The organism is Bradyrhizobium sp. 25ACV, assembly GCF_054863005.1.
On sequence record NZ_JAVAYO010000009.1, the window covers coordinates 286,181 to 339,695 of the forward strand.

At 62.3% G+C, this 53,515-nt stretch carries 63 protein-coding genes and 1 pseudogene (2 of these 64 cut by a window edge); 28 read left to right on the plus strand and 36 right to left on the minus strand.

From position 1 onward, the window contains the following. The 4 genes from RAD04_RS22460 to RAD04_RS22475 form a co-directional block, all read right to left on the minus strand. Nucleotides 1-62, minus strand: partial view of an ABC transporter permease gene (locus tag RAD04_RS22460; protein WP_461625504.1) — the start only. 724 nt of this gene lie to the left of the window's left edge; 62 of the gene's 786 nt are visible here — the first part of the coding sequence; the start codon lies at nucleotides 60-62; its stop codon lies beyond the left edge, outside the window. Beyond that, complete coding sequence (locus RAD04_RS22465; RefSeq protein ID WP_461625505.1) at nucleotides 59-904, minus strand: ABC transporter ATP-binding protein; 846 nt, start codon at nucleotides 902-904, stop codon at nucleotides 59-61. Before RAD04_RS22465 ends, RAD04_RS22460 begins: the two co-directional genes overlap by 4 nt. A gap of 123 nt (nucleotides 905-1,027) precedes the next feature. Then, nucleotides 1,028-2,722, minus strand: a complete 1,695-nt coding sequence (ilvD, locus tag RAD04_RS22470; RefSeq protein ID WP_461625506.1) for a dihydroxy-acid dehydratase — start codon at nucleotides 2,720-2,722, stop codon at nucleotides 1,028-1,030. A 74-nt stretch (nucleotides 2,723-2,796) separates the two neighbouring features. Next, nucleotides 2,797-3,780 (minus strand): ABC transporter substrate-binding protein, encoded by a 984-nt coding sequence (locus RAD04_RS22475; RefSeq protein WP_461625507.1) that lies wholly within the window; start codon nucleotides 3,778-3,780, stop codon nucleotides 2,797-2,799. Between the two features lie 168 nt (nucleotides 3,781-3,948). Here RAD04_RS22475 and RAD04_RS22480 point away from each other — a divergent pair, with 168 nt between their 5' ends. Continuing rightward, nucleotides 3,949-4,857: an NAD(P)-dependent oxidoreductase gene (locus RAD04_RS22480; protein WP_461625508.1), complete on the plus strand. Its 909-nt coding sequence runs from the start codon at nucleotides 3,949-3,951 to the stop codon at nucleotides 4,855-4,857. Nucleotides 4,858-4,882: 25 nt separating this feature from the next. Here RAD04_RS22480 and RAD04_RS22485 read toward each other — a convergent pair whose 3' ends face one another. The 6 genes and pseudogenes from RAD04_RS22485 to RAD04_RS22510 form a co-directional block, all read right to left on the minus strand. Continuing rightward, nucleotides 4,883-5,446, minus strand: coding sequence for a flavin reductase family protein (locus RAD04_RS22485; RefSeq protein WP_104461314.1), 564 nt, complete (start codon nucleotides 5,444-5,446; stop codon nucleotides 4,883-4,885). A gap of 9 nt (nucleotides 5,447-5,455) precedes the next feature. Then, entirely contained in the window at nucleotides 5,456-6,661 is a 1,206-nt protein-coding gene (locus tag RAD04_RS22490) for an acyl-CoA dehydrogenase family protein (RefSeq protein ID WP_461625509.1), read from the minus strand. Nucleotides 6,662-6,814: 153 nt separating this feature from the next. Beyond that, nucleotides 6,815-8,083 (minus strand): CaiB/BaiF CoA transferase family protein, encoded by a 1,269-nt coding sequence (locus tag RAD04_RS22495; RefSeq protein ID WP_461625573.1) that lies wholly within the window; start codon nucleotides 8,081-8,083, stop codon nucleotides 6,815-6,817. Nucleotides 8,084-8,325: 242 nt separating this feature from the next. Continuing rightward, nucleotides 8,326-8,754: a GNAT family N-acetyltransferase gene (locus tag RAD04_RS22500; protein WP_461625510.1), complete on the minus strand. Its 429-nt coding sequence runs from the start codon at nucleotides 8,752-8,754 to the stop codon at nucleotides 8,326-8,328. Nucleotides 8,755-9,007: 253 nt separating this feature from the next. Beyond that, a pseudogene (locus tag RAD04_RS22505) lies at nucleotides 9,008-9,274 on the minus strand (phage terminase large subunit); the annotation flags it as partial. A gap of 284 nt (nucleotides 9,275-9,558) precedes the next feature. After that, nucleotides 9,559-9,897, minus strand: a complete 339-nt coding sequence (locus RAD04_RS22510) for a hypothetical protein (protein WP_461625511.1) — start codon at nucleotides 9,895-9,897, stop codon at nucleotides 9,559-9,561. Between the two features lie 560 nt (nucleotides 9,898-10,457). On the opposite strand from RAD04_RS22510, the gene RAD04_RS22515 reads away from it, so the two are divergent. The 3 genes from RAD04_RS22515 (at nucleotide 10,458) to RAD04_RS22525 (ending at nucleotide 12,927) form a co-directional block, all read left to right on the plus strand. Beyond that, nucleotides 10,458-10,658, plus strand: a complete 201-nt coding sequence (locus tag RAD04_RS22515; RefSeq protein WP_461620774.1) for a hypothetical protein — start codon at nucleotides 10,458-10,460, stop codon at nucleotides 10,656-10,658. Nucleotides 10,659-10,808: 150 nt separating this feature from the next. Then, nucleotides 10,809-11,153 carry a response regulator gene (locus RAD04_RS22520; RefSeq protein ID WP_461625512.1) on the plus strand — a complete coding sequence of 115 codons (345 nt, stop codon included), beginning with the start codon at nucleotides 10,809-10,811 and terminating at the stop codon, nucleotides 11,151-11,153. 241 nt (nucleotides 11,154-11,394) lie between these two features. Beyond that, the gene (locus tag RAD04_RS22525) at nucleotides 11,395-12,927 is read left to right on the plus strand and encodes an FAD-dependent monooxygenase (protein WP_461625513.1); all 1,533 of its coding nucleotides are present in this window, start codon (nucleotides 11,395-11,397) and stop codon (nucleotides 12,925-12,927) included. Between the two features lie 149 nt (nucleotides 12,928-13,076). Here RAD04_RS22525 and RAD04_RS22530 read toward each other — a convergent pair whose 3' ends face one another. From RAD04_RS22530 to RAD04_RS22540, 3 genes are all read right to left on the minus strand, one after another. Continuing rightward, nucleotides 13,077-14,711 carry a hypothetical protein gene (locus tag RAD04_RS22530; protein WP_461625514.1) on the minus strand — a complete coding sequence of 545 codons (1,635 nt, stop codon included), beginning with the start codon at nucleotides 14,709-14,711 and terminating at the stop codon, nucleotides 13,077-13,079. A 348-nt stretch (nucleotides 14,712-15,059) separates the two neighbouring features. Further along, nucleotides 15,060-15,695: an imm11 family protein gene (locus RAD04_RS22535; protein ID WP_461625515.1), complete on the minus strand. Its 636-nt coding sequence runs from the start codon at nucleotides 15,693-15,695 to the stop codon at nucleotides 15,060-15,062. A 418-nt stretch (nucleotides 15,696-16,113) separates the two neighbouring features. Next, nucleotides 16,114-16,893: a DUF4261 domain-containing protein gene (locus RAD04_RS22540; protein WP_461625516.1), complete on the minus strand. Its 780-nt coding sequence runs from the start codon at nucleotides 16,891-16,893 to the stop codon at nucleotides 16,114-16,116. 170 nt (nucleotides 16,894-17,063) lie between these two features. On the opposite strand from RAD04_RS22540, the gene RAD04_RS22545 reads away from it, so the two are divergent. The 6 genes from RAD04_RS22545 (at nucleotide 17,064) to RAD04_RS22570 (ending at nucleotide 19,536) form a co-directional block, all read left to right on the plus strand. Continuing rightward, nucleotides 17,064-17,528, plus strand: coding sequence for a GNAT family N-acetyltransferase (locus tag RAD04_RS22545; RefSeq protein WP_461625517.1), 465 nt, complete (start codon nucleotides 17,064-17,066; stop codon nucleotides 17,526-17,528). Nucleotides 17,529-17,613: 85 nt separating this feature from the next. Beyond that, nucleotides 17,614-17,979, plus strand: a complete 366-nt coding sequence (locus RAD04_RS22550; protein WP_461625518.1) for a hypothetical protein — start codon at nucleotides 17,614-17,616, stop codon at nucleotides 17,977-17,979. A 116-nt stretch (nucleotides 17,980-18,095) separates the two neighbouring features. Next, the gene (locus RAD04_RS22555) at nucleotides 18,096-18,287 is read left to right on the plus strand and encodes a hypothetical protein (protein ID WP_461625574.1); all 192 of its coding nucleotides are present in this window, start codon (nucleotides 18,096-18,098) and stop codon (nucleotides 18,285-18,287) included. Further along, a complete protein-coding gene (locus RAD04_RS22560; RefSeq protein WP_461625519.1) occupies nucleotides 18,280-18,438 on the plus strand; it encodes a hypothetical protein in 159 nt (52 codons plus the stop codon). Before RAD04_RS22555 ends, RAD04_RS22560 begins: the two co-directional genes overlap by 8 nt. Before the next feature lie 46 nt (nucleotides 18,439-18,484). Further along, nucleotides 18,485-18,667, plus strand: a complete 183-nt coding sequence (locus RAD04_RS22565) for a hypothetical protein (RefSeq protein ID WP_461625520.1) — start codon at nucleotides 18,485-18,487, stop codon at nucleotides 18,665-18,667. A 656-nt stretch (nucleotides 18,668-19,323) separates the two neighbouring features. Then, nucleotides 19,324-19,536, plus strand: coding sequence for a hypothetical protein (locus tag RAD04_RS22570; RefSeq protein WP_461625521.1), 213 nt, complete (start codon nucleotides 19,324-19,326; stop codon nucleotides 19,534-19,536). Between the two features lie 532 nt (nucleotides 19,537-20,068). On the opposite strand, the gene RAD04_RS22575 is transcribed toward RAD04_RS22570, so the two are convergent. After that, nucleotides 20,069-20,275: a hypothetical protein gene (locus RAD04_RS22575; protein WP_461625522.1), complete on the minus strand. Its 207-nt coding sequence runs from the start codon at nucleotides 20,273-20,275 to the stop codon at nucleotides 20,069-20,071. Between the two features lie 119 nt (nucleotides 20,276-20,394). Continuing rightward, nucleotides 20,395-20,622: a hypothetical protein gene (locus tag RAD04_RS22580; RefSeq protein ID WP_461625523.1), complete on the minus strand. Its 228-nt coding sequence runs from the start codon at nucleotides 20,620-20,622 to the stop codon at nucleotides 20,395-20,397. A 448-nt stretch (nucleotides 20,623-21,070) separates the two neighbouring features. Here RAD04_RS22580 and RAD04_RS22585 point away from each other — a divergent pair, with 448 nt between their 5' ends. Both RAD04_RS22585 and RAD04_RS22590 read left to right on the plus strand, forming a co-directional pair. Beyond that, a complete protein-coding gene (locus RAD04_RS22585) occupies nucleotides 21,071-21,271 on the plus strand; it encodes a hypothetical protein (RefSeq protein ID WP_028142616.1) in 201 nt (66 codons plus the stop codon). Then, nucleotides 21,268-21,474, plus strand: a complete 207-nt coding sequence (locus RAD04_RS22590; RefSeq protein ID WP_461625524.1) for a hypothetical protein — start codon at nucleotides 21,268-21,270, stop codon at nucleotides 21,472-21,474. Before RAD04_RS22585 ends, RAD04_RS22590 begins: the two co-directional genes overlap by 4 nt. On the opposite strand, the gene RAD04_RS22595 is transcribed toward RAD04_RS22590, so the two are convergent. From RAD04_RS22595 to RAD04_RS22610, 4 genes are all read right to left on the minus strand, one after another. Beyond that, nucleotides 21,468-21,737: a DUF6894 family protein gene (locus RAD04_RS22595; RefSeq protein ID WP_461625525.1), complete on the minus strand. Its 270-nt coding sequence runs from the start codon at nucleotides 21,735-21,737 to the stop codon at nucleotides 21,468-21,470. The two genes, RAD04_RS22590 and RAD04_RS22595, sit on opposite strands and share 7 nt — an antisense overlap. 141 nt (nucleotides 21,738-21,878) lie before the next feature. Next, a complete protein-coding gene (locus RAD04_RS22600; protein WP_018319193.1) occupies nucleotides 21,879-22,127 on the minus strand; it encodes a hypothetical protein in 249 nt (82 codons plus the stop codon). A 498-nt stretch (nucleotides 22,128-22,625) separates the two neighbouring features. Continuing rightward, nucleotides 22,626-22,853: a hypothetical protein gene (locus RAD04_RS22605; RefSeq protein WP_091965624.1), complete on the minus strand. Its 228-nt coding sequence runs from the start codon at nucleotides 22,851-22,853 to the stop codon at nucleotides 22,626-22,628. A gap of 343 nt (nucleotides 22,854-23,196) precedes the next feature. After that, nucleotides 23,197-23,418 (minus strand): hypothetical protein, encoded by a 222-nt coding sequence (locus tag RAD04_RS22610; protein WP_461625526.1) that lies wholly within the window; start codon nucleotides 23,416-23,418, stop codon nucleotides 23,197-23,199. Nucleotides 23,419-23,767: 349 nt separating this feature from the next. On the opposite strand from RAD04_RS22610, the gene RAD04_RS22615 reads away from it, so the two are divergent. The 4 genes from RAD04_RS22615 to RAD04_RS22630 all read left to right on the plus strand — a co-directional run bounded on the left by RAD04_RS22615 (nucleotide 23,768) and on the right by RAD04_RS22630 (nucleotide 26,704). Continuing rightward, on the plus strand, nucleotides 23,768-24,088 hold the full coding sequence (locus RAD04_RS22615; RefSeq protein WP_461625527.1) for a hypothetical protein: 321 nt from the start codon (nucleotides 23,768-23,770) through the stop codon (nucleotides 24,086-24,088). Nucleotides 24,089-24,114: 26 nt separating this feature from the next. After that, nucleotides 24,115-24,741 carry a hypothetical protein gene (locus RAD04_RS22620; protein ID WP_461625528.1) on the plus strand — a complete coding sequence of 209 codons (627 nt, stop codon included), beginning with the start codon at nucleotides 24,115-24,117 and terminating at the stop codon, nucleotides 24,739-24,741. Between the two features lie 238 nt (nucleotides 24,742-24,979). Beyond that, nucleotides 24,980-25,165: a hypothetical protein gene (locus RAD04_RS22625; RefSeq protein ID WP_020508701.1), complete on the plus strand. Its 186-nt coding sequence runs from the start codon at nucleotides 24,980-24,982 to the stop codon at nucleotides 25,163-25,165. Nucleotides 25,166-25,417: 252 nt separating this feature from the next. Continuing rightward, nucleotides 25,418-26,704, plus strand: a complete 1,287-nt coding sequence (locus RAD04_RS22630) for an NRAMP family divalent metal transporter (protein WP_461625529.1) — start codon at nucleotides 25,418-25,420, stop codon at nucleotides 26,702-26,704. A 64-nt stretch (nucleotides 26,705-26,768) separates the two neighbouring features. Here the strand turns inward: RAD04_RS22630 and RAD04_RS22635 are convergent, their stop codons facing one another. From RAD04_RS22635 to RAD04_RS22665, 7 genes are all read right to left on the minus strand, one after another. Next, nucleotides 26,769-27,053, minus strand: a complete 285-nt coding sequence (locus RAD04_RS22635) for a hypothetical protein (protein WP_028142626.1) — start codon at nucleotides 27,051-27,053, stop codon at nucleotides 26,769-26,771. Between the two features lie 268 nt (nucleotides 27,054-27,321). Further along, the gene (locus RAD04_RS22640) at nucleotides 27,322-27,834 is read right to left on the minus strand and encodes a PRC-barrel domain-containing protein (RefSeq protein WP_461625530.1); all 513 of its coding nucleotides are present in this window, start codon (nucleotides 27,832-27,834) and stop codon (nucleotides 27,322-27,324) included. Between the two features lie 394 nt (nucleotides 27,835-28,228). Next, the gene (locus RAD04_RS22645) at nucleotides 28,229-28,651 is read right to left on the minus strand and encodes a hypothetical protein (RefSeq protein WP_461625531.1); all 423 of its coding nucleotides are present in this window, start codon (nucleotides 28,649-28,651) and stop codon (nucleotides 28,229-28,231) included. 96 nt (nucleotides 28,652-28,747) lie between these two features. Next, the gene (locus RAD04_RS22650; protein ID WP_461625532.1) at nucleotides 28,748-29,092 is read right to left on the minus strand and encodes a DUF1236 domain-containing protein; all 345 of its coding nucleotides are present in this window, start codon (nucleotides 29,090-29,092) and stop codon (nucleotides 28,748-28,750) included. Between the two features lie 138 nt (nucleotides 29,093-29,230). After that, nucleotides 29,231-29,569, minus strand: coding sequence for a hypothetical protein (locus tag RAD04_RS22655; RefSeq protein WP_461625533.1), 339 nt, complete (start codon nucleotides 29,567-29,569; stop codon nucleotides 29,231-29,233). Between the two features lie 220 nt (nucleotides 29,570-29,789). Then, complete coding sequence (locus RAD04_RS22660; protein ID WP_461620795.1) at nucleotides 29,790-30,194, minus strand: MAPEG family protein; 405 nt, start codon at nucleotides 30,192-30,194, stop codon at nucleotides 29,790-29,792. Between the two features lie 983 nt (nucleotides 30,195-31,177). Continuing rightward, complete coding sequence (locus RAD04_RS22665; RefSeq protein WP_461625534.1) at nucleotides 31,178-32,125, minus strand: ABC transporter substrate-binding protein; 948 nt, start codon at nucleotides 32,123-32,125, stop codon at nucleotides 31,178-31,180. A gap of 227 nt (nucleotides 32,126-32,352) precedes the next feature. Between RAD04_RS22665 and RAD04_RS22670 the strand changes: the two genes are divergently transcribed. Beyond that, entirely contained in the window at nucleotides 32,353-32,694 is a 342-nt protein-coding gene (locus tag RAD04_RS22670; protein WP_461625535.1) for a DUF6984 family protein, read from the plus strand. A 106-nt stretch (nucleotides 32,695-32,800) separates the two neighbouring features. Here RAD04_RS22670 and RAD04_RS22675 read toward each other — a convergent pair whose 3' ends face one another. Beyond that, nucleotides 32,801-33,778: an ABC transporter substrate-binding protein gene (locus RAD04_RS22675; RefSeq protein ID WP_461625536.1), complete on the minus strand. Its 978-nt coding sequence runs from the start codon at nucleotides 33,776-33,778 to the stop codon at nucleotides 32,801-32,803. 87 nt (nucleotides 33,779-33,865) lie between these two features. Beyond that, nucleotides 33,866-36,889: an AfsR/SARP family transcriptional regulator gene (locus RAD04_RS22680; protein ID WP_461625537.1), complete on the minus strand. Its 3,024-nt coding sequence runs from the start codon at nucleotides 36,887-36,889 to the stop codon at nucleotides 33,866-33,868. Between the two features lie 143 nt (nucleotides 36,890-37,032). Here RAD04_RS22680 and RAD04_RS22685 point away from each other — a divergent pair, with 143 nt between their 5' ends. Further along, nucleotides 37,033-37,323, plus strand: coding sequence for a hypothetical protein (locus RAD04_RS22685; RefSeq protein ID WP_461625538.1), 291 nt, complete (start codon nucleotides 37,033-37,035; stop codon nucleotides 37,321-37,323). Nucleotides 37,324-37,634: 311 nt separating this feature from the next. Here RAD04_RS22685 and rocF read toward each other — a convergent pair whose 3' ends face one another. Further along, nucleotides 37,635-38,612 (minus strand): arginase, encoded by a 978-nt coding sequence (gene rocF, locus RAD04_RS22690; protein WP_461625539.1) that lies wholly within the window; start codon nucleotides 38,610-38,612, stop codon nucleotides 37,635-37,637. 261 nt (nucleotides 38,613-38,873) lie between these two features. Between rocF and RAD04_RS22695 the strand changes: the two genes are divergently transcribed. Further along, a complete protein-coding gene (locus tag RAD04_RS22695) occupies nucleotides 38,874-39,134 on the plus strand; it encodes a hypothetical protein (protein WP_461625540.1) in 261 nt (86 codons plus the stop codon). 16 nt (nucleotides 39,135-39,150) lie between these two features. Here the strand turns inward: RAD04_RS22695 and RAD04_RS22700 are convergent, their stop codons facing one another. Then, nucleotides 39,151-41,892 (minus strand): EAL domain-containing protein, encoded by a 2,742-nt coding sequence (locus tag RAD04_RS22700; RefSeq protein ID WP_461625541.1) that lies wholly within the window; start codon nucleotides 41,890-41,892, stop codon nucleotides 39,151-39,153. Between the two features lie 59 nt (nucleotides 41,893-41,951). After that, the gene (locus tag RAD04_RS22705) at nucleotides 41,952-43,196 is read right to left on the minus strand and encodes a FecR family protein (protein ID WP_461625542.1); all 1,245 of its coding nucleotides are present in this window, start codon (nucleotides 43,194-43,196) and stop codon (nucleotides 41,952-41,954) included. A gap of 132 nt (nucleotides 43,197-43,328) precedes the next feature. Between RAD04_RS22705 and RAD04_RS22710 the strand changes: the two genes are divergently transcribed. The 3 genes from RAD04_RS22710 to RAD04_RS22720 all read left to right on the plus strand — a co-directional run bounded on the left by RAD04_RS22710 (nucleotide 43,329) and on the right by RAD04_RS22720 (nucleotide 46,749). Continuing rightward, on the plus strand, nucleotides 43,329-45,125 hold the full coding sequence (locus RAD04_RS22710) for a ShlB/FhaC/HecB family hemolysin secretion/activation protein (protein WP_461625543.1): 1,797 nt from the start codon (nucleotides 43,329-43,331) through the stop codon (nucleotides 45,123-45,125). A gap of 155 nt (nucleotides 45,126-45,280) precedes the next feature. Then, nucleotides 45,281-46,111, plus strand: a complete 831-nt coding sequence (locus RAD04_RS22715; protein WP_461625544.1) for an alpha/beta fold hydrolase — start codon at nucleotides 45,281-45,283, stop codon at nucleotides 46,109-46,111. Between the two features lie 320 nt (nucleotides 46,112-46,431). After that, nucleotides 46,432-46,749: a c-type cytochrome gene (locus tag RAD04_RS22720; RefSeq protein WP_461625545.1), complete on the plus strand. Its 318-nt coding sequence runs from the start codon at nucleotides 46,432-46,434 to the stop codon at nucleotides 46,747-46,749. Between the two features lie 202 nt (nucleotides 46,750-46,951). Here RAD04_RS22720 and RAD04_RS22725 read toward each other — a convergent pair whose 3' ends face one another. Further along, on the minus strand, nucleotides 46,952-47,293 hold the full coding sequence (locus RAD04_RS22725; RefSeq protein WP_018319170.1) for a phasin: 342 nt from the start codon (nucleotides 47,291-47,293) through the stop codon (nucleotides 46,952-46,954). A 141-nt stretch (nucleotides 47,294-47,434) separates the two neighbouring features. Then, nucleotides 47,435-47,620 carry a hypothetical protein gene (locus RAD04_RS22730; protein WP_028142638.1) on the minus strand — a complete coding sequence of 62 codons (186 nt, stop codon included), beginning with the start codon at nucleotides 47,618-47,620 and terminating at the stop codon, nucleotides 47,435-47,437. A 679-nt stretch (nucleotides 47,621-48,299) separates the two neighbouring features. On the opposite strand from RAD04_RS22730, the gene RAD04_RS22735 reads away from it, so the two are divergent. Then, the gene (locus tag RAD04_RS22735; protein WP_461625546.1) at nucleotides 48,300-48,569 is read left to right on the plus strand and encodes a hypothetical protein; all 270 of its coding nucleotides are present in this window, start codon (nucleotides 48,300-48,302) and stop codon (nucleotides 48,567-48,569) included. Between the two features lie 46 nt (nucleotides 48,570-48,615). On the opposite strand, the gene RAD04_RS22740 is transcribed toward RAD04_RS22735, so the two are convergent. Next, the gene (locus tag RAD04_RS22740) at nucleotides 48,616-49,191 is read right to left on the minus strand and encodes a hypothetical protein (protein ID WP_461625547.1); all 576 of its coding nucleotides are present in this window, start codon (nucleotides 49,189-49,191) and stop codon (nucleotides 48,616-48,618) included. Between the two features lie 42 nt (nucleotides 49,192-49,233). Further along, entirely contained in the window at nucleotides 49,234-49,764 is a 531-nt protein-coding gene (locus RAD04_RS22745; protein ID WP_461625548.1) for a GcrA family cell cycle regulator, read from the minus strand. A gap of 164 nt (nucleotides 49,765-49,928) precedes the next feature. Here RAD04_RS22745 and RAD04_RS22750 point away from each other — a divergent pair, with 164 nt between their 5' ends. Next, nucleotides 49,929-50,537 (plus strand): S24 family peptidase, encoded by a 609-nt coding sequence (locus RAD04_RS22750; RefSeq protein ID WP_018644790.1) that lies wholly within the window; start codon nucleotides 49,929-49,931, stop codon nucleotides 50,535-50,537. Nucleotides 50,538-50,650: 113 nt separating this feature from the next. Further along, complete coding sequence (locus RAD04_RS22755; RefSeq protein WP_461625549.1) at nucleotides 50,651-50,926, plus strand: hypothetical protein; 276 nt, start codon at nucleotides 50,651-50,653, stop codon at nucleotides 50,924-50,926. Nucleotides 50,927-50,940: 14 nt separating this feature from the next. Here RAD04_RS22755 and RAD04_RS22760 read toward each other — a convergent pair whose 3' ends face one another. Then, on the minus strand, nucleotides 50,941-51,915 hold the full coding sequence (locus RAD04_RS22760) for a quinone oxidoreductase family protein (RefSeq protein WP_028142643.1): 975 nt from the start codon (nucleotides 51,913-51,915) through the stop codon (nucleotides 50,941-50,943). 224 nt (nucleotides 51,916-52,139) lie between these two features. Here RAD04_RS22760 and RAD04_RS22765 point away from each other — a divergent pair, with 224 nt between their 5' ends. The 3 genes from RAD04_RS22765 to RAD04_RS22775 form a co-directional block, all read left to right on the plus strand. Beyond that, nucleotides 52,140-52,340 (plus strand): hypothetical protein, encoded by a 201-nt coding sequence (locus tag RAD04_RS22765; protein ID WP_018319162.1) that lies wholly within the window; start codon nucleotides 52,140-52,142, stop codon nucleotides 52,338-52,340. A gap of 162 nt (nucleotides 52,341-52,502) precedes the next feature. Next, on the plus strand, nucleotides 52,503-53,450 hold the full coding sequence (locus RAD04_RS22770) for an AAA family ATPase (protein WP_461625550.1): 948 nt from the start codon (nucleotides 52,503-52,505) through the stop codon (nucleotides 53,448-53,450). 5 nt (nucleotides 53,451-53,455) lie between these two features. Beyond that, on the plus strand, nucleotides 53,456-53,515 hold the start of the coding sequence (locus tag RAD04_RS22775) for a vWA domain-containing protein (protein ID WP_461625551.1). Its footprint extends 1,320 nt past the window's final position; only the first 60 of its 1,380 coding nucleotides appear in the window; the start codon lies at nucleotides 53,456-53,458; its stop codon lies off the right edge, out of view.

Genomic DNA, 53,515 nt, shown 5'->3' on the forward strand with positions numbered 1-53,515 from the left:
AGCAATCCGATGCAGGCCAGCACCGGAGCGGCCCGTCTGAGCAAGGTGGCCGACGACATCATGATGCCGGCCCGGCTTCGTCGCTTTCATCGAACATGCGCTCGATATCGACGATGTACTTCTGATAGCGCGGGTCGAGCAACAGCTCGTTGCGGCGGCGCGGTCGCGGCAGATCGATGTCGATGACCTCACGGATGCGGCCGGGCGATTTCGACATCATCACGACTTTATCGGAGAGAAAGACGGCCTCGTCCACCGAATGGGTGACGAACAGCACCGTCTTGCGGTCACGCTCCCAGATGTTGAGAAGGTCGTTCTGCAGGCGCGTCCTTGTGTGCGCGTCGAGCGCACCGAACGGCTCGTCCATCAGCAGAACCTCTGGATGGTAGGCGAGCGTCCGCGCCAGCGCCACGCGCTGCTTCATGCCGCCCGACAATTCCTTGGGGTAGAAACTCTCATAGCCCTTGAGGCCAACCATCTCGATCAAGGCCAGGCTCAGCGCTTCCGCCTCGGCGGCGCGCACACCTTGCTGACGCGGGCCGTACATCACATTGCCCAGCACGGTCTTCCAGGGGAACAGGGCGAACTCCTGGAACACCGGTCCGCGATCCGGACCGGGACCCGTGATCGCATGTCCCTTGATCTTCGCCGAGCCGCTGGTCGGACTGACAAAACCGCCGACGATATAAAGCAGTGTCGACTTGCCGCAGCCGGACGGCCCAAGGATGGAGACGAAGGCGCCCTCCTCGATCGTCAACGAGATCTCGGAAAGCGCCACATGATCCTTGCGCGCCGAAGTCTGAAAGACCTGCGAGACGCGGTCGATCTCGATGATTGCTGAAGCCGGCTCTTGTGATCTCACCGGTCTCACCCATTCGCTCGATCTCGCAGGCACTACCGTCATCCCGTCTCTCGTCTCACTCGCGCGAACATTCCTCGACGAACCTGCTGAACGTTCTTCGTCAGCGGCACGAGCTTAGCAAGAAACCTGCCAGACAGGCGGTCGTTTTCGCACCCGTACGGTGCGTCATTCGAACCACGGCCATTCTGCCGGGCCTTCATGCGTCACGGCCCCGCCCGGCGCCTGCCCCACCAGTCGCGCATACTTTGCGAGCGCGCCTGCACGGTGACGCGGCGGACGTTGCTTCCAATCTCGTCGTCGCGCGGTGAGTTCCCGCTCATCGAGCAGCACATCCATCCGCCGGTTTGCGGCATCGATCCGGATCCTGTCACCGTCGCGAACGAGCGCCAGCGGACCACCAACAAATGCTTCGGGGGCCACGTAGCCGATGCACATGCCGCGGGTCGCGCCAGAGAACCGGCCATCGGTGATCAGCGCGACCTTTTCGCCCATGCCCTGCCCGTAGATCAGCGCGGTGACGCCGAGCATCTCGCGCATGCCGGGTCCGCCGACCGGTCCCTCATTGCGGATCACGAGAACCTCGCCCGCCTTGTAGCTGCGGTCACGAACCGATGCGACGCAGGCTTCCTCGTCCTCGAAAACGCGCGCCACGCCTTCGAAGAATTGACTCTTCAAACCTGCGACCTTGATCACCGCACCGTCGGGACAAAGATTTCCCTTTAGCACCGCCACGCCGCCGTCAGGCATGATCGGCGCGCGAGCCGCATACACAACGTCTCCATCGGGCGCGTTGGCGGTGCCATACTCTTCGCCAAGCGTCCGGCCGGTGATGGACAGGCAGCTGCCATCGATATGCCCGCTCTGGATCAGCTCACGGATCACGACCGCCGCGCCACCGATGTCGTAGACGTCCTTTGCGGTGTATTTGCCGCCCGGCCGCAGGTTTCCGATCAACGGCGTCCTGGCGAAGACCTCGCCCACATCATCGATCGTGAATGCAATGCCGGCCTCGTTCGCGATCGCCGGCAGATGCAGCGCGGCGTTGGTCGAGCCTCCCGTCGCAGCAACGATCGCCGCGCCGTTCTCGAGGGATTTCCGCGTCACGATGTCGCGTGGCAGCGGCCCGCCGCGTTCCAGCATCGCCATGATCAGGCGTCCGGCGCGTCGCGATATCTGCGCACGCTCGGCATAGACACCGGGCACCATCGAGACGTTGGGAATGGTCAGGCCGATCGCCTCCGAGACCATTCCCATGGTGTTGGCGGTGAACTGGCCGGCGCAGGCGCCGATCGTCGGCAAGCAGGCACGCTCGATCCGCTCCAGCGTGGCGCCGTCGATCTCACCCGTCATGAAGCTGCCGACAGCCTCATAGGAATCGAGCACCGTCAGCGTGCGCCCATCCACGCGGCCCGGCAGCGAGCTGCCGCCGTAGATGAAGATGGAGGGCACGTTACAGCGAACCATGCCCATCATCACGCCGGGAAGCGTCTTGTCGCATCCGCCGTATCCGATCAGCGCATCGTAGGCCAAACCATGGATGACGGCCTCAATCGAGTCGGCAATCAGTTCACGCGAAAACAACGAGAACTTCATTCCCTCGTGGTTCATGCTGATGCCGTCAGAGACCGACACCGTCGAGAATTCGCGCGGCGTGCCGCCGGCCTCTTCGATGCCCGTCTTGGCCGCGGCCACCTGAAAATCGTGGGTCATGTTGCAGGGCGTCTGCTCGCCCTTCATGCTGACGACGCCCACCATCGGCTTGGCAATCGCAGCGTCGTCGAGCCCCATCGCGCGCATGAATGCGCGGTGCGGAGCCCGATCGAGGCCGTCTGTGGTGACGCGTGATCGCAACTTCTTCATACGTGCATCTTCTTCGTGCCACGTCCCGGATCATCCGGGACGCCGCAAACTCCACGTTCGGATCGTTCGCTCGCCTATTGCAGCGGAGCAACGATCGTCGGATGCTTGAACTGCGCGACATCCAGTTTCGGCAGCATTCCGGTCTCGGCGTAGATGTCCAGCATCTTCTGGATTGCGGGGAAGTTGGGCGCTGCACCTGGATCACGGCCGAAATCGTTGTCCTTGAGCAGGTACGTCTCGAGCACCGGGATGGGCGCCTTCAGCACTTCATTGACGACCTTGAGAGTCTCCTCGCGGTTCGCCAGCGCCTTCTTCATGCCCGAGGTGATGTCGCGGACATAGGTCTTGACCAGTTCCGGGTTCTTGTCGACGAAATCGGCGCGGCAAGCTTCCAGGATGTGCACGATATTCGGCATGGCCTGGGACAGGGAGAAGAGCTTCCTTGTGCCGCCCTTTGCCTCTGCCCGTGCGGCGAACGGCTGGTTCATATTGACCGCATCGACGCGGCCTTGGCGCAGCGCATCCTCGGAGACGGCAAAGCCGACCTCGACCAGCTTGATATCCTTGGTTGGATCGACGCCATTCTGCTTCAGGAGCAGGTTGAACGGGCCTTGCGTGCCGCCGCCGATCACGGAAATGCCGACCGTCTTGCCCTTGAGATCAGCGATCGTCTTGATGGGCGAGTCATCCATGACGGCCCAGTAGACCGAGAAGCCGCCGGGCTTCTCGAACACGTGCTGCGCCACGATGTAGGCTTTGAGATTGCCGCCGACCACACCATTGGCAAGCGACAGCGGCGCCTGCGTCGCGCAGTCCAGCGCGCCGGCTGCCAAGGCCTGCGTCATCGGCGCGGTGCCCTGGAATTGGGTCCATTCGATATTGTAGGTCTTGCCGATACTGGGAAATTCAGCCGGGCGGCGCATCATCCAGTACTTCGATTCCTCGGCCGGGATCGTCCAGCCGACGCGGATCGTCTGCTGCGCCCATGACGGGCTTGCCCCCGCGCTCACGGCTGCCGCCGCCCCCAAAGCCAGGATCCATCTCGATATGGTTCGCATCGTGCCCACTCCGCTGCTCCGGCGCCGACCGGCGCCACCCAACCCCGACCGGGCTCAAATCTTTCATGGTTCAAACAATCAGGCAAGCCATGCGAGCCCGGCGGTTTTGCCGTCCGGTGCGCCATGTATGGTAAAGCGACATCGCGCTGCGGCAGAAGGAGGCAACCTATGGCTGATGCGAGCAAGGCAAACCCGCAAGGCGCCGAGAGGCTCGGCTATCTCGGCCTTGGCCTGATGGGAACGCCAATGACCCGACGCCTGCTCAAGGCCGGCTATCAGGTCACTGTCTGGAACCGTTCGGAGGGCAAGGTGGCTCCGCTCGCCGAGGCCGGAGCCCGGCGCGCAGCCACGCCTCGTGATCTCCTGGCGAACGCCGATATTGCCTTCATGTGCGTGACGGATGCCGCGGCCGTCGAGGAGGTGATCTTCGGGCCTGAGGGGCTGGCGGCAGCGCTCGGCGCAGGCAAGCTTGTCGTCGACTTCTCGTCGATACATCCCGACGCCGCGCGCGATCTGGCAAAGCGACTGAAAACCGCCAATGGCGCCGCCTGGATCGATGCGCCGGTTTCCGGCGGAACGAAGGGCGCCGAGGAAGGTACCCTTGCGATCATGGCCGGCGGAGAAGCAGACGAGATCGAGAGGGTACGCCCTTACGTGCTGGCCATGGCGCGCAGGTTCACCCACATGGGCCCGACCGGCGCCGGCCAGACCACGAAACTCTGCAATCAGGTGATCGTGGGATGCGCGATGGCCGTGCTGGCAGAAGCCACGCGCCTGGCCGTCAACGCCGGTATTGACGCCAATCGCCTGCCCGAAGCGCTCGCCGGCGGCTTCGCGGACTCGATCCCGCTTCAGCTTTTCGTGCCGAGAATGGTGCAAGGCATTCACTCGCCTCCGCTCGGCCACATTGCCACGATGCTCAAGGATCTCGATACGGTCGCCGACGTCGCGCAGGCGACGTCGACGCCGGTGCCGATGGCCTCTCTTGCGGGACAACTTTTCAGGCTGGCCAAGGCCGCACGCGGCGCGGAAGCGGACGCGCTGGAGATCTACAAGCTTTCAGCGGCAGAGCGCTAAGCCGTCGAGCGAGATCTGAAGCACGTCAAGGCGACGTCTTGCGCTCGTCATCTGCGAGGAATCGGCCGAACGTCCCCCGCGCGAAGAGCAGCGGCTCCTTCGTACTGTAGGTGTAGGCCTCGACCGCGCCGAGAAAGATCACGTGGTCGCCGCCATAGTAGCGATTCACGGAGCGGCATTGAAAATTGGCGACGCTCTCCGCAAGCACCGGCGCTCCGCCGAGGCCCGGCGCCCAGTCCACACCTGTGAACTTGTCGTCCGACGACTTGGCGAATTTTGTCGCAAGCGCCTGCTGCGAAGCACCAAGCACGTTGACGGTGAAATGGCTGGCGTTCTGGAAGATGGTCAGACTAGCGGAATAGACGACCAGGCTCCACAGGACCAGCGGAGGGTTCAGCGAGACGGAGGCGAACGAATTACAAGTCAGTCCGTAGGGCTTGCCGTCAGGCGCCGCGGCCGTGATGATCGCCACGCCCGTTGCATAGGTTCCGAGCGCGTTGCGAAAGTCGCGAGGATCGATCGACGAGCTGTCGCTCGCGAACTCGTTGGCGGGATCGGGAGCGCCGGGCTGCTGCGGCAGATCATTCATCGGCCGGCCTCACAGCGTGAGATTTTCGGACGGCAGGCCCAGCGCCACCCGTCCATAGTTGGTCCCGGCCGCATCGAAATTGAATGCGAGATGCGAGTTGATCGCGTGCGCATCGCGGAATTGCCGCTGCAACACGCCGGTCGTGAACAGACCGCGCGCGCCGCTCGCGGCAAACAGCATCGAGACCGCGTCCGTGCACAGGTTCACCGAAAAAGATCCGTCGCGCCGATAACGGGTCTTGGTCGCCATGTCAGGGATGTGACCAAGCCGCGCATCCTCCATGGCATCGAGGCACGCCGACCGCATGATCAGGCGCGCGGCGTCGATCTTCGCCGAGGCCTCCGCGATCTTGATCTGGGTGCTTTGAAAATCGCTCAATTTGGCCCGGTTGTAGGTTGAAATACGATGACGTGCGACCTCCGTATAATCGTCGAGGCACGCTTGCGCATTCCCCAGCGCGACACCGGAGAGGACGTATGGGAACAGCGAGAACACGGGCAGCGCATAAAGCGGATTTGGATTGACCGTGCTTCCCGGCGTCGGGCCGCCTGAGAGGTCGCCGACGGCGACTGTCATATGGTCAGCCACGAAGACATCCCTGACCTCCACGTCGCAGGACCCCGTCCCGCGCAGTCCCGCGACGTTCCAGGTGTCCAGCACGCTGTAATCGCCTTTCGGCAGCAGAAAGATGCGATACTCGATGCCATCCGCCTCGTCGTCGGAATAGACCACGCTTGCAAGCATGTTCCATTCGCAGGAGGCAACGCCGGAGGAGAATGGCCAGCTGCCGCGCAGCTGATAACCGCCCTCGACTCGCGTGGCGCGTCCGGCGGGAAAAATGAACGAGGATGCGATCAGCGCATCCGGATCACGGCCCCAGACCAAATCCTGCGCCTTTTGCTCGAACATGCCGAGCATCCAGTGATGGCTCGCCAGATTGGCGAGATTCCACGCTACTGACGCATCCGCCTGTCCGAGCAGTTCAGCGCAGTCGACAAGAGCGACATAGTCGAGCTCGGCGCCGCCGATCCGTGCCGGCTGAAGCATCCGGAACAGGCCGGCTTCATGGAGGTCCGTCTCGGTTTCCGACGGGAGATGCCGCAGTTCCTCCGTCCGCGCCGCCCGCTCTCGTAGTCGCGGCACGAGGGCCCGGGCCTTCGCGATTATCGCCGCATAGGCGCGTTCGTCGGCTTCCGGCCCGGTGGGCTGACCCATGCTCGGCTTTCGACCAGGCGCCATTCGCTTCCCTCACTTTGGCGTATTTATGCGGCCGGCCCCTTACCAAATCAAGCCAATGCAGCAGGCATCATGAAGCATCGATTCCGAATGCCGCGCGATGTCTGTTGCCAGGGGACTGACGGCTCCGGCTCAAACCGGAGTAGAGGGCTTGCCCGAGCCAAAGACGCCCTTCCGGGTAAACTCCGCGATCCGACGCTGGTCATAACCGAGCACGCTGCACAAGACGTCCTCGGTATGCTCACCTAACAGCGGGGCCGCAACGGGATCAATCGCGGCGGTCAGGCTCATGGTAATCGGCGGCTCCATGTTGGGCACCCATTCCGCTGTACGGTGCGGAATGCGGCTCAAGCGATGGCGCTCGCGAGCCTCTGGCGCATTGAACCCCTCCTCGACCGTCCGGAGATAGCCGACCGGAATATTGGCCAGCTTCATTTTCGCCATCCAGTTCTCGAGCGTATCGCTGGCAAAGACCTCCGCAATGGCTGCTCGCAAAAGCTCCTTGTTCTCGGAACGAGCCTTGCGCGTGGCAAACTGCGGATCGTTGATGAGATCAGGCCGGTTCAGCACCTCGACCACGAGCCGGCGATACAGCCGATCGTTGGCGCAGGCCATGTAGAGCGGCCCATCGGAGGCCTCATAGACGCCGACGGTGGGGGACCCGCTGGGTGAATTGCCGAACCGGCCGGGATTTTCGCCGTTGATGAGATAGGCCATACCGTAAAAGCCGGTCATCCCCATCGCAACGTCGAACAAGGCGACTTCGACATGCTGCCCGCGGCCAAGCCGGTCCCGCGCCAACAGCGCCAGCAGGATGGCGTTACAGGCAGACATCCCCGTCGCCATGTCCACGATGGGAGGGCCGGTACGAACCGCCGGACCGTCGGCAAATCCGTTGAGCGACATGAAGCCGCTCTCCGCCTGCGTGATGGGATCAAAGCCGGGGCGCGAGGCGAACGGTCCGGAGCGGCCGTAGGCGGAGATCGAGCAATAGACCAGCCGTGGATTGAGCGTGGCGACCGCCTCATAGTCGAGCCCGAACTTCTTCATGACCCCGCTCGAGAAATTCTCCACAACCACATCCGCCTTGCGGATCAGATCCAGCGCGATCTCACGGGCCTCCGGCACGGCAAGGTCGAGCGCAATGCCGCGCTTGTTGCGGTTCAGGCTGAGATAGGCGGCGCTTTCGCCGCCAATTTCCGCGTGCTCGTAGGCGCGCGTGTCGTCGCCGCCGTCGGGATTTTCGATCTTGATGACGTGCGCGCCAAAATCGGCGAGCGTCTGCGTGCAGGCCGGGCCGGCGACGACACGCGTGAAATCGATGACCAGCAGACCGTCGAGCGCACTCGGCCCTTCCGTCGCTCGCGACGAACGTTCCGGCAATTGAGGCTTGGTCGGCATCGATAGCGCTCCCTTACATCGGCTTATGGCCGCCGAATTTCCTGCAAGAGCAAACTTAAAGCCCGGCGCCGCCAACTTCGCAAGGGGGCTCGCTCGCTTCACCTGAAACGCAAAAACGGCCCGGCAGCTGTCAAGCTGCCGGGCCGTTAGATATTTGAGCGTAGGGAGGCTGTGCGCATCTTGCGCAGCCACTCTAGTCTGAGAAGGTCGCGTTCCGCATCACGGGAAACCACTCCAATTGCTCAGCGCAGCCACTTTCGCCAATAAAGCGTATGCGACCAGGCCCAGGGCGATTCGGGCTCGTACAGCCGATAACCCGCATGGATGAAATTATTGGCAGATACCGGATTGTCCGTCGTATCGGAGACGATGCTGTCCCATCCGAGACGCCGCCCTCGCGCCTCGATCGCTCGCATCAGCCTGAGTTGAAGTCCCCGCCCCCAATGCCGCTGCAAGACGCCGACCCGACAAAAATATCCACTTTTTCGCGCATGCGTCGACGGCACAACGCCAGCGAAGGCAACCGCGTCATCATCGTGATAGGCGAGCCACCACGTACCCGATTCGAACTGCGGCAGGGCCGCCCCACCGAAGAATGTCAGCTGGTGCAAATCGCCGAGAATTTCGGCAGTCTCATCATCGTCCGCATCAACGATACGAATTCTGTACATGGGATACCTATTGGCGAGGCAATCGCGAGTGCTGGCCCTGCGATTCCGTAGCGGTCGAGGCTCACTTGCCCAGCACAACCTTGACACCGAGCCAGACCGCACCCATCAGACCGGTCGCAAGCACTGTGATTACGGCCTTGAAGGTGTAGCTCTGCGCCTGTTCCACGCTCTTTCGCCAGCGCCGCAGGTGCTGGAAGTCAGCTCTGACCTGAAGTCCGCGGAAGATGATGAGCCCGTCGCCGGGCGTCTCGATCTTGTCGCTGAACAACTTGAAACCGTGGCCGAGCCGAAGGCTCGAGATCTTGCCTTCGATCAGACGCTTGGAAGATTGCGCCAGCGAACGCTGCGCCTCGCGAATGCAGACCGCGAGCGTGCCGCGCTCGGCCTGGCAGGTCTCGACCAGGAGCTCGCCGAAGAAGTGCGATTTGCCCGAGCCGCGCCCGCCGTAAACGCCCTTGTAGCGCGCAGGCTTCAGCAGCGGCTCGAAGATCTTCGCCGTCGGAATTTTCAGGATGGACAATGGCTACGCTCGCTCGCCCTAGGGCAGGCCAGTGCGCCTGCGCCACATCGCGGACCAGTCTTCGGTGTTTGGGGTATCATGCGATGCTGATGCTGATCGCATTCGCCTGCGCTGCGACCGCACAAGAGCGCCCCGCACCGGCATTCGACAAATGGCGTCCGAAGGCCGGCGCCTATGCCGAACCCGGCAAGAATTTCGCGTCGTCCTGCGATGAAGGCAACGACATGACGATCGGCGAAGAATCGGTCAGCGGTGACGAACACCAGATCGAGATATCCGGCAGCTCAGGCCTTCGGACCAGCATCGCCCTCGACGGCGTCTTCCGGACGCACGATGACGCGCTCGACCCGGTGGACCAATTCCGGCGCGCCGTCCTCGCCGTTCTCGATCGGCTGTGCGGCCTTGCCCCAGCCGCGATCGAGGATGGCGTTGGCCGCCGAAAGGCGCACGGCCGGTGTCGCGTCATTGCTGCGCATGATGCCGACGAGAACCCTGAGGGCCGTCCTGGTGTGGCTGCGCGCCAGCGAGCGGATCTCGGTCAAGCTCCGCGCCCTCGACGTCTTCCTGGCCGCGGGCTTGGGCGACGGCTCGCTTGCGAGCTCGCGTTCGACGTCCTCGCTCACGACAACATCTCCCACAGCACGATTGCGACCAGGCCCGCGAGCGCCAGCGATATCAGATAGGCAGTCATCGTCCCTCCATAAGAAGAAAATGCGCGGCAGATCGCGCCAGGCGAGGCGCGATCGTTTCGGGCGCGAACCCTATCTCCGTGTCTTCCGGAGACCGCAGCGGCGCGGGCAACTGGCCCCAGCGCCGCGGGCCGGCACGTTCGCGCGTGCACGGCCGGCAATGGTACGGACGACGGCGCGCCGATCGGCGCTCCAGGTTTGACGAGTGCGTGGCCGTAATGCGCCGCCGCCGTCCGATCTCGAAACCGAGACGAAAAAACCCGCGGCGGATGTGCTCCGCGCGGGTGAACCAAACTCGTCTCGATGATGTCATTATGCCGGTGTTTTGCCCGACGTGTCAAAGCCCCGTTGAAATGAAACAGCCCGCTGCAGATATTCTCCGCGCGGGCTGAACCAAACTTCTTTCGATGATGCCATTCTGCCAGTGTTTTGCCCGACGCGTCAAACGAACTTACCGGCCCGGCGAAAGTTAGCCGATCAGGAGGATCGGTGAGATGACATTCGAGATGACGTCACCAGAGACATCGCGAGAATTGCCCGGGGCCAAGCCGCGCATCGACAAGGAGCGCGAGCCGCAGGAGGCGATCATCGAAGACGCCGGCGAGACAAAGGAGAGCGATCGCGATCTCGTGCACGGCGATGGCGGCACCATCGACATTCCCGCCAAACCGGGCGATTTGTCGAAGGACGATTAGGCGGACCGGCGCCCGGCGGCCGTTTCGAAGATGCCGTACCGCCGATGTTTTGCCCGAGGCCGCAAACATCTGTCCACGCGGCCGGGCCTTTGCGGGAACTTATCCGGCGAGAGGCGCGTTGAATGCCTCGTCAGAAGGAACGTTCCTGCGATGCGCCGCACTGTCCTGGTTGTTGACGACGATCCCGCCGTCCTCGACGTGATCGTGGGCATGCTGGAAGATCTCGGCTGCGAGGTGATCAGCGCCCAAAGCGGCCTTGATGCACTCGAACGGCTCGAGCAGAACCAGGACATCTCCATCCTCATCACTGATATCAACATGCCCGGCATGGATGGTCATGAACTGGCCGAGCTGGCCAAGCGCGTCCGCCCGGAGCTTAAGATGCTGCAATTGTCGGGTCGCGAGCCCCGGCGCGGCGGCCTTCCAATGATCAGGAAGCCGTTTTCGTTCGAGGAGCTCGCCGACATCATGCAGCGGACCACCGGCCTCAGCTGACCATCCAATGCCGCAAAAGAAAACCCGCCGCAGATTGCTCTGCGCGGGCTGAACCGAGCTCTTTCGATGATGCCTTTATGCCGGTGTTTTGCCCGACGTGTCAACGCGGCGAACGCGGAGGAGGAAGTCCCTCCTCCCAACTCAATATGTGGTGCGCAACGGGCTTGCTTCAAGTCCCCGCCTCTGCCGTAGAACCCCCGACCCAGGAAACAGCCAAAGCAACCAGCCGAGGGGTCACGACATGCCTGTACTGCTTCCGACGTCCCGTTCACGCCGTCAGCCACAGGGAGCCGACGCGCGGAACCAGATGCCGCCCGACCATGCCGTGGTGATCGCCGGCGGCGGCCCGACCGGGCTGATGCTGGCCGCAGAGCTCGCGCTCGCCGATGTCGACGTTGCCATCGTCGAGCGCCGTGCCGACCAGGCACTGGTCGAGACGCGCGCCGGCGGACTGCACGCACGCACGATCGAGCTGCTCGATCAGCGCGGCGTCGCCGACCGTTTCCTGCGCGAAGGGCAGCGCGTCCAGCTCGCGGGCTTTGCCTGGACGCGGCTCGACATCAGCGACCTCCCCACAAGGCACGCTTACGGGCTCGCGCTGCGGCAGACCCACATCGAGCGCATCCTGGCCGACTGGGTCGCGGAGCTCGCGGTCCCCTTCTATCGCAATCGCGAGGTCACGGGCTTCGCACAGGACGAAACCGGCGTCGACGTGACGCTGTCCGGCGGCGAGCGGCTGCGCGCAGACTATCTTGTCGGCTGCGACGGCGGTCGCAGCCTGGTGCGCAAGGCCGCCGGCATCGATTTCGCCGGCACCTCACCGACGCTGAGCAACCTCATGGCCGAGATCGAGATGCGCGAGGCGCCGGAATTCGGCCTGCGTCATGATGCGCTCGGCTTTCACGGCCTCAGCAAGACCGAGAGCGGACGCGTGCTGGTCGTCGTGACGGAAGCAACGCTCGCGCGCACCGGCGAGCCCTCCTTGCGCGATCTCAGCGAGGCCCTCGTCGCGGTCTACGGCACCGATTTCGGACTGCAAAATCCCGCCTGGATCTCCCGCTTCACCGATGCGGCACGGCAGGCCGCCTCTTATCGCAGCGGACGCGTCCTGCTCGCCGGCGATGCCGCGCATATCCATCACTCCGTCGGCGGACAAGGCCTCAACCTGGGTGTGCAGGACGCCGTCAATCTCGGCTGGAAGCTGGCGCAGGTGGTCCATCGCATCTCGCCGGACAGCCTGCTCGACAGCTACCACGCCGAGCGCCATCCCGTCGGCGCGCGCGTGCTGCGCAACACCATGGCGCAGATCGCCCTGCTCCGCCGCGGCGACGACGGCCTCAAGGCCGCGCGCGACACCGTCTCCGAGCTGCTCGGCATGGACGAGCCGCGCAAACGCTTTGGCGCCATGATGAGCGGGCTCGACATTCGCTATGATCTCGGCGAAGGCCACGCGCTGCTGGGGCGGCGCATGCCGGATCTCGAACTGACGGTCGAAGGACAGAAGCTGAGGCTGTTCACGCTGCTGCACGGCGCGCATGCGCTGTTGATTGATTTCCGCGACGCGCGGGATTCCGACATCGCGCCCTGGGCTGATCGCGTCAGACACATCAACGCTGGGCATGATGGCGCGTGGGAATTACCTTCCATCGGGCAAGTCACCGCGCCAACAGCCGTGCTGGTACGGCCAGATGGCCATGTTGCATGGGTGGGACACGAAAACCAACATGGACTCGAGGACGCGCTGACGAAGTGGTTCGGACCGGCTGCTGCGTAACGCAGGGGAGCGTTACCCGCCGAAAGAAAGCCCGCGGCATCCCGCGGGCTCGATCCAAACTCTTCCGATGATGCCATTCTGCCGGTGTTTTGCCCGACGTGTCAAACGATCGAGCTCGAGTAACACCTGCCAGACTCCATCGCTCGCCCTCACTCCGGTCGAAGAAGCGGTCGTATCCAGCGCGAGAACCACTCTTCGGCATCACTTCGCGGATTGCTCGGATCATCCGTCCCGAAAATCGGCGGGGGAACGAGATAGCTCGGCTCATCCGCGAACGCGCCGATCGGCCGGCTCGCCTTCAGTGGCCGGCCATCAGCAGTCGGCCTCGTCCAGTCGCCAAACCGCTCGTTGAATTCGGGGGAATGGAGATATGGGACCGGCGCACTTCCCGATGTGAAGACGCTGTCCGCATTTAACGCGTTCACGCGCATGAGACGGCGAACCTCGGCTGGTGCAACGGCTCCTGCGGCGGGAGCTGTCGGTGCTTGTACGTCCCGGGTAGGCACAGTCCCGCTTGGCCTGTCGGTCCAACTTCCGAAGCGATCTGCGAAGGTGCCAACGTCTATCGGGCCTTGATCGAACGGGTTGCCCGCGGCTTCGGATGCAGCGGAGCGAGATCCCACCGGGCGGCCATCGTTACCGCCCCTGGACCTGTCGTCATTCGGATCGAATGGAGGATAAGGAGACGCCTCTGTGGCGCGTGGACCACCTTTTCCGTCGCCCGCTGGCTGCGCACGAGCAGCCGTTGCGCCCACTAATCCTAGAGCCGCCATTGGGGCCAAAGCCGGCAACAGCGGCAGCAATGCTGGTGTCGCCATGGCCGCCGCGAACAATGCCATGCCGCGCAGAACCGCCGGACCGCCTGCAGGATCATGCGGCATGTTGTACGGGTCCGGTCCCATCAGAGGCGATCCATCCGAAAGCTTAAGCAGATCGCCCGTCTCGGGATGGAATTGCAAAACTTGTGGTGGCGGCGGCATGGCAGCGCTGGGAGGCAATTGACCAAGTCGCTGCTCATCTGGAGACAGCGTTGGGAAGGCCGGCAATCCGCCCGAGAGGCGCGGATCACTCCGTGTTAGCCCTTCTTTCTCGCTTAGATCGGAGTGAGCTGGTTGGGAGTAGCCCGGCAAACGAGTGTCGATTAGGGAGGGAATAAGTCCCGGAAGACCGGGAACAGGGCCGACAGCGGTGGACTGCAGCGAGATTGGAGAACCCTCCGGAAGCCCCTCAAAAATCTTGATTCTCTCTGCCATGGTGAGACCGCTGGTCGGGGACAGAAGCGGAAAACGCAAGGCCGCTTCCCGCTGACCGGCGCGGTCAAACTGGTCGACCGTTTCCTGCATGTGCCGGATCTCTTCTGCATTGTCCGCGGCATATTTCCTCCAGTTTGTGAACCAATTGGAGTTCTCAGCATTTGCCTCCTCAGGCGTCATTCCCTTGGGAGTATTCGGAAACAGATGGCCGTTCGCTAGCGCGTACTTGGCAGCGGCTACAAGCGCGTTCACGTCGGAGGCAATTTCATCCAGCGCACGTGCATCGCCTGCACTGGCCGCGACAAACCTTGGAGACTCTTTGAGCTTTTTCAGAGACTCGCAAAATCCCTCGTAGTACGTTCCGAGATGTCCCCCCGTATGCGGACTCGCACTAAGCTCCGTTGCCAGCCGCTGCTTGGACGGCATCGATATTAGATTTCGAATCGCATCATGGTTGAACCGTCCCCCCAAGAGACCGATGACCGGATGGCCTCGAAATTTCTGCGGCAAAACATGATGATCTTGGAACATGCGACTGCTACTTCCTGGCGCAGAACCGCATCCGAGCTGCTGGTAATCGCAGCCGGCGGATCTGGTCTGAAATGTTTGGTGGATGGCGGGCCGCGAGAGCCGGCCTCTTTGCGTGGACGCTAGATATCCGTGCCGCCGCTGCGCCCGGCATCGCCGCTCGGGAAACAGCGCCTAAAAGGTCGCCGCCTTAAGGTCGGCGTAACGACGGCTGCGCTCCACAATGCTGAAATAAAATCGGGTCATCCGCCGCTCGACTGGAGTCGCAAATGCCTCCGGTAAGAGAGCGATTCAGCGACCAGCCCACGACCGGACAAAGCCAGATCTTCCGCGAATCTCGACGTGAAAAAGCTAAGGACGAAGCCTCTTGAGGTTGCCGTAGGGATCTCCGAATCTCAGACCTCTAACACCAGCAGCTTTACAGGCGTCCTTCATTGTCTGGTCACAAATAATGCGCGACTCTAGAAACCGTGGCCGGAAAATACGGGCCGAGCCAATGGCCTCCTCTCTAAAGACAAAGCTGGAGATCGCCATGTTATCGTACCGCCTGAAATCCGTTCCATCATCCAGGACTTCGACGATCGACTTTTCCTCGTCGATGACATCGAGCCGGCGCACGATATCGCAAAGCCAATAAACAGGCGCCCCCCCCTTCAACGACCGCGTTTCGCACCTCAGGAACGACACACCGTCTCTGTCGACCGCCTCCAGAAGGTTCTTCATCCGATCAGACACGAGCCAAAAATCATGAAATAGCTCCCAATCGACGGGCGGCCGGCCGAGAGATTTGTCGATCAGAAAGCGTGGTGTTTCAGCGAGCGGAGGAAAGCTTCGCTTGCCCCGCGGTGAAAGCAGCACGCGGCCGGCGCCAAGGGCGGCCAAATTCTCAATTTCCAAACCGGGAGGCGTGTGAATTCTGAAATCCAGCCCGACACTATAGAGTTTCGGCGCCTTTGGCTTTCGCCCTTTATTATCGGACGCGGCCATGAATTATTGCTCCTTTCCAATTGCGCTGGGCTCACCGCCAATCGCACGACGCCAGCGACTCTGAAAATGTCCAGCCAATGCAGTGACGCCTTCACGTAGGTTGGATCTCGTTACGCTCAGAAAGTCTTAGAGACGCCGTAAAATCGCACGTAGTCGCGGCGCTGTGTGCTCTGGGTGGCCTCGCAACGGAATTTGCTTTCTCGTCACTCATGATCGAGCCTCGTTGACCATCGCGCCTGCAACGACACCGGGCGGAGACCACGATGAGCTGCGCAACAATAAAGCCCGCGGCATCCCGCGGGCTCGATCCAAACTCTGTCGATGATGCCATTCTGCCAGTGTTTTGCCCGACGTGTCAAACGATCGAGCTCGAGCAGTACAGCAACGTCATATACGGAAGGGAAGCAGCTCATTGAGATCAGCGTTTCAAGTCATCGGTACAGTAGAACACCGGCAAACCTCCAAGCACATCGGAGTTCTCATAACGAACAGCGATGCGCTCGTTCTCGGTTGCCCCGATCGTGTCGCCGTCCTTGACCACGTTTCCGTGCTCGATCAGATACACGGACAGTCCAGCCACTTTTTCGATCATCGCGGCAAGCGTAAGCTTACCCGTCACAAACTCGATCTCACGGCCGACGAACGCGGACAATCCCATCGTGATTGCGCCGATCTTCGCGTCTGATCGGAACGGAAGCGTGTCGATCCACAACGTGAAGGGATAGTCCGGAAATTGCGCAAACGACCAGTTGGACATCTCCAGCCATAGTTGGGCAGGCCGCGCGACCCGGCCCGCCCACACCACGCCGCAACACTCAGGCATCGTCGCAATCAACGCGCCGATGACCGCGGTCGTGACCCGCGCGGCGACCAGCGGCTGTTCGCTTTTACCGAGCATCGATACGATCATATGACCTCGATGCCGGGCGGCCACCGCCTTGCTCTCCGGCCACGTCGTGGCAGCGCGTGCCCACAGTCCCTGATCGTCCGGGATGGGTGCCGGCATCGACATCACGGCGACAAGCTCGTTGCCGCAACGAATGAGCGGCGAGTTTGCTCGAGCCTGCGGTGCACGCCCGTCATCCATCGTCTCCGTTGCCAACTCCGGATGTCGGGCGTGAAGGACCTCAGCAACCGCAGACATGTCCGGCGTCACCGGATGATCCAATAAGACAAAAGCGAGAAGGGAGCTACTCATCGACTGCCCGCGGAATTTTGGGACGAGACACGATCCTTTTGCCCTGCTCGCCCAACAGTTGAAGTGTTTCCCAGTCTAGAACAAAACGGGAACGTTGTCAACCAGCGTTTCTTTGCGTCATATTATGCGGCCGCAGTCCGAGTGCCGACACAGCTCCCAAACGGTCCCCCATGTTCTCAATCCACCCCGACGATCTCACCTCTGAACCAACCCGCCGCCTGCTCGCGCTGCATCTCGCCGGCATGCATGCGAACTCGCCGCCGGGCCACGTGTTCGCGCTCGACCTGTCGGGGCTGCAGGTGCCCGGGGTCACCGTGTGGTCGGTGCGCGAGGGCGACGACGTCGTCGGCATCGGCGCGCTGAAGGAGCTGGAGGACGGCGGCGCCGAGGTGAAGTCGATGCGGACCCACCCCGATCATTTGCGCCGCGGCGTCGCGGCGCTGCTGCTGGACCACATCGTGCGCGAGGCCAGGGCGCGCGGGCTGACCCGGCTGAGCCTGGAGACCGGAAGCGGCCCGGCGTTCGAGCCGGCGCTGGCGCTGTACCGCAAGCGCGGCTTCGTCAACGGCGAGGCGTTCGCCGACTACGAGGCCAGCGCCTTCAACCAATTCCTGCACCTTGCGCTTCGCGCCTGAGCCGGCGCGCGGACGCCGCGCCAGGGAGTGGCCGGCGAAGTTTCCTTCTCGAAGACGTTCAGGGTTGCAGCCGCGAGAGGAGACGTTGTCGATCCTGATCGCGACGTCGCTGATCTTGGCGCATCCGTTCAAGTTCGGCTTCGGCTTTGGCTGTGTCCTGGCCTTGGCGCTTCAAATCAACAATCAGAGCCTCTTGCTCGGCAAGCCGCCGTTCACCTTCGACCACATCGCTCTCGATCCGCCTCAGCTCGTCAAATACTGCAGTCTGGTCCATCACGACTTCGGCGCGAGTGTGTTGCGATTGCATGTCTGCAGAGCAGAAGCACGCGGCATGATTTCTAACTCAGCCAACTTCTCGGATGTTCCGACCGATGCCACAATTTCCCGAACGTCTGACAACCCGCATCGTCAGCTCCCTTCGCGGCAACAGCGACATGCCCCTGATTTCTAGACCTGAAGGGAATGACGGCAGCCCCTGCGGGGGTAAACGACCTGCCTGGCCGACGACTGGCAAGATCGGGGAAAACATGCAATCCTCGGGCAGAAAAACAAAAAACAGAGCCCATCATGAAGGACTTTAAAGCGCAGGCGGAAAAGCTACGGACCGACGCCGCCGAATGCGCGCTCATTCGGGATCTTGCCACCGAGCCGCACAAGCGAGAGCTGTTCAATCGATTGGCAGAGCACCTCGACACTCTCGCAGCGGAGGTCGAAAAGGCCATGGAGGACGAAGCCAAGAGGCTCGCCCGCGGTGCTTGAGATGATCCTATTGTTGCTTGCCTCCGGCGGCGCGCTGCTGGTGGCGATTGTCGCCCTCTTCGAGCTCAAAGCCGCGCGCGAACGAAGGCGGATGGCACTGAAGGGCCGTTACCGCGGGAACGTCCAGGCTGACCGCGGGATTCCGGAATAGGAACGAGGCGACGCTCGACAGGTTAGTCCAGCCCGTGGAGGGCGCGATGAAGCTTCTGGTCGAATATCTGGAGCGAGCTGTTCAGCTTGAACGTTTGGCAGCGACCGAACGCGATGCGGGCTTCAAAGATCAACTGCTTGCACAGGCGCTGGCGTATCGGAAGCTGGCCGCCAAACGGGCAAAGGATTATGGGCTGCCGGCCCCGAGTCCGTCCGAACTGGCGAGCTAACTGACATCGCGCCTGGACGAGGCGCGGCGCGCCATCGAAGAGTACGCCGCAGACCTCCGCGAGATCATCATGAAGCTGCGGCAGAAGTTGTGACGCTCCTGAGGGAGCGGACAGAGAGGTTCTTTCTGTGTCCGCTGCGAGGCACGCCAGGCCAGCGACAGGAACAGTCGACCGTCCAGCGGTGTTGGCCTAAAGGGCGCCTGCCCTTTGGAGCCGCTACAGTGCGAACTTCCCTCAAATCGCTCGTGTCCATCTACGTGCGCTTGAAGAATCGGCGAGCGCTCGAGCAGATGAGAGAACTCCGGCGCAAGCTGCTTGATGACCTCCATAACTCGCCGAACCACGACGCCCGCCGTGCTCTTCACGATGATCTGCGAACGATTGAAGATGGACTTAAGCAACTCCTCGCCTGACGGGATTGAAGGTGAGCGCCCTGAATAGAGCAGCGAAGTTCTTGACGCTGCCGATTGCCGCAGGCTCGCTGAAGCGTACCGCTCTCGCGCGGAGGCGTGGTGACCGAATGCGTGGAAGATGCCGCCTCGGAAAAAACCGGGAGGAAATGGAACTCGGCGCGCTGCTCCCACTTGATATTTTTAATTTGATTTAATTCTATTTAAAGCGTTAATTCCTTTTGCTGCATCCGGGAGGACTTTGCCATGCCAGATCAAGACGACGACCGCCGCGAATTTCTCAAGACGTGTGGAAAGTTCGCCGCCGTGACACCGCCGACCATCACACTGTTGCTCTCGACCTCCCTCACCTCCAATGCAATTGCGCAATCTGGTGGAAGGCCGGTCAGCGGCAACAATGGCTGGGGCAACGGCGGCAACGATGGCACCCCCAACGGGAAGGACGATAACGGCCGCTGAGCGGACGCGCGACCTCCGGAACAAGACGCGATGCCGCCCAGGCGCCGCGATATGGATCAGCAATTCGCACCTTTATCGTTTCGCTGGTATGGCTAGTGATACTGGTTGCGGCACTTCTGCTATTCCGAGGGCAATCCTGAACGCACACATAGGCTGGTTTGGCCATCGTCGGGGTGCTCGCCGTCCTGTGGCTAAATCAGGCGCCCGCGCCGGCGCGTTTCGAACCCTAGCGCTGGTTCGAATTTCCCAGTGGTCTGGTTGGGTCGAGGCGCGAAAAAAGGCCCCAGCTCCTTTGGCAACGGGGCGGTGGAACTGGGGCCAGCGGGGTAAGCCCTTGGGGAAGGGCATCGGGAAAACCTGGCAATTGGCAAAGCGTTCCGCGCTGCTTGGCACTGCACCGCAAGCGCGGCCTCGTCAACGGCGAGGCGTTCGCCGATGACCAGGCGAGCGCCCTCAACCAAAATCCTGCAGCTTGCGCTTCGCGCCTGAGCCGGCGCGCGGACGCCACGCTTCGGCGACCATTGAGGAAAAATCAAAACTGCTTCGGCGGCTGCAAGCCGGGCGACCGTAGCCATTCGCTCATGTGCGAGCCGGTCTCGGCCTGTCGGGCCTTTCGTAGCAGTTCCTCGCGAGCCGCCCCAGGTGGAAGCAATGCGGCTTTAGCACGTAGGCGAGTCGCTTGTTCGGCAAGACGGACCTCCAGGGTGGTTGTCTGTTTGAACCGACGCCGCTCACTCATCGCTCAACCTCCGAATACGGGTTCCTAATCCGTCAACGGGACTGCCGATCTAATATCCTAATATGCAGATACACTGCTGTCGGTTCCAAAGTTGGATTCAAATTAGCTCCGGCGGCCAACTATGGCGGACTTACGCCAAGCTCTTGAATGGCCAGTGCCGACAACTGCTTCGCCTCGCGAACGCCGCGCTGCTCCAGTTCTATGATCTTTTTTGCGATCAGGTCCGCGATTGGGTCGTTGCGGTCAACCAGACAAAGCGCGTGCAAAGTGCGCTCATAGGCGTCCGTCAATATCGTTATTTCCTCCGGGCCCAACGGAGAGTTCTGTAACAGGCGGTCGATGGTCATTTGGGGCTCAGCTCCGGACCCATTATGGCGCCCGAAAATCCAAATAGGACACAGCTAAATTCAGCTTGGGATACTCGGGGGGAGATCCCGCAGTGCAAACAGAAGCGGGCATCAGTGACCGGATTCGGCCAGCACCCACGCATCAGCCGGCATCCGCGTCCGGCTTCCGCTCTTTCGGAGGCGCGGTGATGTTTGGCCGGTGATGTCCTGCAAACGACCAGAGGTGGCTTTGGTCCAAAAGTGAACTTAACTCTCGTGTCGCACTCAAATTGAGTAAGTGGCTCAAAGGGCTGATTTTGCACTCGAAAATTTAATTTACGGACATACCAAATGATACAGACTCGGCACCGCTGGCGGCGTACGGTTAAGCATCACCGCAAGGCTCGTGGCATTTATCGGTGATGAGAACGCCGTTTGCGCTCCCGCCTCCTCGAACAGGAGAAGCGCCATGCTGACGCGGCGTCGTTTCAAACAGACCAAAACTCTCACCGAAAGACTCGCCGACGAAGCCACGCGCTGTCGCGAGGAAGCACGCGCGCTCTCGCCGGGACGACGTCGCGAGATGCTGTTGCGCCGGGCGCGGCAGGACGAGACGGCCATGCAGATCGAGGCCTGGCTGCGCTCCCCCGGCCTGAGGGCACCGACATGATGCAGCAATATCGCGCTTACCTCATCGGCGAGAACGGCGTCTTCCGCTCCGCCGAAGCGTTCGAGGCCCCGTCGGATTCCTCCGCTCTCAGCTTCGCACGACAGTACACCCGCCATGGCAAGGTCGAGGTGTGGCAGCTTGGCCGGAAGATCGCCGTGCTGGATCCCGAGCAGTCGCCGCCGGGCGCGTTGACGCGTCAATGATCGCCTGATTGCGATCGCGAGCTCGGCGTCTCGATCTCGAACCAGAATGTCAGCTGCATGACGGGACCGCTGGCGTCGCGAACGTCGATCGCCATCGTCTGCCTGCCGCCCGTGGGCGGCGCGGAGAGGACGGCATCGCGCGCCATGTCGGCAAGCGACTTGGCGGCCTCGGCCCGAACGGCGCGCGGGCTGGCCAATTCCAGCCCTTCCTCGTCGAGCGCAATTCCCTGGTGGTCACGAAGGTCGAAGTAGTAACGCGGCATCGTTGCATCCCTTTGTCCTAATAGGTCCGGGACGGGCAAAGGTTTCAATGCGACGAGAAATTCGCTTGGGATCAATGGGTTCCGGGAACGCCGCCGAAGTCGATCCGGCAGGACCGGGACTGTGCCTGCTTGCGCAGTCCCCTACTCCTCCGCCAGTTTGTGCTCGATATAGGCATCCACCGTCTCGGCGAACGAGCGCTGCACGCCGACCGCCACATCGTGCTGGTCGAGTGCGTCGCGCTGGAGCACGCGCAGGCCGCGCCCGCGGGCGCTGAGCGGCGCCGTGTTCAGATACTGATCGATGGCGCCTTTGGCGAGCGGGATGGCCTTGGGATCGCCCCTGGCGATCAGGAGCCTGAGCAGGCTCTGGCATTCGGCCAAACCTGGCATGGGTTCAGCCTCTTTACCTTTGCTGCGATTTCGGCTTCGGCCGCTGCACCGGCTGGGTGTGGGTGCCGAACAGCGCCAGCAGGAACGCGACTTCTTCCTTCGAACCGATGGATCATGATTGTCTCTCCTCTTCGCTCCGTTGGTCGGGACGAGCGGGCGCGGAGTTCAGGACGATCTGGTTTCAGCAATGTTTCAGCCGTGTTTCGTCGGACGGGCGGCTCGGGGTGCCGCCTGCTTGTGTCCACAATTGAACATGGTCACCGCGAGCTCATCTGCGCGGCAAGCGGACGAGGCATCACCTACAAAAAGCCCGCGCGGATCGCTCCACGCGGGCTTCTGCTTGACGCTTGCGCAACCCCAGCAAGGTGGGCCGTGGGTGCGCCAGGCACCCGCGGCGTCCATTCTCAGTGCATATGGCCAATCAGATAAACGCCGCCACCGATCACGATCACGGCCGGGACGGCCCAAAGCAAAAGTACAGGCATCTGTCCTTACTCCTCAGTTCGACGTGCAGACCTTGACGGTCTTCATGCCGGCCTCGGCTTCAGTCCTGGTCTTGTACACGGTGTCACCGCTGACGACGGTCGTTTCCGTGGTCGTCGGCTTCGCCTCGGTGATGGTGCACTTCTTGGTCTTGACGTCCTGCACCACGTAGAACGACTGCGCGAATGCGGGAGCCGCAAATGACGTCAACACGGCTGCGGCAATGATGGTCTTGATGTTCATCGTGTCCTCCTCCAGCAGTCCGGTCATCCGGACCTGTCTTCTTCAAACATACAAAATTACCACTTGTTCCCGATCTCGCCCGAACCAAGTCCCGCTGCCTGCGTTGACGCGGAAACTGGAGGCTTCGATGCTGGATGTGAGACTTGTGACGACCTCGCTGGCGATGCTGATTGCACTCTTGTCCGTGGCTCTGGCCGAACCTGCCAGGGAGCAAGCCCGGCCTGCTGGTCAAGGCTCCGCTGAGGCTCGTCCGATCCGCGTCATCCTTCCCGCACCCTGGGAGCCCGCCAGGACGCAAGCCGACGCACAATCGTCGAAGTGACGCGGCCGCTTTCCGCCTCGCTCACATGCGGGCCTTCGAATTAGCCGTTTTCAGCGGCTTGCGCCTCTGAATGACAAGCCGCAAGGCGATGCCGTGCTGCCAGGCACGCACTCTCACCGCCGCTTCGCTTCGATTGAGCTCACCTGCAATTTCGTCCGGCCGCCGGCCTGCTTCCGCCAATGCCTTCAATCGCTCGTGGTCTTGCGCAGTCCATTTCATCAACAGCGGGTAGCCAGATTGCATGATGGGAGCCGCCTCGATTTCCGGCGCGACAATGGACCGGCGCAGTTGAGGTTTCGGGGAGCGAAAATGCCGGGGCCGTCAGCGCGCCAACTCAACGCGCGCGCCGGCTATCATCCGCCCCTCACGCCTTCGTGCCGTATCAATTGATGCGGCGGCTGAAATAAATCTGCCAACGGCATCCGCAGGGTGCGCATAAACGGGACAAACCGGCAGACGTTCCTAAACTGGTTCGATGCAAACGCGCGTTTCGCGCGAGGCAGACTGCGGCACTCGGCATCTGCAAACGTAAGCAACCAATTCGAATCTCACTTGTTGTCGCCGGCACATTCACCTGCCGGAGGACAAAAAAATGCGACGACTTACTCTACTTGCCACGACCATTCTGCTGCTCGGAGCGGTGCCCGCTAGCGCGCAATCGCAGCCTGCCCAGAGCGGACCGGGCAACAACGCCGTGAACAGCTCGGACCAGAACAACTCGAACAAGCCGGTCGCCGGCCGCAACAGCTTCACCGAGGGGCAGGCCAAATCGCGGATCGAGGATGCCGGTTATTCCAACGTCTCCGGCCTGCACAAGGACAACGAGGGCGTCTGGCGCGGCAAGGCCGACAAGGCCGGCAGCAAGAGCGACGTCAGCGTCGACTTCCAGGGCAACGTGAACCCCACCAAGTAACAAGCAAATCGCGAGGAGATCTCACAATGACCGTCACCATCTCACGTCTTTACGACAATTACTCCGATGCCGAACGTGCCGTGACCCGGCTCGAAGGCGCCGGCGTGCCGCATTCCGATATCAGCATCGTCGCCAACAATTCGGACAATTGGTACGGCTCGCGGTCCGGCAAGGTCGACCGCGATCGCGACGGCGTCGACGATCGCGCTGAAGGCGCCGGGACCGGAGCCGGCATCGGCGCCGGCCTCGGCGGCGCAGCCGGCCTGCTCGCCGGGCTCGGCCTGCTGGCGATCCCCGGCCTCGGGCCGGTCGTCGCGGCAGGCTGGCTCGCCTCGACCGCCGTCGGCGCGGCTGCCGGCGCGGCCACGGGCGGCATCGTCGGCGCCCTGACGCAGGCCGGCGTCTCCAGGGAAGATGCCTCGCGTTATGCCGAGGGCATTCGCCGCGGCGGCACGCTGGTGTCGGCCAGGGTGCCCGACCAGGACCGCTCACGCCTCGATGCGCTTCTCCACGAGAAGTCCGTGAACCTGCAGGATCGCAGCGCGGCCTGGCAGAAAGCCGGCTGGACCGACTTCGATGCCGCAAGCCCGCCCTTGTCTCCCGAGGACATCGGCCGCGAGCGCGAGCTCTACGGCGTGGGCACGCGGCGATAGGCCATCCCACACCCACCACGACAAAGGCCCCGCGACGCGGGGCCTTTTTTGATGAGGAAAGTGGCTATCAGCGCAGGGCCACCACGTCCCGATTCTCTCATCCTGCGGATGCTTTGCCCGACAGATCAAACTTTAACTCAAATGCAGCAAAGCGGATTTGGCGAAATGCAATCTCTTCGCGCCATGCTGGGACATGTGCTTGCGCGAATGCAATCGGGAAAGCGTCGGAGAGATTGCCATGTACTACGTCGCCGCTGCATTGCTGGTGCTGTCGGGACTGTTCTACTCCGCGAGCCATCACGAGATCGGCTCGTTCGGCGTCACCATGTGCAGCTATGGCGGCGCATTCTGCGATAACCCGCTGATCGTCTTTTCCGGCGCGGCGCTGGCCGCGGCCTGGGGCATGTTCGTCAGCGTGAAGTAGCGCGGCCGACGTCCTTCATCCCCAACGTTCAAAGGCCCGCCGCCGGGGCAAGCAGCCTCGCGGACTGACTTGAGCTTGCGAGAATTTGGACTGCGGGAATTTTTGCGATGATGGCAATCTATACCTGTTTTGCCCGACAGTCAAGTCGATTTAGCATTATCAGAAATCGATAGGGCGCCCGCGCGGCGAGGAACTTTCGTTCTCCGATTAGCATTTGCTGTGAAAGCATCTGCCCCGATGAGGTCTCCTTTCATGAGCGACAGCGCTGTCACGCCGACGAAATCCGCGCCGACGCTGCTGCAAAGGCTGGGGCCGGGCCTCATCACCGGAGCTGCCGACGACGATCCCTCGGGCATCGCCACCTACTCGCAAGCCGGCGCGCAATTCGGCTACGGGCTGCTCTGGACGGTGTTTCTGACCACGCCGTTCATGATCGCCATCCAGCTCGTCAGCGCGCAGATCGGCCGGGTCACCGGCAAGGGGCTTGCCGCCAACGTCATGAAGCTCGCGCCACGTTGGGCGGTGCTGAGCCTGGTCGCCATGCTCGTTGCCGCCAACACGTTCAACATCGCCGCCGACATCGCCGCGATGGCCGAGGCGCTTTCGCTGGTCATCGGCGGCCTCAACCACGAGCACGCGCTGATCTTCGCGGCGGGCTCGACCCTGCTCCAGGTATTCCTGCCCTATCGCCGCTATTCGCCGGTGCTGAAATTCCTCACCCTGGCGCTGTTCGCCTATGTCGCGACCGCCTTCACCGTCAAGATCCCGTGGAGCACGGCGCTGCTCGCCGCGGTCTGGCCCGAGGCGAACGTCACCGGCGATTATTTTCTGATGGTCGTCGCCGTGCTCGGCACCACCATCAGCCCCTATCTGTTCTTCTGGCAGGCCTCGCAGGAGGTCGAGGAGATGAATCAGGGCGAGCGCGACAAGCCGCTTCGCGAGCTCAAGCGCGGCGGCACCCACGAGCTCGATCGCATCAAGACGGACACCATCTCCGGCATGCTGCTGTCCAATGGCATCGCCTTCTTCATCATTCTCACCACCGCATCGGTCCTGCACGCCAACGGCGTCACCAAGATCAATTCGGCGACGGAGGCGGCCGAAGCGCTGCGGCCGCTGGCCGGCGATTTCACCTTCGCGCTGTTTGCGATCGGCATCATCGGCACGGGCCTGCTCGCGATCCCGGTGCTGGCAGGCTCGGCCGCCTACGGCGTCGCGGAGATCTTCGGCTGGCGTGCCACGCTGGAGGCCAAGCCCGACGAAGCCGCCGGCTTCTACACCATCATCGCCGCGGCAACCATCATCGGCTTCGGCCTCGGCTTCACGGGCATCGACTCCATCCACATGCTGGTGTGGAGCGCGGTGCTGAACGGCATCGTCGCCGTGCCCATCATGGCGATGATGATGCTGATCGTCTCGAGCCGCGCGATCATGGGCCGCTTCAGGGCCCGGTCATGGCTGATCGCGCTGGGCTGGCTCGGCACCGCGCTGATGGCGCTGGCCGTCCTCGCTTTGCTCGGCTCGTCGGTGATCGGCTGAGGTCAGAGCGGCGACAACGCCGCCGAGATCTGCGAGGCGGCTCCACTCATCCTGAGCAGCGAAGCTACGGCGTCACGGGGTTGACGGTCGGCGACGTCTTGGGTCCCGGCCGTGACGGCTCGATCGGTGATTTCGGGTTGGTCGGGAGCACCGCGGCACCGGCGGCCCGTGCCGCTTCTCCCGTAGTCGCATACATCGCAATATGGGCCGGCTGGGTCTTGGCGCGGCTCCAGGGGCCGTGATCGACAATCAGCATTGCCGCAATCGTCACGCCAGCCACGATCAGCGCGATCACACCGGGATGGCGGAGGGCGGCAGAGATGGAGCTCGCGAAACGAGTGTTTGTCATCGAAAGATCCGCTGTTGTCCTCATGCAGGGTTAATTCAATGGCGTCCCTCCCGGTTCCCTACATCCTTCGGGCGGGCGGTTCCAGCGTGCAGAGGCCACGATCTGCGGTCGGGAAATCGACCCGGCCCGGCACCGCATTGCCGAACCGAGTGTATAACTTCAATACACGTGGCTGAGTGTGAAGCGCCGCTGCAAGCGGCTCCGGTGTGGGTCGGCATGAAAAGGGCCTCCAGATGGAGGCCCTCGATCTCGAGAACGTTGCGTCCTGTCAGTTGTAGTCCGAATATTTGAACTGCGGGAGAGCCTTCAGCTGCTCCTTGTTTCCGCTCATGACGGCGTGATCGGGGACCCAATCATTGGTGTTGCGGGTCGTGGCGTTGGTCGAAGCCGCGCCGGTGGTCGTCTCGCGCGACGTCGTCGAAGTGCTGGTCGAGCTGGTCCGCACGGGCTCTTCCACGAACTTCAGCTTGTCCATCGAGACGGCGATGTCGTGCTCGCCCATTCCCAGGAAGCCACCGATGCCGATCACCACCGCGTTGATCTTGCCGCTCTTGTCGACGAGCAGTTCGTTGATGTCGCCGAGCTTCTCATTGGCTTCGTTATAGACGTCTAGGCCCATGAGCTTCGAGGCGCGCCAATTGTCCTTGAGCATCATCTTATCGGCCGGCTGTGCGGTAGCAGCCGGAGCCGCTCGATCAGCCGGCGGAGTGGATTGCGCGAACGCAGCGCCGCCGATCAGAGCGCTGCTGATCAGAGCTGCGGCGAAAGTGGTTTTCATCATCGTCTCCTCCAGTGAGTCAGCATCCACATGGATGCCTGGCCGCCAACGCCTGGATATTCCACTTGTTCCCGGTTTGGCACTCAGCGAGCGGAGCCCCAAGCCCGGCGGTCCGATCTAGCTCCCGAACATGATGCGCAAGGCGATCACGATGACCGCCGAGACGAGAAAGGAAATCGCCAGCAGCGTCCAACTCGGCCTTGTGCTTCCGCGGGCCACGCGGGCAACGAGCATCTTCATGTCCGTCAACATTCGCCCTGGGGAAGCCGGTGCAGGTAGGCTATCCCGAAGCTGGCGAGTTCTTCGGCATCGCTTTCGCGCTCTTCCCATCTGCAAAAAAGGCCGCGCTCCGAACGGGCGCGGCCTTTTCCTTTACAACACTTGCGAACTTTTCCGCTCACCACCATCCGCCGGACGACGGGTCGTGCCGCTCGAAGGCAAGCCGTCGCTCGGATGCGCTTTTCGATGATTTGGCCGAGCGCTTCGGATGCGTACGGGCCTCTGCGGAGACGCGGAGGGCCGGTTCTTTCTTGATCTGGTCGGACGTTGCTGCAGGCATGGCGGCCATGGCTTCACGCATTTGCTGCCGCGGTTCTTCAGGAATCGGATCGGCCTGCGCGATCTCAGGCATATCGGCGCGCGGTCGCGTATCGAAGACAATCTTCTCCGGTAGCTTCCTTGCCGATGCGATCCGGATGATGGTTCTGTCAGGATCTGCCGTCGCTGCAAGCTCGCCCGGAGCCGGCAAATACCGGTCGGCAGCGAACAGCAAGGCCAGCAGGACCCCGCCGACGAAGGCGAAGTATCGAATGATCGGCATGACAGCCGCTCGCAAGCAAGAATAAGGGGGAAGGTATTGGGCGGGGCCGTGGTTGCGGGAGGCGGGCCGCCTGCTCAGCGACCCGCCTGCCGGGACTTAGTCGATCTCTTGGACGACCGTGCGCGTCGACGGATCGACCAGCATCACGCGTTCGCCCGAGTAGACGTAACGATACCTGGTGAGCGAGGGGCCCCAATCGGCGGGCACGGCCTCGAGCTCGACCTCGCGCGGCACCGGCTGGCCGATCACGATTTTCTCTCGGATCTGCACCGAGCGCACCTTGTGTTCGGTCACGTAGGTACGGATCTTCGTGCGGTATTCCGGCTCGATCTGCACGGCGGCGGCATGGCCGGTGCCGGTGGTGGTGACGACGGTCGACTGCGCCAGCGCGCCGCTCGAGATCAGCGCAGCAGCCGCGCACGTCAGCATCAGCTTCTTCATGGGTATCTCCTCACCGCAGGACGCGGCGCTGCGAGAACCCGCGAATTGGTGACAAGGTTCCAAGATGTTGCCACTTTTTCCCGATCCGCTGCGACCTCGCAGGCCGGAATTTGGCTGAAGGCAATCGGTCGGCGTTCGCTAAGGTCGCGGTGTCGGCTGCGGCGGCGCAGCGGGTTGCTGCGAAGGTGCGGCGGGCGGCTTGGGCTGCTCCGCCGGCGCAACAGAATCTCCCCCGCCGTGTGGCACACAGGTGCCTACGTTGCTCAGCAGTCTTTTCGCCTCGAGATCGCGGGCCTTCCTGTAGTCGCTACGCCGGTCGATTCTTGCTGCGGCCACACGGTCCCAGGCATCGAACGCATCGGCGTAGTGCTGTCGCATTTGCGCTTCGGCGGACAGGCAGTCACTGAACTTGTCGAATACGAGATCGGTATTGACGGGGGCGACGCCACCGACGAGGACCACAAGCATCCATTTCATGGTGTCCGCCTACGTTCGCGCCCGCGCATCGGGAACGGTGTTATGTCGGCAAAGTTCCGGGCGGCGTCGTCACCCGGTCGCGATGGAAAAAGGCCCCAGCTCGGGGGGCGATTGGGAGCTGGGGCCATGCGTAGTCACCCTTTGGGAAGGGCACCGGGAAAACTTGGCAAGCGTGGGAATGTTCCTGCCCGATCTACGATATCAGCTTGTGCTCTAGTCTTTAGGCCAACATCTTCCACGACCAATAGACGCCTATCGCCATCTGCACTGCGAAAGCCGTGAAGCGCAGACTGACCGCGATAGGACTGCTCGAAAGGAGATGGATAATCGACTGCACGATTCGTGCGGCGAGAAACCAAGGCGCCAAGGGATCCGTAATCGCTGTCCTTGATGTCATGATCGCAATCGCCAATAGACCGCCAAAGATCGGCAGACCTTCGACGCAGTTGGCATGAGCACGGGCGAGGCGCTGCATAAACGGCGACAGTCCGGAATTATCCGGCGTGAAGCCATTGGCTGCCACATCACCCGTCACCACGAGATAAGCTCGGATGCTTTCCATGAGCACCAGCAGCAAGAGCGCCCACGAGATGAAACCTGTCAGCGCGTAGCCGGTATTGGACACTTTTCCCCTCCCAGGTCATTCCTCCCCTCTCTTTACATTAGCTGAAAGCAGTGATCTCCGCTCTGGGTCAAAGGCCGCTATTGGCAACTTGTCCGACGTTCGGGTCACCTTTGGGAAGCAGACTCCGCGGCGGATTCGACCATGGCCCGCTACGGGCCACTAGCTGACGCATTCCTACAGGGCTTCTCACTGTCTTCTCAAACTCCGGAAGCAGGAGAACTCCACCGGACGCCCGGCGGGTCACACGGTGAGACGGCGAGCCGAACGTGACGTCACATAGATGCCGAGTAGGAACGGAACCGCCGTGAGCGCTATGCTCGGCAGGAGGTCAGTGACGATCATTTTGAAGGAAGCTAGACGATGTGTGCGCTGCCAATCATTAGTCGGCAGAGCCCATACAATGATCGCAAAACTGAGCCAAAGCATAATAGCCGTCACTGCAACGCTGACGTATGTAAGCCTTCCTGAGCAGCAGGGCCGAGATGGGCACGCCAACCACCGTGGCAAGCGGCAACAGGTAAATTAGCGTGAGCACTGAGGCGTAGACGGTCCAGCCCGGTACGATTGACCAACGTTGGGTCTCTTCAAGGAGACCAGTCGAAACGCGCTTGCTGAATTCATTATATGACCAGACAAAATTACTGGCTAAATGGCCGAATGCACCGCATGCGTATCCACTGAGCAACGGCCTAACGCCGATCCGAGTAGATGTACTGCCGAGGATCACGGACCAGACGAAGAGCGAGAGCCCAAGTGCCATCCCAACGAGCAAGAAACCGGCTGATCCCATCATCCAATAGACAACCCAATCGGTCGGCACTTCGCAAACCTCTAATGAAGGAGCTCTCGGCGGCACTCGGGCAGGATTAAGTGTAGCAGGTCGCCCCACCATTGCGAGCCGGGCTTCCCGTTTGGGTCACAAGCGGCCCTCAGCGAGCATCCCCGTGAAGGTCCGCTACGGGCCAGAAGCGGAAACCGAAAACTCACTCGACCGTCCTGTCAGCGCGAGTGAGTAGCATTGGCGGCATTTCGACACCTAGCATCTTGGCTGTCTTGAGATTGATGACCAGCTCGAATTTTGTCGGCTGCTCAACAGGCACCTCGGCTATCTTTGCGCCTCGCAATAGTCTTGCGACCTGACGCGCGCATTGGTCGAAAACCGTGGTAAGGCGGGGACCATATCCCATCAGTCCGCCTTCTTCCGCCTGCTCGGGCCACTGCAGAATTGCGGGCAGGCGGCGGAGGGCCAGCCGATCGCGGATCAGGTACTGGAATTTCGATGCCAGGATCGGCGAGGCCAGCAGGTTGACGGCCCCGACCTCTTCGACCTTCAAGGCGTCAATCACACGGATGATATCTTCCTCGGATCGTGCGGCAAACGGAACGATCTCGACGCCGAGCCTCTTAGCAGCGCTTTCGAGAGTACTCATATTTGGTATCGGCAGGCGGTCGGCGAGAACAGCTATTCGACGGATTGCTGGCAGCGCTTCATGCAGCAACTCCAATCGCTTGGCGTCGAGCTGGAACGCAAAGATGGCAACACCAGTGGTGTTGCCTTCGGGATGCGGCATCGAGGCGACAAGCTTGCTGCCAAGCAAGTCGTCCGCGATCACCACGATCGGAATACGCTGCGTTGCTTTCTGTGCTGCACGACCTGCTTCGGCCCCGACCGCCATCAGCACATCTGGACTTGCCTCGACCAGCTCAACGGCCACACTGGCATAAGACACGGTAGCCACGCCTTCGCCACGGCTGTCGATCTCAACGTTTCTGCCTCTGACAAAGCCGGCTCTGTCCAGCTCATCGAAGAAGCTGAGCGGTACCGGCCCCAATGCCGCAACGCGATACCGCCGACCAGCCCGCTGTGCGCGGGCTTTGAGCGGCAACGCCGCAGCACCAGCAATCAGCGTGACGAACTCGCGCCGCTTCATGTGGACCCCGGGAGCATCTGACCGGTCTCAGTCTAGCACATAGGAGGCGAAGAGTGGCGTCGGCTCCGGATCACAAGCGAACTTTTGACCAAGCATCGATGGACGTCAGCTAGGGGTCAAAAGCGGGCCTCAGGCGGCGCCACCGTGAACGTCCGCTACCGGCCACAGCGGACATCGCAAGCGTGGCGTGGTATAGCCAATTCGCACCAATAGCTGTGACAAAGAAGATGCCACGCCCACTTACTTCCAACGAGCGAGACCTAGTCGTCTATATTCTAGGGCAGTCTTCACCTTTGCAGGGTCATTTTGGCCTCGTAGAACAAATGAACGACGGTGGGATGGGTAGCCTTCGCTTTGTCGGTAGCGCAGACCGGCGTTTGGGCAAGTGTGTTGGCGAAGTCGAATTCGATGATGCAGATGGAGTGACCGTCTCAGTCGCGCTCAATGTCGATCAGAGAGGAGAATTGTTTGAGCTCGATCTTTGGAAGGTGGACTTTTCACCACTACAGCGCATCGCGGCTGTAGCTGAACTCCGCCCCGTAACGGGTCGCCACGGAACTTCGGTCTGAGCGAAGCTCAAAGGTGTCAAAAACTCAACGTGGCGGCGCTTCGATGCTTAAGAGATAGTTCAGTTAAGGCCACAAGCTGACCAGTGCGTCCGGACACCCAATACGTTTATTCAATCACCTGATCCGCGCGGGCGAGCAATGTCGGTGGTATCACGATGCTCAAAGCATTAGCCGCTTTGACATTGATCACTAACTCGAACTTTGCCGGCTGTTGAATCGGAAGGTCGGCCGGTTTGACGCCTTTGATGATCTTATCGACGTATGCTGCGCCTCTCTTGAAGAGATCGACGAGGTCGGGGCCGTAGCTCATCAGCGCCCCCATTTCGGCAGCATCGCGATAACCGAAAATCGCCGCCAGTTTTGCCTCTCGCGCAGCATCAACGATATTACGCCGATACGTCCATAGGAGCCCTTCTGGAAACACAAGGAGCGCCTCAACGTTTCCACGAAGCGAACGGAACGCACTGTCGATCTCCTGCGCTCCGCGCACATCGTAAGCGTTGAGAATAAGCTTTTGCGATTGTGCTGCCTGCTTTACGGCTTCAAGGTAGAAACGGCTGCCAGGGTTGCCAGAATTCCAAAGCGCGCCAACTCGAGTGAGTTTAGGGGCCGCTTCGTGCAGAAGCTCGAGCATTTTTGCGTTTGTTTCCGCTGTGACCTCCAAAGAAAAGCCAGTCAAGTTGCCACCGGGATGAGAGATGCTGGCAGCTAGGCCACCTCCAACGGGATTAACGACGGCAAGGGCGACGATTGGTATCTGTGCTGTAGCTTTCTTGATGGCAACAGCTGGCGGATGACCCGCCGTGACAATCACGTCCGGCTCACTCTGAGCCAACTCGCGCGCTATGTCGTCATATTGGCTCTCTTGCCCGGCCATCCAGCGGTACTGGATAGAAATGTCGCGCCCCTCACTATAACCTAGCTCCTTCAATCCTTGCCTGAAGGACTCAGCAAGAGGGTTCGGACCAGCCGCAACTGAAAAGAAGACAACACGCCATACCTTTCCTGGTCTCTGCGCCCTAACCGATCGCGGCGCAAGCACCGTGATAATCCCACTTGTAACGAGGCCTCGTCTATCGATCATGCGACGCTCCCCCTGAAGTGCGTTACGCCTTTGCGACGGCAGGATACGCGCGTGTGCCGTTCGTGACCCGCGAATGCTCCGCTGGACTTATCGACATTCGGCGTTTGACGCCTCCATTGCGGCCAGGACTTGTTGGACTTTAGTGGTCGCATATTCGACCACCTCGCGATGGGTCATCGCCGCACCACGGCTCTTAGCCGCCGCGAAGGAGGCGTTCCCCAGCACATGACGAACGCGCGCGAGAGTATCAGGCAGTTCCTGGAAAAAACCGATCGATGGGATCATTTGAGAGAGGGCGCCACTAAGCGTGGCCGCGACCTCTGGGTTGCCCAGCCGCTCAAACAGAAGAATCAGGGTGGCGGTCGTGAGCGTTGCGAGACCGATCTCTGTTGACTGGCCCCAAATCTCGAGCATTCGCGGCAGGGTTCGCAGCGTCTTGACCGGATCGCCGCTCCGCACCTGCAACTCGGCGACGGCTGGGATGATGACGATCTCCCAGTAACGGTTACCGGAGGTCCGGGCATGCGCCAAGGCCTTCTCGAACGCGTCCAAGGCGCGGGGCGGATCGGCTTTGCTAAAGGCCCTTCCCTTGGAAAACAGCGCAGCAATCAACGAGCTTGGAGTGCGAGCGGCCGCGGTCTTGTCCACGATGTCGTCGGCGAGCGCCATCGCCTCCTCATGCGCGCCGGCCATGGCAAGATAGAAGGGAAGCGTTGCCAGGCATTGCCGCTCGCGCCGGTCCGCCGGGTGCTCGGCGCCGGCACGCGAAAATTTGACAGCCCTTTCTGCATCGCCCTCTCGAGACGCAATCATGGCCAGAATCGCGAACGCCCAGACCGGCGGATCAAAGTCGGCATTGCCGATCAGCGCTATCGCTTCCTCGGCGTAGAGCGTCGCCTCTTGAATTCGGCCCAGGTTCCACGCTCTTTTTGCTGCATAAGTCAGCAGGCCGCCGAGCCGGCGGTGGCCGACGCGCCGTGCTTCATCGACGATCTCCGTCGGCCAATTGAGAGGTTCGCTGCGCACCCGGAGGACTGCCATGCTCGGGATCCTGGATGCGATCCGGGCCGCAACATCGATATCCTCTCGGCTGCTCGCCCACCGAAACGCCGCGCGCAGATTGTCCACCTCCTGATCGAGCCAGTGATAAGCCATGAGTTGCTGTGGGCTTCGCCAAATCCTGTGGTGAGCCTCCGTGTCCTCCGCGAAAAATTGTGCATGGCGCCCCCGAAAGATCTCGGTTTCGCCCAGCATCTTGAGCCGCTCCTCGGCAAACTGTCTGATCGTTTCGAGCTGGTGATAGCGGACCGCCTTCCCGGCTCGTGTGACGCTGAGCAGAGACTTTCGCACCAACGAATCCAGGAGGTGGAGAATGTCGGCGGCATCGATGTCGCCACCGCTGCAGACGCGCTCGGCAGCCTCCAGCCTAAAACCTCCGGCAAATACCGACGCGCGCGAAAGCACGGCCTGCTCAGCTGACGACAGCAAGTCATACGACCATTCGACCGCGTGGCGCAGTGTCTGATGCCGCTTCAAGACGCGTCGCGACCCGCACGTGAGCAGCCGGAAGCGTTCATCCAGGCGATCGCGGATCTGAGTGGGAGTCAGTGCCCGGGTTCGAGCAGCTGCAAGCTCGATTGCCAGAGGGATGCCATCGAGGCGACGGCATATTTCGCAGACCGTTTCACCGTCACCATTGAGCTCGAAGTATGGTTGAACGAACCGCGCGCGCTCCACGAATAACTCCACTGCCGGCGCATCAACTCCCTCGCCGCATTCAAGTGGAAGCACCGGGTAAGTCCGCTCGCCGTCGATCATCAACGTCTCCCGGCTGGTCGCCAGCAGGCTGACATGTGGGCATGCTGACAGGATCTCGCGTGCAAGGCCGGCGATCGCATCGATCAAGTGCTCGCAGTTGTCGAGGATGAGAAGAAGGCTTCGCGTGGCAAGCGAGTTGGCGACGCTTTGCTCGATTGTTTTGCCGGCTTGCTGCGTGATGCCGAAAACGTCGGCGACAGCGTGACCGGTCGCATTGGGATCATCGAAGGCGGCAAGCTCCACCAGCCATGTGCCGTCTGGATAGTTGTCGCGCAGCTTCGCCGCAAGCTGCCGCGCGAGCCGCGTCTTGCCAATCCCGCCGGGGCCGGTCAGCGTGACCAGCCGCGCGCCGGAAAGGATTTCGCCGGCCGTGGCGAGATCAGTGTCGCGCCCCAGAAAACTCGTTGCCTCGACAGGCAGATTACTCGGTGCGCCATTGGCGTGCATCGATGGTGGAAGGCTTCTGGCCAGGCCTTCCGCGTCTGATGATTGAGCGCGGGTCCCACTGACAGGACCAAGCGGCATCAAACTGCGTACCGTTGAGGCCGTGGGCAGCGTGCGGTTCCACTCGCGCAGGATATGGCGGTGCAATGCCTTGGTCTGCGCGTCCGGCTCAATTCCCAGTTCTCTGGAGAGCAATTCGGCACAGCTGCGATATTGGCGGAGCGCCGCGCCTTGTCTGCCCTGCCGGGCGTACAGCTCCATCAGGGTGCGATGAATACGCTCTTGCAAGGGATCTGCGGCAAGCAGGCGTGTCGCAATGTGAATGCCACGCTCGATCTCACCTGCGGACAGGTGATGGTCGAGCAGCTTCGCCATGGCGTGCAAGGCGAGTTCACGGAACCGCTGACGTTCCGCCGCTCCCCAATTATCAAACTCCGGCGCCGATATCTGAAAGCCCTCGAGGAATTCGCCGCGATAGAGTCCGACGGCACGCTCCAGGTTCTCCACCCCCGATTTCGCGATAAGATATTCGAACAATTTTGCGTCGATCTCCAGCGCGGCCGACGCAAGGCTGATCGTGTCCTCGTGAGCAATCAAGGCATCGGGACAGGCGCGTGACAAGGCCTTGCGCAAAATGCTCAGCGCCTGTCGCAAGCTGTCGCGGGCCTGCGCCTCGCTGTGGTCACCCCATAACAGAGCGGCAAGCTTTGGTCGCGCCTGTGCTTCACCTGCGTGCAATGCCAGATAGGCCAGCAGGGCTGTCGTCTTTTTGGTGGCCAATGGAATGGGCTCTCCGGTGTCCATCTGGAGCCGGAAACTGCCGAGAAGTGCGAGGTTTGCCTTCGCCATATCCGCCGGCCCTTTGCTCAGGGTGCAAAAAAGCACCCGGTCCGACGATTTTGCGAATTTATCACGCTGGCCCCGACAGGTCCATTGCGGCGGGCCAGTAGTCTGATTGTGAGGTCAGGGCCACCTACCAGATGGAGATGACTATGTGGAATCGCTTTGGGATCGCAGCCGCCGCAGCTCTCGTGATGGGAACAGTCGGGGCCAACGCGGCGGAACTGCCAACGTATGAAGTGATGGGCTTTCCGATCACGCCGCACCAGTTCGTGACGTTGGGGCCGGCCAACGCTCAGCAGGAGACATCTGCAGCTGGCGTGTCGGCTCCGGTCTTGGCGCCGCGCCAAGGGGCTCGCGATGAGCAGATTGCCAGCAACGGGGAACGCGCGATCACAGCGCTGGCCCTCTCCCCAGTTGTTGCGATCGAGCCTGCGCGGTAGCTGACGCTGTCGCGCGGCGTCTTGCCTCCAGCTGCCGCCGCGCGGCAGTCCGCGCTATCGCCGCACTCCTGGCCCGCGGGCGACCGTCGCCCGCGGGCCAGACGTGACCGTGGCCGTCGAACGGGATGGTCAAGACGTGTTCGCTGCCGTCACAAAGCGGCCCTCAGCGGACGTCACGAATGCGCGCGGGCAACATGTTGGATGTCAGCCGTGTCGGTGACGTACACCACGGTCCGAAAATTTCGCCGCGACGCATCCCCGGACCGCGAAGCGGCCAACTCGCAAGCTCATGATCCACTCGGTCGATTGCATCACTCGCCCGGAGCGATCGCGTTGCTCGGCGTCGGCCGGTCGGTGATCTGCTGGCCGAACAGGCTGCCGATCAGTTCGACCGCCGTGCGCGCGGTCCGGCCACGCTCGTCCAGGAAGGGATTGAGCTCGACGATATCGACCGATCCCACCACGCCGGAATCGTGCAACAGCTCCATGATCAGGTGTGCCTCGCGATAGGTCGCTCCGCCCGGCACCGTGGTGCCGACGCCCGGCGCCACGCAGGGATCGAGGAAGTCGACGTCGAAGCTGACATGCAGCACGCCGTTGCTCGCCTTGACCCGCTCGATGACGCGCCGGATCAGGACTGCGACGCCGAACTCGTCGATCTCACGCATGTCGACCACCCTGATCCGGCGCGCGCGCATCAGCTCCTTTTCGAGCTTGTCGACCGAACGCGCGCCGAACAAATCGAGCCTATCAGGGGTGATCGAAGCGCGCGGATCGTCGCCGAGCAGGCCGTCGAGGCCGGGCTCGCCGCACAGGAACGCGGCCGACATGCCGTGCATGTTCGCGGTGATCGTCGTCTGCGGCGTGTTATAGTCGGCATGGGCATCGAGCCAGAGCACGAACAGCTCGCGTCCACGCTCCTGCCAATGACGCGCCATGGCGTTGACCGATCCCATGGACAGCGTGTGATCGCCGCCAAGGAAGATCGGCAGCGCACCGGCCTTCGCAATCTCATAGCCTTTGCGGCTCAGAACGCGCGTCCAGCGCTGGATCTCGCGGTAGTGATTGGCCCGCGCCGGCGGCCTGTCGGTAAGGTCCCCGACTTCGGCCACGGAAAGATCGCCGTAGTCGGCAACCTCAAAATCCAGGCTTTCGAGCACTGTCGCAAGGCCTGCGGTGCGCAGCGCCGCGGGGCCCATCAAGGTGCCGCGCTGCGAAGCCCCCATGTCGATGGGAGCGCCGAGCAAGGCGATGCGCCGGCCTCGATCCGCCACGGTCCGATCGGTCACGGCTGTCTCCTGACATCAACGAGCTACCGCCAGCCTAACAGAGATTCGCACCCGTCGTTTCCCGGGGAAGGTCCGCCACGATCGTCCTATCGTCCGGAACAAAATCCCGCGCGCTGAATTGCCCATCCAAGGCCGGCACCCGCCGTAAACCACGGCGCCTGTCGCGGATAGCCAAAGGTCATCAAGACCCGCTGTTCAGAACGAGCGCTCGCGCGGATAGCCAAAGGTGCCGGCCCATCGTCAGGTCTGGAGGTCGCGCACTTGAGCACGGAGATATCGCAATCCACCTCGCAACCAGGCATGGCCGAACGTGCTATCGATACCGCGGCGGACGTCTCCCGCACGGTGGGTGAAGTCGCCGGCGGCCTGCACGCAGCGGTCGATCGTCTCACCTCTGCAATCGAGCAAGCACGAAAGCCCGGCGGAGCGCTCGCGACCGTCGCAGCGATCACGCGCGAGGCGCCGCTTTCGAGCCTGTTCGTCGCTTTCCTTTTCGGCGTCGCGGTCGCTCGGCGGCGATAGAACGAAGCCGCCCTGCTCATGCAGCGCTGGCCGCGTCGAGCTCGGCCGCCAGGAATTGCTTTTCGAACGCCTCGGCCGGCATCGGACGGCCGAAGAAATAACCCTGTCCTTCCGCGCATCCCATGCTGACCAGGAAGTCGGCAGTCGCGCGGTTCTCGATGCCTTCCGCTACGACCGTGAGGCCGAGCTGCTTGCTGAGGCCGATGGTCGAGCCGACGATCGCAGCATCGTCGGAATCGGCCAGCAGATCGAGCACGAACGAGCGGTCGATCTTGAGCCCGTCGAGCGGAAACTTCTTCAGATAGCTGAGGCTCGCATAACCGGTGCCGAAATCGTCGAACAGGACGCGCACCCCGAGCTCCTGAATTCGCTTGAACATGTCGAGCACGCGGAGTTCGTCATGGATCAGGATGTCTTCGGTCACCTCGATCTCGAGCAGTGACGGGGTAAGCCCGGTCGCTTCGAGCAACGCCGCAACCGAATGCGCGAGATCGCCGGAGTGAAGCTGCGAGGGCGACAGGTTGATGGCGACGCGCACGCCGTTGCCGGACATTTCCCAGTGACGCGCCTGACGGCAGGCGGTCTCCATCACCCAGTTCGCGATCCGCTCTGACAGTGCCGAGGTGTTGACCACCGGCATGAACTCTCCGGGCGAGACGTAGCCGCGCACCGGATGCCGCCACCGGATGAGCGCTTCGGCCCCGACAAGGCTCCCGTCGATCAGACGAACCTGGGGCTGGTAGAACAGCTCGAACTCGCCGCGATCCGCCGCAAGCGCCAACTCGCTCTCCAGCGTCAGCCGGTTCTCCAGCTCCTGCCTGATCGCAGCCTCGAAGAGCACATGGCTGCCGCGCCGCGTCGTCTTGGCCTTGCTCAACGCCAGATGAGCATTGCTGAGAAGTTCGTCGGCGCCCTGTCCGCCTTCGCCGTAGACCGCGACGCCGAGGCTGATCCTGACGCGATGCTGGCGCGTGCCCGTCGCGAGCGGTGTTTCGAATGCACGCGCGATCCGCTCGGCGAACTTCGCGATCGGCTCACCGCCATCTGCGGCTTCCCGCGCAATGGCGAATTCATCTCCGCCGAGCCGGGCGACGATCGCCCGATCTCCGGCCTGCGCCTCCAGGCGAATGGCGACCGCCTGCAGCACCAGATCTCCCGCCGAATGCCCCAGCATGTCGTTGATGCCCTGGAAGCCGTCGAGCCCGATGACGAGCAACGCGACTTCGCGGGGCCGTCGCTCTGCATTCGCAATCATGCCGGCCAGTCCGGCATGCAGCATGTTGCGATTGGCAAGACCGGTCAGCGCGTCATGTTCGGCGAGATATTTGACGCGTTCGGCTTCGCGCTTGCGGACCGAAATGTCGCGCAGGATCGCACCGTACTGAAAGCCGTCCGTTCCCTGCCAGCCCGAGAAGCTCGCCTCGACGGCGAAGGTTTCGCCGTTCTTGCGCCGGCCCTCGAACTCGACGACGACCGCCCCGCCCGGAACCAGCAGCGCCTGGCGCGCGGCGTCATGCATGGATGATCTTGCATCACCGTCCGCCGCCACCGCGCATAGCGTTTCGAACGGACGGCCGATCATCTCGGCCGGCGCGTAGCCGAAGATCGCGCTCGCGCCGGGATTCCAGACCGTGATCCGGTGATCCTCGTCGGTGCAGACGAGACCATCACCAAGCGACATCGCGATGCGGTGAAAGCGGCTCTCGGCGATGCGTCCCAGGAGGCTACGGAAATCGATTTCGTCCAGCGCGATCGCGGCCAGATAGGCGACGATCGCGATGTGGAATAGCGATGTGTCGATGACGAGGGGCCATCTTGCCTGCACGAGGGCCGCGACCAGCTCGATAGCCAACCCGGAGGCGATCAGGACCGCGACGCGAATTCCTGGCGCGAGGCGGCGCCACGAATACATCATCAGCAGGCAGATCACGCCCAGGCCCAGGATCATGCCGATATCGGATGTCCAGTGCAGCATCCGGCCCTGGAGGATCGATTCTGCCGCAAGCGCCTGGAGCACCGGCCCCGAGACGAGCCTGCTGTTGGGAACGCTGAACCGGTCACCGAGCTCGAGCGCGGTGGCACCGACAATGATCTTCTTGCCTCTCACCTTGTCGAGAGCAGCAGTATCACCGCGCAGCGCGTCGACATAAGAGACGCTCGGAATGGAGGTTGCACGAATGCTGAAGTCGATCAGGAAGGGCGGCCGCCGGTTGGCGTCCTGCCCGGCCAGCACGACGGCCATCGACGGCATCAAGGCATCGCCGAGCTTCTCGCCGAACGGATAGCGGCGAACGAGTCCGTCGGATTCGACCGCGACGTTGACGACGGCCGGCCACGACTGGTTGCTGAAACCCTTCAGGGGGCGATTGATGTGCGCCGTGCCGCCATTCGGCGTCGGCTGCTTGAAGGACGGCAGGATTGTCGAGCCGCCGACATCGCGTAGCGCCTTGACGAAGGCCTCGTCGGACGCCGGATCGGACGGCGTGCTGAAATCGACGTCGAAGGCAATGTCCCCCGCGCCCGCCGCCTCGAGCCTGCGCAACAGCTCCGCGTGGAGCCGGCGCGGCCACGGCCACACCCCGATCTGATCGATGGACGGTGCGTCGATGGCCACCACGACGACATTGCCGCTGGCCGCACGCGATTGCCAGCTAAATCGCAGATCGGTAAGCGCGTTGCGAAGCGCACTATGCCATCCCGTGGACAGCACGATCGCAAGCGCGATCACAACGAGAATATGCGGCCGATAACGTTTCACCCGATCCTCCCGCGCACCCGCTTCAACGGATGCGCCCCCTCATCCCCTAGGAAACCGCCTCAGCGCCTGTTGTGGCCGTAGGCATTGCCATGGCCGTTGCTGCCGCTATTCCCGTTGCCGTTGCCGTTGTTGCCCCTGCCGTTGCCGGTGGCACCATTGTTGCCGTTGTTCCCGCTATTTCCGTTATTGCCGTTATTACCGTTGCCGTTGTTGCCGGAATTGCCGTTGCCGCCGGAGTTTCCGTTATTGACGCCGGGGCTGTCGCTGGATGCGCCGGCTGCCGCGATCGCCGCATTCGCAGCCGACGCGCTGCTGCCGGCAGCTGCACCGCTGGTCGTTGCCGCAGTCTGGACTGAGCTGTTGGATGCCGGCGTATTGGTTTTGCCATCGCTCCAGACCGTCGCGGTGTCGGCGTGGGCGTTCGCGTTGCGCACCTGTCCGGGAGCAACCGCGCCGTGGGCGAGCCCATTCGTGACCTTGTGGACATTCAGCTTGACCTCGCCGAGCGAGCTCGAGATGCGCACGACGCCGGCCTTGGAAACATGACCTCCAGCCGCCTGATGCGACGGCTTCGGCGCGCCAGCCGCCTTGGCCCCCTTGTCGATCGGACCGAGCGCATGGATCGCATGGCCGCTCGCGGCATTGCGCGGCGCCGACAGGCCCGATTTCGGGACGGGGACACGCTCGATCGTCGAGGCGCGCGGCTTGCCATGCTCGATCGGATTGAACGTCCCCGCGCCGCTCAAGCTGAGACCAGGCTTGCCGTGCTCAAACACGGTGGCCGCTTGTCCCGGCATGACCTGGGCAATCTGTCCCGTCTTGAAGTCGGAGACTTCGACCTGGCCGCGGAGCACGCCGACCTTGGTGCTGCCAGCCCCCACCGTGACGCTGAACTGCGTTCCCTTGACCACGGCGGCGAGATAGGGCGTCTCGACCTCGAAATGCTTGACGTTGCGCTTCTCGACCTCGAGCAGGATCGATCCCGCCCGCTGGATGATCGTGGTCGAGAGCCCCTCCTTCTTCTCCGAGGGCAAGCCGACCACGGAGTTGGGAGAGATCAGAATGGTTTCCTCGCCGCGGACGAGCAGCACCCGGCCATTGCGTCCGGTGCGGATGGTATTGCCAGGCTTGAGCGTCTCTTCCCGGTTCAGCGACACCGGTTGCGCGCCCTCGGTCGCGATCCACACCTCACCGGTGGCCTTGCTGACCGACCAGACGCCATCCTCCGCGGCGAACGCAGCGGAAGCCGTTCCAAGGGTCAGCGCCGCCACGAAGGCACACCGCATTCCAATTCTGCCAAGCATGATGATCCTCAGTCCGCGTTACAGCCGGGGCTGAGGGGGTATCCGAAAATCACTCAAGAGAGGATTAGCGGCAAGCGGCCAGTGGAGTGGCAGCATTAACCAATCATTGACCATAAAAAACTATGAAAAATCATGCGGATAACGAACCCTTACCGCCCCATCGCAAAGTCTCCGTCAAACTACGGAGGCAGATTCGCGACGTGCGTCGAGCGGCGGCATCTCATTACCGCGTTCGCAGTGCTGGTATCGATCTTTGCGGGAGTTTCCCAGGCGTTCGCACAACAGGCGAACCAGCCGGGTTTCGATCCGCGCCAGCCCGAGAAATATTTCGATAACCAAGCCGAGCGGGAATCGCTGAGCCGGCCTCCGGTCCGGCTTCCGAACGTCGGACAGCCCAACACCGGCGGCGATACCAAACTGCAATTCGTGCTGCGGGGCATCGACGTCAGCGGCGCACACACCGTGTCCCAAGATCGGATCGCCACGACCTATCAGCCCTATCTCGGCAAGCAGGTCTCACAGGCGGATCTCGCCGCGATCGCCGGCGCGATCAGCGATCTCTACCGCGCCGACGGCTTCCATCTGAGCCGGGCCATCGTGCCGCCGCAGGACATTGCCGACGGCCGGGTGCGGATCCAGGTGATCGAAGGCGCCATCGTGCAGGTCGAGCTAAAAGGCGACGGCGCCGAGCAGTTCGGCGTAAGGCCGATGCTCGGGCCGGTTCTGGCCGAGCATCCGTCGCGTCTCCCGACCCTCGAACGCCAGCTCTTCCTCATCAACGGCAGGTCGGGGGTTCGGATCACCGACACCGCACTGGAGGAGATCGGTGGCGCCACCGGCCGCTTCCGTCTCACAGTCGTTTTGAAGACCTGGCACGTCTTCTCCTCGTTCGGCCTGGACGATCTCGGATCTTCCTCGGTCGGCCCGTGGCAGAGCTACGCGACCGGCGCGTTCAACTCCTACCTCACGCCCGGCGACACGCTGGCGGTCAACCTGTCGACCATTGCCAACGATCCTCGCCAGCTCGGCTTTGCGCGGCTGTCCTACGACACGCCCGTCGGCGTCGACGGCGTACGCCTCGGCGCTTCCGTCCTGTACAGCGCGGTCCGGCCGGGCGATGCCCGCCGCCTCGACAGCGACGTCACCACGACAGAGGCGTTCGAGCTGCGCGCCAGCATCGTCCCGCTGCAATCGCAATCCTCCACGTTCACGCTGACTGCGGCGACGACCTTCAGCAACGTGTCCGAGCACGACCTCTACGGCCCTTGGTACAATGACCATATCAGGACCGCGAGCCTCACCGCCGACTACCGGCTGCAGGATCGCTTCGGCGGCACCAATCTTGCGACGCTGACCTACCGCCAAGGCCTCGACATCTTTGGCGCCTCGCATTTCGACGACGACCTCTTGTCGCGCGACGGCGCATCCTCGAACTTCTCGGTGCTGAACCTCTGGTTCACGCGCTACCAGACGCTCAACGATACCTGGTCGCTCAAGCTCTCCGCGGCGAGCCAGACGGCATCGCGGCCGCTGTTCACCTCGCAGCAATTCTATCTCGGCGGCGCGGCCTTCGGCCGGGGCTATGGCGCAGCCGAGATCAGCGGCGACAACGGCCTTGCCGGCTCGCTCGAACTGCGCTTCGACCAGAAGCTCAATTTCCGCTACTGGACCGGCTATCAGCTCTACGCCTTTGGCGACGCCGGCGCCGTCTGGAACGACGGTTACCGCCTGAGTGACGGCCTGTCGCTCACATCGGCCGGAGCCGGTGTGCGCTTCTTCCTGCCAGACGATCTCCAGGCCGATCTCGGCGTGGCGGTGCCCTTGAGCTACCGGGCACCGGACAACGAGCGCCGCAGCCCCCGCTTCCTGTTCACCCTGTCGAGCGCGTTCCGGCTCTGCCCCGAACGCGGCAAGTCCGGCTGTCTGTAGTCACCCCGTCGTTCGCGCGATGAGCCTGGCATGCGGTCCTTTTTGCGGGCTTGCTCACAGACTTGCCTAAATTTAATCCCGTAAGCTGCTCACGATCGCTCGATCCGGGAGTTCCCAATGACCATGTTCAGTCAAATGTGATTTGAGATGAAACCATGAAGAGGGTGTCTGCAATCCTGGCGTTTCTCTGCGTCCTCGGCGTCGGGGAATATTTCGTCGTTAGTCGGTTCGCGATCCGCCATGAGACTTTGGCGCTGTTCGACGCCTCGCGGCAGCGGCCGATCTCGGTCGACGTGGCGGTGCGGCGCGACTACGAGACCAAGGCGAATCTCGGCCTCTGGAAGCTCCCGCTCGCCATCATCAGCAACGGCAACACCGTCAAGGCCACCGAATACTCCTTCCTTGCCAACGTGCTCGCCGCGCGCGGCTATCTGGTTGCCAGCATTCAGCAGGACCTGCCGAGCGATCCGCCATTGATGACCCATGTCGGTCAGCAATATGTCGGCCGGCGCGAGGTCTATATCCGCTGCGAAGCCAACATTCTTTTCGTGCTGGACAAGCTGAAAAAGCAACAGGAGAACGTCGACTACGACCACGTCACCCTCGTCGGCCACTCCAATGGCGGCGATGTCTCCATGTATGTTGCCCATCAGCACCCGGAGCTGGTGTCGAAGGTGATCACGCTGGACAATCTGCGGGTGCCCTTCGTGGTCAGCGACGGCATGAAGATCCTGTCGTTCCGGTCGAAGGACCCGCATTTCGTGACCGATCCCGGGGTGCTGCCGACGCCGGAAGAAGCCAAGGCGCGCGGTATCGACATCGTTCACACCGGCGCGCAGCACACGGAAATGAGCGATCGCGGTCCCAACGCGGTCAAGGAGAAGATCCAGGAAACGCTCGACCGCTTCCTGCGCGACAGCGCCAGCAGCGCGCTCGCGCCGGCTGATACGAAAACCCCGATGATCATGAATCCGGGCGACTATTAGCCGGGAACGCTTTGCGGCAGATCAAGGCGGCTCCGAGGCGCCGGGATAAAAGGGCGATATAGCCTCGGAGAGACACGTGTCGCACTACATTGAAAGTCTGGATACGAGAAATCTCGATATGAGAAGTCTCGACACGAGAAGTCTTGACACGAGAAGTCTTGGCCTGCCCGCGGCGAGGATGCCGGCTTTCCTACGGCATCTCTATCGTTCGACCCGCAAGCTGCTGCGGTCGATCATCGCCCGGATTGATCTCTCGCAATTTCCGGGATCGTGCTGCGGATAGGCATGGCGGCCGCTAATCGATGCATGAAGGTTACCCTATGCACCAGCATTTGAGACGATTTTTCCTGCTGCTTGCCGTAACCTCGAGCTTCGGCACATCGTCCGCTCTCGCGGCCAATGCCGATCACGGTGCGGACCTCGCCAAACGCTGGTGCGCAAGCTGCCATGTCGTCGCGAACGGCCAGACCCAGGCGAGTGCCGACGTCCCCTCCTTTGCCTCCATTGCGCGCAGGCCCGACTTCAGTCCGGAGAGGCTCGCCTTCTTCCTGCTTGATCCCCATCCGAAGATGCCGAATTTTCCCCTGAGCCGAACCGAAGCCGGCGACATCGCGGCCTACATCGCATCCCTGCGCTAGAGCATGATCCGGAAAAGTGCGCAGCGGCTTTCCGAAAGGATCATGGCTTAAACAACACGCGCTTTAGTCGCGCGCCGAGCACGACGCTGCCACAAATGCAAATCCCTACCGGTGGGCCGACAGGGATCAGCAGAAGGGATGACGGACGACGAATGTGGTCGTTCGGCGGCCTGTCATCGACCTACGGTGCGCGCGCAGAGAATCAGGACTTCCCTTTGCCCGATTGCATGAGACTGCCGGTCATCTGGCGCATGTGATCTCCGGCGCTGGTGAACTGGCTGCGCAGAAAATCAGACTGGATCCGCATCGCTTCCTGAAGGTCGGTGGCATGAACCAGCTTGCGCGCATGCTCGAAGGCCGACTTCATGTTCTGCTCAGTGAAAACCAGTGCCTGCTTCGACACCTCCGTCCCCGGTCCTGGAACGGACGACATCGATTTGGTGGCGGCGTCGAAAAACATGCCGAATGCTTTCTCCGCCTGATCAATTGTCTTCTCGGCCAGGTCGCGCAGTTCGGCCGGAACTTCGAGCTTCGGTTCGATCATGGTCGACTCCTCCCATTTTCCCAATTGAATACCACACTTGCCGGATCGCCTTCCAGCGGCCAGCCGCGTGGAAACGTCGCCGGCGGTCCGGCTCCGGCGGGAAAATGAAAGAGACGGCGTAAGGCCGGCGCGTGGCCGGGTTCAGGACAAGGGGTGCTCGGGCAGAATTTCTTCGGTGGCGAGGTCTTCGACCAGCTTGATGACCTCGAAACGCTGTCGTGGCGCGAGCTTCAGGAACGCGCGGAGCAGGCGCAGGCTTTCGACCGTGCCGCTTGCGGGCGCGCCGAGCTTGAGGTGCAGTTCAGCCGCGAAATTGAGGTTTTTCATCTCGCACCTATGACAAGCATCGGCTTCGTGACCCGCTCAAGAACCGAACGCCAAGACGCCATAACAGGACCTATGGCCACGAACTCTCGGCCGGGTGGCCCCGGCAGGTTACACGCCGAACGACATGTCCAAACGACCGGCCAACCATCTGGTTGCAATTATGTCAAGGAACAACCCGTCCGGCAAGCCCAACAGTGGTCATAGCGATGCTTCGTCTGCATCGCACCACGGCAATTCCGGATAACAGGTATATCGACCGCCGTCACCCACCTGCGTCAAGAAGCGTCATCAATCACACACACAGCCCTGATCGCCGTCAATCGGCACAACGTTTCCGCTTGTTTCCGACATGAACGGACATTCGGCTACGAATGAGCGCTTTTGAGCGCCTACACGTAATTGTTGAGTGCGGCCTCGGCGGTTGTATTAACGGCGAAATCACGATCGCTCTCGCAAGCCGGATATGTTTCCGCCCGTGAACCGTTGTCCATGAACGAACGACCAAGCCGTTGCGACACGGCCACGCAGACAACGGGCGCCATGGCTGAAAACCCTTCGATTCGGGCGCGCCTCAGCACCAAAGGACGACGGCATGCTTTCTCGCTGCGATCTCATCAAGGGCGCCGCGGTCGCGCTTTTCACCCTCTCGATACAAGGCGCATGAGCGCAGGAGACCAAGATGAACCTGTTCAAGATCGTCACCATCAAGGACGAGATCGTCGTCGGGTTGTCGGCGGAGGAGCTTCAGGCGCTCGGCGGCAATGATGCGAGCGCGGTTGCGCACGCGCTGGCGCAGAAGGGCGATCTCACGGTCTGGCAATATAACGTGCATCGCGGCCCGAACGGCGAATTGCAGCAGGCACCGACCGCCAGGATCGGGCTTTTGGCCAACGCCTCGCTCCGCGTCGAACCCTATTCGACGCCCTACCAGATCGAGCCGCATCCGTGAGCGGCTGACCGGCACGCCCGCGGCCCAAACCGCAGGCGTGCCGTTGTCATCTGCGCCGCCCTGCCTGCCGTGTCCCCGTTTCCGTCGCAAAGCCGTAGATCAGCGCCAGCCGATCGAGGCACTCGCGAAAGCGTCGCGCAAAATAGTCGTTCCAGCGCTGCGTACGGACGGCACGACGCTGCCCGATCTGATCCATGGTCAGGCCCAGCACCAGCACGTCGTGCACCAGCGCAGCGCCGTCGGTCCCGAGTTCGCGCTCGACCTGATTCAGCCGCAGCACCGCCTGGCGCTGGCTCTCGGTGACCGGCTCGCGCATGCGCGCGCCATCGACATATTCGCGGGTCGGGTCCATCGCCTGAGGGCCCCGCTCCGCTCTCTCCCAATCGTTCTGGAAGGCGCGCCCGCCGAGATATTGCGCCTCGTCGATCTGGTGGTGTGCATGCAGCCGTCCCAGCGGATCGCCACGGATCGACCGGATCGCCACGATCTTCTCACCAGCATCGAGCGCCAGCGGATTGTCGACCTCGACCTCCGCCACTTCGGCATTGAATGGCACGTCGCGGGACCGCCGGTCGTAGATCTGCGCCAATTTGTAGGACTTGCTGCGTCGGACACGAGCCACTTGGATACTCCTTGCAAAATCGACGATGAAACGGGTGAGAGTTCAGGCTGCGAAGACCAGCTTCAGCACGACGGGACCGGGGACACGGGCGGACGCAGCCCCACAGCGACGCGTCAGGCCCGCATGCGGCGCGCAATAGCTGGAGCCCGGCTGGCGCGGATGGCCGCAGAAGGCGATCTCCTCCCCGTCCTTGTCGCCGCCATAGGGATAGCGGCAGTCGGCCCGCTCGAGGTCGACCAGCTGGATCAGGCGCGGCTGAACGCCGACGCAGCGCAGCTTCAACCGCACCGCAGGCTTCATTGCGGACTTCGGCGGCACGTTCAGGTTCGGTAGCACCGCGCGGCGCTGCGAAACCGGAGCTTCACCGGGCAAATATGGCGCGACCGACGGGCTCACGATCCATTCGGGTATGACGAGCCCGAGCCGCTTGGCGCGGCCGATCACCGCATTGCGCGTGTAAGCCGTTCCAAACCTTGCGTTAATCTGTCTTCCGATCTCCGCATAAGACATGCCTTTGAGAAAATAGTCGCGAAGCGCGTCGGAGTGCTCCGACGGCCAATGGCCCGGTTCCATGCTGCTGTCCTGTGATGCGCCTCCTCCGATCGCACGACCGGGGGCGAAACAGACATTCCGGTATTCCGAAGCTCAAGTCAAGCAATAATTCTGATATTCATAATTGCAATAATTCCGAATTTCGGATTACAAGAGCGAGACGATGGGTAATCGAGGGAATCACCATGTTGGACGTTGCAATGATCGAGCGGGGCCTGGAAAAGACGGGCAAGAGCAAGGGCGGCCTGGCGGCGGCCATGGGCGTGCGGCCCGGCGCGGTCTCGGAGATCCTCGGCGGCGAACGCCTGGTGAAGGCCTCGGAAATCATTCCGATCATGGAGTATCTCGAGCTCAATCTCGCGCCGATCATGGGCCGCGTCGGCGCCGGCGCCGTGATCGAGCCGGATTACGAGCAGGTCCCCCCGGAGGGTCTCGGCGACATCGCGCTGCCCTTCCCGATCATGGAAGAGACTGTCGCCTTCGAGATCGTGGGTGATTCGATGCTGCCCAAATACGAGAGCGGCGATGTGATCGTGGTCTACAAGGACCAGCGCCATCCGCTGTCGAGCTTCTACGGCGAGGAGGCCGTGGTCCGGCTCAAGACCGGCGAACGCTATTTGAAGACGATCGAGCGGGGGAAAAGCCCGTCCGTCGTCAATCTCACCAGCTTCAACGCCAAGCCGATCGTTGGCGTGAAGCTCGATTGGGTAGGTGAGATCTGCCTGTCCATGCCCAAGGGCCAGCTCGAGCGGCTGCGCGCCAAGTCGGCGCGTCCCCGCAAGAAGGGCAAGTAAGGCCTCGGCACGACCGAAGATTTCGCTTTTTTAGAAATCGCTCTTGACTTGATTCTGTTTTTCGAAAATAATCTGCCGCGCGCCCGCAATGGGGGCGCGGCAGAGTCGTTTTGATGCAATATTTCGTCGTGATGATCGACTATGGACGGCGGGGCCGCGAGGCGGTCGTCGACCCCGAAATCACAAGGCGTGAGGTCATCTCCCGCATCGCCTCGGGCGAATACCGGAATGTCTCGTTCATCCACGAGATCACCCGGAGTTCGGTCGAGGACGTCACCGAGGCGATCCTGACCGAGGCCGCCCTGCCCCAGATCCCGCCCGAAGACGTCGACCTCCAGGCAACTCGCCTCGATCACGCCCGCGATGTGCGCAAGCACGAACGGACGTGACGCAGGCCCGGACATCACACCAGAAGGACGGTCGATCCCGTGGTCTTGCGTGCGGCGAGATCGGCATGCGCCTTGGCGGCGTCCTTCAACGGATAGGTCTGGTGTACCTCGATTTTGACCGCGCCGGACTTGACGACGTCGAACAGCTCGTTCGCCATCGCGACCAGATTTTCGCGCTTGGCGGCGTAGGTGAACAATGTCGGCCGGGTGACGTAGAGCGAGCCTTTCTGGGCCAGCAGGCCGAGATTGAGCGGCTCGACCGCGCCGGAGGACTGACCGAACAGCGCGGCGACGCCGAGCGGCGCGAGGCAGTCCAGCGATTTCAGGAACGTGTCCTTGCCGACGGAGTCATAAACCACGGGGACCTTCTTGCCGCCCGTGATTTCGTCGACCCGCTTCACGAAATCCTCGCGCGTGTAGATGATGACGTGATCGCAGCCATGCGCCTTGGCGAGCTTGGCCTTCTCGTCGTTGCTGACGGTGCCGATCACAGTCGCGCCGAGGTGCTTGGCCCACTGGCTCAGGATCAGACCGACGCCGCCCGCGGCGGCATGCAGCAGGATGGTATCGCCCGCCTTCACCCGATAGGTCTGCCGGATCAGATATTGCGTGGTGAGACCCTTCAGCATCATCGCCGCCGCGGTCCTGTCGTCGACCCCCTCGGGCAGCTTCAGCAAGCGGTCCGCGGGGATCAGCCGCGCCTCGGAATAGGCGCCGAGCGGCGAGGCGCCATAAGCGACACGATCGCCCGGCTTCAGATCGGTGACACCGGGCCCGACCTCCTCGACGACACCGGCGGCCTCGCTGCCGAGCCCGCTCGGCAGTTGCGCCGGATACAGGCCGGAGCGGTTGTAAATGTCGACGAAATTGAGGCCGACGGCGGTGTGGCGGATGCGCGCCTCGCCCGGCCCGGGCTTGCCGACGCTGACCTCCTCCCAGACCAGGACTTCCGGACCGCCGGTCTTGTGAAAACGAATGGCATGCGTCATGGGCGTTGCTCCCTTATCGTTGGTTGAGGGTCCGAAAAACCGGATCGGCCGCAGAAATAGGCATTCAGTCCGCCCGTTACAGTACAGACACGTAACAAGAATGTCACAGCGCGCGACAAACGTCCGCCGTTCCATCTCCGTTCGATAGAGTTGATGATGCGCCCGGAGCAACCGGCAGTAGCTTCTGCGCGGGGTTTGGTTGTCGCCTGCGAAGGAGAGCCGAGATGCCAGCTTATGTACAGCATCATCAGGACATCGAGATCGCGCCTGTGAATTGCCCGACGTGCATGGGGTTCCTGCCGATGTATGTGCGCGAGGTCGAACCGCATTGGAGCCTCGCCAAGATCGACTTTGTCTATGAATGCGCCGATTGCGGCGCCGAGGTCAGACAGACGATCCGCAAGCCGGAGCTGCTGCGGCACTGATCGTGCGACGGCGAGCCGCGCAAATATCCGCGCCGACACATATTTGCGTCGAGCGGAAAAAGCGCCGTCCGTGCGGGTCTGATGCCTCCCAAACGAGGCTTGTTCTTTGCCGGGAACGCAGGCAGAACAAGCCTCAAGCAAGACCTTTGGGAGCGCCCTTTCGTGGCTGATCAGAAGGCCTCGACCTCGATCGAGGCAGTGGAGAGCGGCCTCGCCGCGCAGGGCTACATCGCGAGCCGGCAGATCGCGACCGCCGTCTATTTGTCGCAGCAGATCGAGAAGCCGATCCTGGTCGAGGGCCCCGCGGGCGTCGGCAAGACCGAGCTTGCCAAGGCGATCGCGGCTTGGCGCGGCATGAAGATGATCCGCCTGCAATGCTACGAGGGTCTCGACGAGGCCAAGGCGCTCTACGAGTGGAAATACGCAAAACAGCTTCTCTACACGCAGATCCTCAAGGACAAGCTCGGCGAAGTCCTCGGCGGCGCGCAGACGCTGCACGCCGCGCTCGACCAGCTGCACGATTTCGGCGACGTGTTCTTCTCCAAGGAATTCGTCGAGCCGCGCCCCCTGCTCCAGGCGCTGGAACAGCCCGGCGGCTGCGTGCTTCTGATCGACGAGATCGACAAGTCGGACGCCGAATTCGAATCGCTGCTGCTGGAGATCCTGTCCGATTTCCAGGTCACGATCCCCGAGCTCGGCACCGTCTCGGCCATCACGCCACCAACGGTGATCCTCACCTCCAACAGCGAGCGTGACCTCGGCGACGCCCTGAAGCGGCGCTGCCTGCATCTGCATATCGGCTTCCCCGAGCAGCGGCTCGAGGAGCGCATCGTCGAAAGCCGGGTGCCCGGCATCTCGCAGGCACTGCGCCGGCAGATGGTCGGCTTCATTCACGAGATCCGCTCGCTGGATCTGAAGAAGCTGCCCTCGGTCAGCGAGACCATCGACTGGGCGCGCGTCCTGGTGCTGCTCCAGGCCTCGGAGCTCGATACCGAAATCGTCAAGGACACGCTCAACGTGCTCTTGAAATACGAAGCCGACATCGAGGCAGCAGCGCCGCAAGTGACGACCTTCATTGCCAAGGCGGCACGGTCCAACGTCTTCGGTTGACGCCGATGCGCGAGAACCTCCATCGTTTCTTTCGGGCAGCACGCGGCGTCGGCGTTCACGTCTCG

What these genes read in the sequence shown, in the direction of transcription:
- RAD04_RS22605 (WP_091965624.1), bottom strand. Translation starts at nt 22,853, where the DNA reads ATGAACATCAAGACCATCATTGCCGCAGCCGTGTTGACGTCATTTGCG.
- RAD04_RS22610 (WP_461625526.1), bottom strand. Translation starts at nt 23,418, where the DNA reads ATGCAATCTGGCTACCCGCTGTTGATGAAATGGACTGCGCAAGACCAC.
- RAD04_RS22755 (WP_461625549.1), top strand. Translation starts at nt 50,651, where the DNA reads ATGCAATATTTCGTCGTGATGATCGACTATGGACGGCGGGGCCGCGAG.
- RAD04_RS22745 (WP_461625548.1), bottom strand. Translation starts at nt 49,764, where the DNA reads ATGGAACCGGGCCATTGGCCGTCGGAGCACTCCGACGCGCTTCGCGAC.
- RAD04_RS22765 (WP_018319162.1), top strand. Translation starts at nt 52,140, where the DNA reads ATGCCAGCTTATGTACAGCATCATCAGGACATCGAGATCGCGCCTGTG.
- RAD04_RS22590 (WP_461625524.1), top strand. Translation starts at nt 21,268, where the DNA reads ATGATGCAGCAATATCGCGCTTACCTCATCGGCGAGAACGGCGTCTTC.
- RAD04_RS22525 (WP_461625513.1), top strand. Translation starts at nt 11,395, where the DNA reads ATGCCTGTACTGCTTCCGACGTCCCGTTCACGCCGTCAGCCACAGGGA.
- RAD04_RS22575 (WP_461625522.1), bottom strand. Translation starts at nt 20,275, where the DNA reads ATGAGTGAGCGGCGTCGGTTCAAACAGACAACCACCCTGGAGGTCCGT.
- RAD04_RS22485 (WP_104461314.1), bottom strand. Translation starts at nt 5,446, where the DNA reads ATGAATGATCTGCCGCAGCAGCCCGGCGCTCCCGATCCCGCCAACGAG.
- RAD04_RS22540 (WP_461625516.1), bottom strand. Translation starts at nt 16,893, where the DNA reads ATGAGTAGCTCCCTTCTCGCTTTTGTCTTATTGGATCATCCGGTGACG.
- RAD04_RS22535 (WP_461625515.1), bottom strand. Translation starts at nt 15,695, where the DNA reads ATGGCCGCGTCCGATAATAAAGGGCGAAAGCCAAAGGCGCCGAAACTC.
- RAD04_RS22585 (WP_028142616.1), top strand. Translation starts at nt 21,071, where the DNA reads ATGCTGACGCGGCGTCGTTTCAAACAGACCAAAACTCTCACCGAAAGA.
- RAD04_RS22685 (WP_461625538.1), top strand. Translation starts at nt 37,033, where the DNA reads ATGTGGAATCGCTTTGGGATCGCAGCCGCCGCAGCTCTCGTGATGGGA.
- RAD04_RS22760 (WP_028142643.1), bottom strand. Translation starts at nt 51,915, where the DNA reads ATGACGCATGCCATTCGTTTTCACAAGACCGGCGGTCCGGAAGTCCTG.
- RAD04_RS22655 (WP_461625533.1), bottom strand. Translation starts at nt 29,569, where the DNA reads ATGAAATGGATGCTTGTGGTCCTCGTCGGTGGCGTCGCCCCCGTCAAT.
- RAD04_RS22480 (WP_461625508.1), top strand. Translation starts at nt 3,949, where the DNA reads ATGGCTGATGCGAGCAAGGCAAACCCGCAAGGCGCCGAGAGGCTCGGC.
- RAD04_RS22495 (WP_461625573.1), bottom strand. Translation starts at nt 8,083, where the DNA reads ATGCCGACCAAGCCTCAATTGCCGGAACGTTCGTCGCGAGCGACGGAA.
- RAD04_RS22565 (WP_461625520.1), top strand. Translation starts at nt 18,485, where the DNA reads ATGAAGCTTCTGGTCGAATATCTGGAGCGAGCTGTTCAGCTTGAACGT.
- RAD04_RS22735 (WP_461625546.1), top strand. Translation starts at nt 48,300, where the DNA reads ATGAACCTGTTCAAGATCGTCACCATCAAGGACGAGATCGTCGTCGGG.
- RAD04_RS22670 (WP_461625535.1), top strand. Translation starts at nt 32,353, where the DNA reads ATGCCACGCCCACTTACTTCCAACGAGCGAGACCTAGTCGTCTATATT.
- RAD04_RS22635 (WP_028142626.1), bottom strand. Translation starts at nt 27,053, where the DNA reads ATGACAAACACTCGTTTCGCGAGCTCCATCTCTGCCGCCCTCCGCCAT.
- RAD04_RS22705 (WP_461625542.1), bottom strand. Translation starts at nt 43,196, where the DNA reads ATGCTTGGCAGAATTGGAATGCGGTGTGCCTTCGTGGCGGCGCTGACC.
- RAD04_RS22625 (WP_020508701.1), top strand. Translation starts at nt 24,980, where the DNA reads ATGTACTACGTCGCCGCTGCATTGCTGGTGCTGTCGGGACTGTTCTAC.
- RAD04_RS22680 (WP_461625537.1), bottom strand. Translation starts at nt 36,889, where the DNA reads ATGGCGAAGGCAAACCTCGCACTTCTCGGCAGTTTCCGGCTCCAGATG.
- RAD04_RS22665 (WP_461625534.1), bottom strand. Translation starts at nt 32,125, where the DNA reads ATGAAGCGGCGCGAGTTCGTCACGCTGATTGCTGGTGCTGCGGCGTTG.
- RAD04_RS22620 (WP_461625528.1), top strand. Translation starts at nt 24,115, where the DNA reads ATGACCGTCACCATCTCACGTCTTTACGACAATTACTCCGATGCCGAA.
- RAD04_RS22645 (WP_461625531.1), bottom strand. Translation starts at nt 28,651, where the DNA reads ATGCCGATCATTCGATACTTCGCCTTCGTCGGCGGGGTCCTGCTGGCC.
- RAD04_RS22640 (WP_461625530.1), bottom strand. Translation starts at nt 27,834, where the DNA reads ATGATGAAAACCACTTTCGCCGCAGCTCTGATCAGCAGCGCTCTGATC.
- RAD04_RS22730 (WP_028142638.1), bottom strand. Translation starts at nt 47,620, where the DNA reads ATGAAAAACCTCAATTTCGCGGCTGAACTGCACCTCAAGCTCGGCGCG.
- RAD04_RS22530 (WP_461625514.1), bottom strand. Translation starts at nt 14,711, where the DNA reads ATGTTCCAAGATCATCATGTTTTGCCGCAGAAATTTCGAGGCCATCCG.
- RAD04_RS22630 (WP_461625529.1), top strand. Translation starts at nt 25,418, where the DNA reads ATGAGCGACAGCGCTGTCACGCCGACGAAATCCGCGCCGACGCTGCTG.
- RAD04_RS22615 (WP_461625527.1), top strand. Translation starts at nt 23,768, where the DNA reads ATGCGACGACTTACTCTACTTGCCACGACCATTCTGCTGCTCGGAGCG.
- RAD04_RS22710 (WP_461625543.1), top strand. Translation starts at nt 43,329, where the DNA reads ATGCGGATAACGAACCCTTACCGCCCCATCGCAAAGTCTCCGTCAAAC.
- RAD04_RS22750 (WP_018644790.1), top strand. Translation starts at nt 49,929, where the DNA reads ATGTTGGACGTTGCAATGATCGAGCGGGGCCTGGAAAAGACGGGCAAG.
- RAD04_RS22555 (WP_461625574.1), top strand. Translation starts at nt 18,096, where the DNA reads ATGAAGGACTTTAAAGCGCAGGCGGAAAAGCTACGGACCGACGCCGCC.
- RAD04_RS22475 (WP_461625507.1), bottom strand. Translation starts at nt 3,780, where the DNA reads ATGCGAACCATATCGAGATGGATCCTGGCTTTGGGGGCGGCGGCAGCC.
- RAD04_RS22650 (WP_461625532.1), bottom strand. Translation starts at nt 29,092, where the DNA reads ATGAAGAAGCTGATGCTGACGTGCGCGGCTGCTGCGCTGATCTCGAGC.
- RAD04_RS22490 (WP_461625509.1), bottom strand. Translation starts at nt 6,661, where the DNA reads ATGGGTCAGCCCACCGGGCCGGAAGCCGACGAACGCGCCTATGCGGCG.
- RAD04_RS22465 (WP_461625505.1), bottom strand. Translation starts at nt 904, where the DNA reads ATGACGGTAGTGCCTGCGAGATCGAGCGAATGGGTGAGACCGGTGAGA.
- RAD04_RS22515 (WP_461620774.1), top strand. Translation starts at nt 10,458, where the DNA reads ATGACATTCGAGATGACGTCACCAGAGACATCGCGAGAATTGCCCGGG.
- RAD04_RS22595 (WP_461625525.1), bottom strand. Translation starts at nt 21,737, where the DNA reads ATGCCGCGTTACTACTTCGACCTTCGTGACCACCAGGGAATTGCGCTC.
- RAD04_RS22725 (WP_018319170.1), bottom strand. Translation starts at nt 47,293, where the DNA reads ATGATCGAACCGAAGCTCGAAGTTCCGGCCGAACTGCGCGACCTGGCC.
- ilvD (WP_461625506.1), bottom strand. Translation starts at nt 2,722, where the DNA reads ATGAAGAAGTTGCGATCACGCGTCACCACAGACGGCCTCGATCGGGCT.
- RAD04_RS22520 (WP_461625512.1), top strand. Translation starts at nt 10,809, where the DNA reads ATGCGCCGCACTGTCCTGGTTGTTGACGACGATCCCGCCGTCCTCGAC.
- RAD04_RS22570 (WP_461625521.1), top strand. Translation starts at nt 19,324, where the DNA reads ATGCCAGATCAAGACGACGACCGCCGCGAATTTCTCAAGACGTGTGGA.
- RAD04_RS22675 (WP_461625536.1), bottom strand. Translation starts at nt 33,778, where the DNA reads ATGATCGATAGACGAGGCCTCGTTACAAGTGGGATTATCACGGTGCTT.
- RAD04_RS22600 (WP_018319193.1), bottom strand. Translation starts at nt 22,127, where the DNA reads ATGCCAGGTTTGGCCGAATGCCAGAGCCTGCTCAGGCTCCTGATCGCC.
- RAD04_RS22500 (WP_461625510.1), bottom strand. Translation starts at nt 8,754, where the DNA reads ATGTACAGAATTCGTATCGTTGATGCGGACGATGATGAGACTGCCGAA.
- RAD04_RS22715 (WP_461625544.1), top strand. Translation starts at nt 45,281, where the DNA reads ATGAAGAGGGTGTCTGCAATCCTGGCGTTTCTCTGCGTCCTCGGCGTC.
- RAD04_RS22545 (WP_461625517.1), top strand. Translation starts at nt 17,064, where the DNA reads ATGTTCTCAATCCACCCCGACGATCTCACCTCTGAACCAACCCGCCGC.
- RAD04_RS22580 (WP_461625523.1), bottom strand. Translation starts at nt 20,622, where the DNA reads ATGACCATCGACCGCCTGTTACAGAACTCTCCGTTGGGCCCGGAGGAA.
- RAD04_RS22720 (WP_461625545.1), top strand. Translation starts at nt 46,432, where the DNA reads ATGCACCAGCATTTGAGACGATTTTTCCTGCTGCTTGCCGTAACCTCG.